This window comes from Clostridiales bacterium (assembly GCA_030016385.1).
Taxonomy (GTDB): Bacteria; Bacillota; Clostridia; order Clostridiales; family Oxobacteraceae; genus JASEJN01.
Genome location: JASEJN010000024.1, coordinates 1 through 45,478 on the forward strand (window position 1 = coordinate 1; position 45,478 = coordinate 45,478).

The 45,478-nt window shown below is 40.0% G+C and carries 26 protein-coding genes, 2 tRNA genes, 1 pseudogene and 1 other annotated feature; of the genes and pseudogenes, 22 read left to right on the forward strand and 7 right to left on the reverse strand.

The annotated features are described in order from the left end of the window. Positions 1 to 229 precede the first annotated feature (229 nt). Positions 230 to 1,831: a response regulator gene (locus QME45_07365; protein MDI6618482.1), complete on the forward strand. Its 1,602-nt coding sequence runs from the start codon at positions 230 to 232 to the stop codon at positions 1,829 to 1,831. Next, a complete protein-coding gene (locus tag QME45_07370) occupies positions 1,813 to 3,618 on the forward strand; it encodes a sensor histidine kinase (GenBank protein ID MDI6618483.1) in 1,806 nt (601 codons plus the stop codon). Before QME45_07365 ends, QME45_07370 begins: the two co-directional genes overlap by 19 nt. A gap of 71 nt (positions 3,619 to 3,689) precedes the next feature. Here the strand turns inward: QME45_07370 and QME45_07375 are convergent, their stop codons facing one another. Continuing rightward, complete coding sequence (locus QME45_07375; GenBank protein ID MDI6618484.1) at positions 3,690 to 3,893, reverse strand: hypothetical protein; 204 nt, start codon at positions 3,891 to 3,893, stop codon at positions 3,690 to 3,692. Between the two features lie 320 nt (positions 3,894 to 4,213). On the opposite strand from QME45_07375, the gene QME45_07380 reads away from it, so the two are divergent. The 4 genes from QME45_07380 to serS all read left to right on the forward strand — a co-directional run bounded on the left by QME45_07380 (position 4,214) and on the right by serS (position 10,161). Beyond that, complete coding sequence (locus QME45_07380) at positions 4,214 to 5,092, forward strand: hypothetical protein (protein ID MDI6618485.1); 879 nt, start codon at positions 4,214 to 4,216, stop codon at positions 5,090 to 5,092. Between the two features lie 132 nt (positions 5,093 to 5,224). Further along, complete coding sequence (locus QME45_07385; protein MDI6618486.1) at positions 5,225 to 7,591, forward strand: alpha-L-rhamnosidase C-terminal domain-containing protein; 2,367 nt, start codon at positions 5,225 to 5,227, stop codon at positions 7,589 to 7,591. 97 nt (positions 7,592 to 7,688) lie between these two features. Then, complete coding sequence (locus QME45_07390) at positions 7,689 to 8,483, forward strand: HAD-IIA family hydrolase (GenBank protein MDI6618487.1); 795 nt, start codon at positions 7,689 to 7,691, stop codon at positions 8,481 to 8,483. Positions 8,484 to 8,634: 151 nt separating this feature from the next. Next, positions 8,635 to 8,832 (forward strand) — a binding site (T-box leader). Positions 8,833 to 8,877: 45 nt separating this feature from the next. Further along, positions 8,878 to 10,161, forward strand: coding sequence for a serine--tRNA ligase (gene serS / locus QME45_07395; protein MDI6618488.1), 1,284 nt, complete (start codon positions 8,878 to 8,880; stop codon positions 10,159 to 10,161). A gap of 115 nt (positions 10,162 to 10,276) precedes the next feature. On the opposite strand, the gene QME45_07400 is transcribed toward serS, so the two are convergent. Then, complete coding sequence (locus tag QME45_07400; GenBank protein ID MDI6618489.1) at positions 10,277 to 11,557, reverse strand: FAD-dependent oxidoreductase; 1,281 nt, start codon at positions 11,555 to 11,557, stop codon at positions 10,277 to 10,279. Between the two features lie 143 nt (positions 11,558 to 11,700). Here QME45_07400 and QME45_07405 point away from each other — a divergent pair. The 8 genes from QME45_07405 to QME45_07440 all read left to right on the forward strand — a co-directional run bounded on the left by QME45_07405 (position 11,701) and on the right by QME45_07440 (position 21,259). Continuing rightward, positions 11,701 to 11,791, forward strand: a tRNA-Ser gene (locus tag QME45_07405). Positions 11,792 to 11,893: 102 nt separating this feature from the next. Beyond that, positions 11,894 to 11,987, forward strand: a tRNA-Ser gene (locus tag QME45_07410). 677 nt (positions 11,988 to 12,664) lie between these two features. Continuing rightward, complete coding sequence (locus QME45_07415; protein MDI6618490.1) at positions 12,665 to 14,692, forward strand: ABC transporter substrate-binding protein; 2,028 nt, start codon at positions 12,665 to 12,667, stop codon at positions 14,690 to 14,692. A gap of 189 nt (positions 14,693 to 14,881) precedes the next feature. Further along, on the forward strand, positions 14,882 to 15,889 hold the full coding sequence (locus QME45_07420) for an ABC transporter permease (protein MDI6618491.1): 1,008 nt from the start codon (positions 14,882 to 14,884) through the stop codon (positions 15,887 to 15,889). Positions 15,890 to 15,907: 18 nt separating this feature from the next. Next, positions 15,908 to 16,744 (forward strand): ABC transporter permease, encoded by an 837-nt coding sequence (locus QME45_07425; GenBank protein ID MDI6618492.1) that lies wholly within the window; start codon positions 15,908 to 15,910, stop codon positions 16,742 to 16,744. A gap of 3 nt (positions 16,745 to 16,747) precedes the next feature. Then, positions 16,748 to 17,719, forward strand: a complete 972-nt coding sequence (locus QME45_07430) for an ABC transporter ATP-binding protein (GenBank protein ID MDI6618493.1) — start codon at positions 16,748 to 16,750, stop codon at positions 17,717 to 17,719. 2 nt (positions 17,720 to 17,721) lie between these two features. Further along, positions 17,722 to 18,702, forward strand: coding sequence for an ABC transporter ATP-binding protein (locus QME45_07435; protein ID MDI6618494.1), 981 nt, complete (start codon positions 17,722 to 17,724; stop codon positions 18,700 to 18,702). 289 nt (positions 18,703 to 18,991) lie between these two features. Then, the gene (locus tag QME45_07440; protein MDI6618495.1) at positions 18,992 to 21,259 is read left to right on the forward strand and encodes a glycoside hydrolase family 3 C-terminal domain-containing protein; all 2,268 of its coding nucleotides are present in this window, start codon (positions 18,992 to 18,994) and stop codon (positions 21,257 to 21,259) included. Between the two features lie 144 nt (positions 21,260 to 21,403). Here QME45_07440 and QME45_07445 read toward each other — a convergent pair. Together QME45_07445 and QME45_07450 are read right to left on the reverse strand one after the other, a co-directional pair. Continuing rightward, positions 21,404 to 22,978 (reverse strand): annotated as a pseudogene (locus QME45_07445) (glycoside hydrolase family 2 TIM barrel-domain containing protein). After that, positions 22,950 to 24,245 carry an MFS transporter gene (locus QME45_07450; protein MDI6618496.1) on the reverse strand — a complete coding sequence of 432 codons (1,296 nt, stop codon included), beginning with the start codon at positions 24,243 to 24,245 and terminating at the stop codon, positions 22,950 to 22,952. Before QME45_07450 ends, QME45_07445 begins: the two are co-directional and overlap by 29 nt. Before the next feature lie 618 nt (positions 24,246 to 24,863). On the opposite strand from QME45_07450, the gene addB reads away from it, so the two are divergent. The 8 genes from addB (at position 24,864) to QME45_07490 (ending at position 41,090) form a co-directional block, all read left to right on the forward strand. Continuing rightward, entirely contained in the window at positions 24,864 to 28,334 is a 3,471-nt protein-coding gene (gene addB, locus QME45_07455) for a helicase-exonuclease AddAB subunit AddB (protein ID MDI6618497.1), read from the forward strand. Then, complete coding sequence (gene addA, locus QME45_07460) at positions 28,291 to 31,959, forward strand: helicase-exonuclease AddAB subunit AddA (GenBank protein ID MDI6618498.1); 3,669 nt, start codon at positions 28,291 to 28,293, stop codon at positions 31,957 to 31,959. The genes addB and addA overlap by 44 nt, the downstream gene beginning before the upstream one ends. Before the next feature lie 244 nt (positions 31,960 to 32,203). Further along, a complete protein-coding gene (locus QME45_07465) occupies positions 32,204 to 33,445 on the forward strand; it encodes an exonuclease SbcCD subunit D (protein MDI6618499.1) in 1,242 nt (413 codons plus the stop codon). Further along, positions 33,411 to 36,944, forward strand: a complete 3,534-nt coding sequence (locus QME45_07470; protein ID MDI6618500.1) for an SbcC/MukB-like Walker B domain-containing protein — start codon at positions 33,411 to 33,413, stop codon at positions 36,942 to 36,944. Before QME45_07465 ends, QME45_07470 begins: the two co-directional genes overlap by 35 nt. Positions 36,945 to 37,111: 167 nt before the next feature. Further along, on the forward strand, positions 37,112 to 37,534 hold the full coding sequence (locus tag QME45_07475; GenBank protein ID MDI6618501.1) for a Fur family transcriptional regulator: 423 nt from the start codon (positions 37,112 to 37,114) through the stop codon (positions 37,532 to 37,534). A gap of 18 nt (positions 37,535 to 37,552) precedes the next feature. After that, positions 37,553 to 38,107 (forward strand): NADH peroxidase, encoded by a 555-nt coding sequence (locus tag QME45_07480; protein ID MDI6618502.1) that lies wholly within the window; start codon positions 37,553 to 37,555, stop codon positions 38,105 to 38,107. Positions 38,108 to 38,422: 315 nt separating this feature from the next. Further along, positions 38,423 to 40,303 (forward strand): metallophosphoesterase family protein, encoded by a 1,881-nt coding sequence (locus QME45_07485; protein MDI6618503.1) that lies wholly within the window; start codon positions 38,423 to 38,425, stop codon positions 40,301 to 40,303. A gap of 148 nt (positions 40,304 to 40,451) precedes the next feature. Next, positions 40,452 to 41,090 (forward strand): class D sortase, encoded by a 639-nt coding sequence (locus QME45_07490; protein ID MDI6618504.1) that lies wholly within the window; start codon positions 40,452 to 40,454, stop codon positions 41,088 to 41,090. A 944-nt stretch (positions 41,091 to 42,034) separates the two neighbouring features. Here QME45_07490 and QME45_07495 read toward each other — a convergent pair. The 3 genes from QME45_07495 to QME45_07505 all read right to left on the reverse strand — a co-directional run bounded on the left by QME45_07495 (position 42,035) and on the right by QME45_07505 (position 45,401). Further along, a complete protein-coding gene (locus QME45_07495) occupies positions 42,035 to 43,246 on the reverse strand; it encodes a radical SAM protein (GenBank protein MDI6618505.1) in 1,212 nt (403 codons plus the stop codon). A gap of 285 nt (positions 43,247 to 43,531) precedes the next feature. After that, positions 43,532 to 44,473, reverse strand: coding sequence for a DUF2705 family protein (locus tag QME45_07500; protein ID MDI6618506.1), 942 nt, complete (start codon positions 44,471 to 44,473; stop codon positions 43,532 to 43,534). 1 nt (position 44,474) lies between these two features. Beyond that, positions 44,475 to 45,401, reverse strand: coding sequence for an ABC transporter ATP-binding protein (locus QME45_07505; protein ID MDI6618507.1), 927 nt, complete (start codon positions 45,399 to 45,401; stop codon positions 44,475 to 44,477). Positions 45,402 to 45,478 lie beyond the last annotated feature (77 nt).

The window sequence follows — 45,478 nt, forward strand, 5'->3', positions numbered from 1 at the left end:
AAGCTCTTGGATTCTTAAGGCTGCTGGCCTTAGAACTTACAAAACTTGAATCTGCTGAATGAGTGTTCAAAATAACATAAACTCATATTGCAAATTGAAGATTTAGAATTTCAGTATTTTATAAAAATGGAAAAAAGATTTATAATATAATCAGTGCAGTATTTTTACCATAGATTATATTAATTTGTATAAATTTCAAAATCAATATTATAAAGGGAGGGGAACGCGTATGTACAGGCTGATTATTGTAGATGATGAAGAAACTATATGCGAGGGGTTATGCAAAATCGTCAATTGGAAGTCTTTCGGATACGAAGTAGTACAAGTCTTTAATGACGGGAAAAGCGCATTGGAATATATTAAGAGAGTGCCCGTTGATGTCATTTTAACTGACATTAAGATGACATTTGTGTCCGGATTGGAACTGGCAAAGTATATAAACTCCAATAAGCTTGACATAAAAGTTGTCATTATGAGCGGTTACAGGGAATTTGAACTTGCACGCGAAGCCTTAATTTATAATGTAAAATATTATCTGTTAAAACCTACGAATCTTGAAGAGATAAGGGACGTTTTTCTTAAATTAAAGACGGAGCTTGATGACGAGGGGCAACGGCGTCAGATGCTTAAAAGCAATCAGGAGGAATACAGGGAACTATTAAAACTGTATCGGGAGCAATTTTTTACGGATTTAATCATGGGAGGAATCCGTACCAAAGAAGCGGTTGATGAGAGAATAAAAGCTATAAAATTGAATATTAGCCCTCAAACAACTAAAATTTGCCTCTTGAATTTGTATTTTGAGCATAAGAAATTGCATAAAGATAATTACGATAAATATGCATTCGATGCAACTCTGGATAATTATATCAATAGTAAAAGTGAAAATATAAAGTACTTTACATTGCTGAACACAGATGGTAATACCCAGGTGCTGGCTGTTTCCTTAACTGATGTTGAAATTTGCAAGCTTGAAGAAAAATCGCTTGCATATATGCATATTCTTGCCGATAAAATTAAAAGCATTTTTGGGATAACAATGAAGATAACTCTTGAAAACACTTTTCCGAATCTTTATGAAGCCGCAGCGTATTATAAACCTCTGGTTTCTTCAGCCGATAAAGTTAACAGTAAAATTGAAGATATGATAAGCAGAGACGATTTACTTTACCTTACAAAACAGAAAAGGCTTTTTCTTACATATGTGAACTCGAATGATTCAGAAATGTCACGCAACCTATTCGATAATATCATCGATGAAATCAAGTATGCCGATATAAATGCAGTACATAATTTTATCGTCGATTTGTTTGCAGGTTTAAAGAGCAGGCTTGGGATGCTCGGTATGGTTCTTAACACCTCGCTGTTTCGTTACGAGGAGATTATCAATGCAAATAACATAAATAAGATAAGACGCCTGGGGCATTCGATGCTGGATGATATTTTAAAAGAGGTAGTAAAATATAAAAATGCGATGGATAATAGCGTGATCCAGAAAGCCAAGGAATATATTAATTGTAATTATGATAAAAATATCAGCCTTGGTGAAGTGGCAAAGTATGTCTTTTTAAGTCCGATTTATTTCAGCCATCTGTTCAAACAAAAAAGCGGGGAGACATTCATCGATTACCTTACAAAAATCAGAATAAAGAAGGCAATGGAATTACTCCATAATCCTGAACTTAAAATATACGAGATAAGTGAAAAGGCCGGGTATAAAAATACGAAATACTTTTACAGGCTTTTCAAAGAATATACTGGGTTGACGCCTGTTGAATACAGAGAGAGTATTACAGAGGGGCGGCTTAAGAATTGGGAAGAAGAAATTTAGGCATATGGAATTATATAAGATTTTATAGGTTCAACAGTATATTGATAAAAAATTTTCTCTTGATAATATCGTCAACCGTACTTCCTCTGATAATAATCATCTTTTCCGTTTATACTTATAACACCGCAAATATCAGGGATGAAATCAAAACGACAAACATAAATGCCCTGTCAAATGTCAGGAACATGGTTGATACGACGATATCGAGAGGCGATATGATTTCGGCACAGGTTGCGGCAGAAGAGGATATCACATCTTTGATATCGTACAGGGAAATTAATCCATCCCGATTGTACAAAAGCTTTTATGATCTTTACAGGAATATGGGATATATAACATCAACCAACGATATCATAGATTCGGTTTATGTGTATTTTGAGAACAGCAATTTTATATTTTCAGCTGATGGAAACAGCATGGACCTTCAGCATTTTAGCGATAAGGGCTGGTTTTCTGATTATGAGCTATATAAATCCGAGAAATATCACGTCGGTGCACGAAAAGTTTCCGATATATTCGGCGGCAATGTCAAAAATTTCATCTCAATTTTCAGGGCTATAAATAATAACGGAAATGAGGGAATGGCCATAGTAAATATCGATATCCAGAAGCTTAAGAATATTATCGATAATGCGGACAACTATAGAAACGGACGGGATTTGATCATATTAGGAAAGGACGGCACTATAATTTATAGTACCGATCTTACGCTGATAACGAAAAATATTAAAAATGAAAAGAGTTTGAATGAAATATTTATCAATAAAAAGGATAACTATTTTACGCATAAGATAAACGATACGGGTAAGATTATTACAATGCTGGATTCACAGTATAACGGCTGGAAATATATATCCATAACTCCTTTAAACCAGTATTCACAGAGGACTTATGATTTCAGATGTTTCCTGCTGATTGCAATATTGATCTGCATCGTAATAGCCATAATCATTTCATTTTTCATATCCATAAAGATATTTCAGCCTGTAAAGGAAATTGTTTCATTATTTAAAACTTCCGATGATTGGAGTGGAATAGTTCAGGAAAAAGATGAGAGGGGTTTTAACGAATTTAAATATATAACAAAAAACATTTTGAACTCCTTGAATAAAACGACACAGATGGAAAATGAACTCAAGGAGAGGCTGAAGTTGCTGCGCAAAGCACAGACTATCTCGCTGCAGGCTCAGATAAATCCCCATTTTTTATTTAATACTCTCGAAACAATAAACTGGAAGGCCATGATGCTGACGGGCGGTGAGAGTGAAGTTTCAAAAATGATCGGCTATTTATCCCAACTGCTTAGATTGAGCCTTGAAACCGAAAACAGTATCGTTACGGTAGAAACTGAAATCAAACATGTGAAGTGCTATCTTGATATACAAAAAATATGCTATAAAAATAAATTCGATGTAATCTGGAAAATAGACAGCAGAATTTATGGATATAAGATGATAAAGCTTACTCTGCAGCCTTTAGTGGAAAATGCGATTTCCCACGGGATAAAACCTAAAAGCGGCAAGGGGATAATATCCATTGAAGGAAAAGAAATGGATGATTATATAGAGATAAGCGTGACAGATGATGGGATAGGTATGCCTCCTGAGGCTGTAGCAGAGTTGAACGAGTCGATGAAAGATGATTATATAAAGGAGAACTCCCATATAGGTATTAAAAATGTAAATCAGCGCATAAAGCTGATTTTTGGAGATGAATATGGCGCTACGGTAGAAAGCAGGTATAACGAATATACCAGGGCTATTCTTAAGATGCCTAAGGAAAAATAAGCGTATTAAAATATAATGTTGGAAAAGGGGATAATTTAAGGTAGCTTTTGGAATTCCATGTATTCAATCTTTTAATATTTATCGCTTTTTGACTTTAGTAGTTTTAACTGATTAACCGAAAGACTATCCAGAAACTGGGATTTCTTTGATATATCAGTCCTTGTAATTATCTTTTTTTCGATGAGAAGTTCTATTATACTTACGATAGCGAGAGTATTTTTATAATCGATTTCTTTAAGGTCGGCTAATTCGCTTATTATATCGATATTATTCATAAAAAGACCTCCAGTGTTTTTATAAGTTGGATTATTCAAAGAATATGTGACCGTCTCATACTAAATAATTGACAGAAATAAAATTTTTATACAGATAAAGCTCATATAATTTGGACATCCTGCGTTACATGAAAAAAATATTGAATAAATCAAATGGCAGTGTTATCATATTTTCGGTTCGTAATTTGAGATTATGTTATTTTAAATACTCATTCGCCAGATTCAAGTATTGAAGTTACAAGGGTGTATATTTTATATTTGAATAATATATACACTCAGTTACAGAAGCAAAAATATCAAAAAGATGGAAGTGCATCGAAATGATCATAAATCCTTATGTAGCAGGCGGTACCTGGCTTAAAGGGTGCCTGCATGCCCATACCGAGAACAGCCCATGTGGGCATTATCCGTTGGAAAAGGTTATAGGAATGTATATGTCCTATGGAATGGAATATGATTTTTTAGCGATAACGGACCATTTCTCCTTGACTGAAATAGGGAAAACGGCTGGCGACGGCAAGCTTATTCTATTCCAGGGCGTTGAGTATAAAAGGGCGAAATTTCAGATGCTCGGCATAAATATTAATAAATACGATGATGATAAAGATAATTCAAACAACCATCAGGATATAATCGATGAGGTTAAAAGGCAGGGCGGATTTACGATAATATGCCACCCGCACCTGAATGCCGGGGATTACTGGCCAATTGAAAAGCTTAAAGGACTGAACGGCTACCTCGGAATTGAAATCTATAATAATAATGTAAGGCTTAACAATTCCGGAAGGGCAGTAGCCACTGATGTGTGGGACGAGCTTTTAAGCAGCGGCAAGAGAGTTTTTGGGTTTGCAAATGACGACATGCACATATTTTCCAGAGTCGGAGGTGCGTATAATATGGTTTTGTCTCCCGAAAAAAGCAAGGAATCTATAATAAATAGTATTAAAAAAGGAAGTTTTTATGCATCCTCAGGTGTTATTTTTGATTCGATAGCAGTAATTGGCGATATGATCAGCGTGAGGATAAAGCGCATACCGGGTGAGATTAGATTCATCGGAACGGGAGGGAAAGTGCTTAAGAGTACCTCCGGCATGGGCGCTGATTACGTATACTCAGGCAGTGAAAGTTATGTAAGAGTAGAAGTCAGAAGAGAAGACGGCGCTATGGCATGGACCCAGCCCTTTTATAAAACTGAATAAAATATTATAAGGTTGAAAAAAGCCAGACAGATGGCGGATAGAATGGATAAAAATAATATCAGGGGATGCAGGAAATACATCCCCTGATATCGTATATATATGTTTATGGATAAAAAAAGGGGGAAAGATAATATGGATTTGGACGGTAGAAAGCTTCTTGCCAAGGCCTGCTGGATTTGGCCGGGCGACAGGTTATTCGATATACATAACACTTATGCCCATTTCAGGAAGGACTTTGTACTTTCGAAAGCCGAGAAAAACGCTGTTTTATATATAACGGCGGATCAGAGTTATAGGCTTTGGATAAATGGGAAATATGTAACACGCGGCCCCGCCCGGGGTTATCAATCGCACTGGCCGTACGATACGGTCTGTATCGGGAGTTTTCTAAAAGATGGCGAAAACTATATTTCCGTGGAAGTATACAATCCGGGTGTAAGCACGTTCAGCTATATATTCCAATCATCGGCAGGATTTTTATGCGCCGGTAACCTTGGCAGCATGTCGATATTTAGTGATTCTACATGGCTGGCCAGGTATGATCAAGCACATAAAAGGGATACGGCTAATTATTCCATACAGCTATCTTTCCAGGAACATGTCGATGCTAAAAGGGATGACAGGACGTGGATAACTTCGCCGAGCAGGCCAAAGGGATGGCAAAGGGCAAATGCAACAGCGTTTGGCTCCATGCCATGGCACGATATTGAAGAGCGCGGTATACCCCAATTGAGAGAAACCAGGCGCTTTCCTGAAAGGTGCATATCGAGGTGCCATGGTAAGGTGGCGGTACAATATAAAGATTGGAGAAATGTGGCTCAGGGGCTCTATTTTGAACTGAAAAATAATAGTTGGAAGCCGGAGGATACTCTGTTAAAGCCGGATAATAACTTTATGGTTAAGATACCATCTTCAAGGGAAGGTGCGTTTAATGCCGTTACGCTAGACATGGGAGAAACCGTAGTCGGCCCCTGCAGCATAGTAGTAGAAGGCGGAAGGGCTGATGATTATATAGATCTATTTTTTCATGAAATATGTGAAAAGGACGGAAGCCCTGTGATTCTCGATATAGATGCATCAAATCCGTGCTGTATATCCATGGCAAACCGTCTGGTTCTTTCAGGGAATAAAACTGCTTATGATTTTTACCAGATACTTGGTTTTAGATATGTAACGATTATATCGCAGGAGAATACACAGGACATTTCCCTGCGCATCAGTGTCAATGATACAGGCTATCCGTATGATATTAAAGGTAAGTTTGAATGCTCCGACAGACAGATGAACGATATCTGGAATATTTGCCTGCGGACTGAACAAGTCTGTTCGCTTGATTCATATATAGACACTCCATGGAGAGAGCAGGGGCAGTGGTGGGGAGATGCAAGGATACAGTTCTGGAATACTATGGCTATGGATAACGATGTAAGATTATTCAGGCGGGGAATCCGATCGATAGCAGGACAATCCGTTCCTAACGGTTTAACATACGGACTTGCACCCACTAAGGCTCATACGTGTATTCTGCCGGACTATTCGCTTGTATGGATCATGACGATATATGATTACTACTGGCAAACAGGCGAATTGTCTTTATTTGAAGAAATGATTCCGAGGATTAACAGCCTCTTGGATTATTTCAGGCATGACGCCCCAAGATGCAAGGGATTGCTTAGCTATGACCCGCGGTATTGGTTATTCCTTGATTGGTCGAATCTCGAGAAAAAAGGATCGCCTACACTCTACAATATGTGGTACCTTTTGGCGCTCAGGACATTAAATAAAATGTTCAGTCTTACGGGGCATGAGGTTGAGGCCAAAGCAACAGCAAAAGAGGGAAATGAGCTTGAGGCGAAAATAGAAAACCAGCTTTTTGATGAAGATGCGGGATTATTTTGCGACGGACTTGATACTAATGGCGACCCGTATAAAATACATTCAGTCCATTCGCAAACATTCGCGATTATGCTTGGCTTAAAATCTGATTATCATAAGAATATGTTTGAAAAAAGGATATTGCCATTTTTAAAAGGGGAAAAACTGGATGTGTCTGTTCCTTCGGCTTACTGGACAAGTTATGTGATAACCGTTGCCCGTGAAGGCGGATTTTACAAGGAAGCTTTGGACTTCATCAAAAGAAAGTGGTCGCCGATGATAGCTTACAGCACATGTTCGGAGCAATTTAATTCTGGTAAGGGGACCAGCTCAGTCAGCCATGCCTGGAGTGCACATCCGATATTCCATTTGATGAATCTGCTTGGAGGGATTGTTCAGGATTCGGTTAATTGGAAGTCAGTAGTTTATAATCCATACTTTGCAGAAGGCTTGGACTTTGTTCGCGTAAAAGTTCCTACGCCTCATGGAATAATTGAAAGCAAATGGAACCGCAGGGGGAGAAATATAGATGTATCGTTGCTTCTTCCGGATGGAATCAAAGCCAAGGTAAGGTTGCCGGGGCATGAGGCTGAGGTCGTGCATTCGTTTAAATGCACGATATAACGATTTGTTAAAATATGAATGCGATATAAGTGTATATATAATATTCTTCAAATATAAAATATGTACCCATGCGATATTAAAATCGGGAGATAAAAGGATGAAGGATTTAAAGGATATCAAATGTTTCCTGCTGGATATGGACGGCACATTTTACTTGGGAAATGAATTGTTTGACGGATCGCTGGATTTTCTGGATATATTGAAAAAACAGGGCAAATCGTTCCTGTTCCTTACAAATAATTCATCTAAAAACAAAAACCAGTACAGGGACAAACTGAAAAGGTTAGGCTGCGATGTCGATGAGGAGGATATATTCACATCGGGAGAAGCTACAATAATATATTTGAATAGGATTAAAAGGGGTGCAGGCATATTCCTTATGGGAACTCCATTTCTTGAAGAGGAGTTTCAAAAAGCTGGATTTAAACTTATAAGGAGCAGGGATGAAAAACCTGACTTTGTGGTTTTAGGGTTTGACACGACTCTCACATATGAGAAAATATGGATCGCCTGCGATTTCCTGAGGGAAGGAATCCCTTTTATCGCGACGCATCCTGATTTCAACTGCCCTATAGAAGGTGGAAAATATATGCCGGATACAGGTTCGATGATTAAAATATTCGAAGCTTCCACAGGCCATTTTCCTGTTGTGATAGGGAAACCTTACAGGTATATAGTCGATGCAATAACAGACAAGTACGGCCTTAAAAATGAAGAAATTGCAATAGTCGGCGACAGGCTTTATACCGACATAAAGACGGGTGTAAATTCGGGTATAACATCGATACTCGTGTTTTCAGGAGAAACATCGAGGGATATGTACGCCGCATCCGATATAAAAGCAGATTATGAATTTTCATCTATAAAGGAGTTAGGAGAAGCCATCAAATAATATTCTTCAAATATAAAATATACTCCCGCAAAAAATATATGAAGTTGATTTTCATAATTTCATATTGCAGACCAAATTGGTTGGCGGAATTCAACAAAAATTAGCCAAATATATAGTATTATTTTGCAAATGTGATATAATATAGAATTAAATAAGACTGATGACGGGAAATAGTAAATATGTGTCCGTTATAAGAGAACCGGCGTTTGGTGCGAGCCGGCAGCGGCATTTATTGAATCCAGCCCTGAGGGTAAATCGGGTATGCCCGTTAAAGCTAAGAGATGGATTAAACTATTTTTAAATATTTTAATCAATTAGGGTGGCAACGCGGAAGCCTTTCGTCCCTTTTATGGATGGAAGGCTTTTATTATTGTAAAAATGGAGGAGACAAATTATGCTGGATTTAAAAAGGATCAGAACAGATTTACAGGGTGTTAAAGATGCGATGAAAATAAGGGGTGAAGATTTTGATCTTTCCCTTCTCGACAAGGTTGTTGAGCTCGATGAAAAGAGAAGAAAAATGATTACGGAAGCCGAAACATTGAAAAGCAAAAGAAACAGCGATTCTCAGAAAATCGCAAAGCTTAAGAAAAAGGGTGACTCTGCAGAGGAACTTTTAGCAGAGCTTAAGCAGTTGTCGGATAAGGTAAAGGAATATGATGATAAGGTAGCAAATCTTGACAGCGAAATATATGAATTAATGTTAACGATTCCAAATATACCAAATCCCACGGTGCCGGTAGGGAAAAGCGATGCCGACAACCTGGAACTTAGAAAATGGGGTACGCCGAGAAAATTTGGTTTTGATGCAAAAGCCCACTGGGATATAGGAGTGGATCTTGATATACTGGATTTTGAAGACGCGGCAAAAGTAACCGGTTCAAGGTTTACATTTTATAAGGGAGCCGGAGCCAGGCTTGAAAGGGCATGTATAAATTTTATGCTGGATTTGCATACGACAAAACATGGATACAAGGAAATATTTCCGCCGTATATGGTTCACAGGAGGAGCATGATAGGGACCGGACAACTGCCAAAATTTGAAGAGGATGCGTTCAAGGTTGCAGGCACCGATTATTTCCTGATACCTACTGCGGAAGTGCCAGTAACCAATATATACAGAGATGACATACTGGATGGCGATAAGCTTCCCATAAAACATGTTGCATACAGCGCATGCTTCAGATCCGAGGCCGGATCTGCCGGAAGGGATACCAGGGGGCTTATAAGACAGCATCAGTTTAACAAAGTGGAACTGGTAAAATTCGTAAAGCCTGAAACATCCTATGATGAACTTGAAAAGCTTACTCACGACGCTGAGGAAGTGCTGCAAATACTTGGCCTCCCATACAGAGTCGTGAAGATTTGCACCGGGGATTTAGGATTCACAGCTGCGATGAAATACGATATCGAAGTCTGGATGCCAAGCTACGGAAGGTATGTCGAGATTTCATCCTGCAGCAATTTTGAAGATTTTCAGGCAAGAAGGGCCAATATAAAATACAGGCCGGCACCGAAGCAGAAGCCTCAATTTGTCCACACTTTGAATGGCTCCGGTGTTGCCATAGGAAGGACAGTTGCCGCAATACTTGAAAATTACCAGCAACAGGATGGGAGCGTAATTGTTCCCACGGCTCTTATAAATTACATGGGCGGTCTTGAGAGGATCAGCAAATAAAAGAGCAATTTTGCGAACCCTAAGACTGTGAGCTTAGCGATTGAAATAATATTCTTCAAATATAAAATATTACAATATGGGATGAACTATCGGTGATAGTTCGTCCCATATAACACTATAATTCGACGCCCGAATCTTTTAAAACATGCTGTATTTTTTTATAGTCCAATTTCCTGGGGGATGTATTTTCCCTTACACAAAGAGCAGCGGCTATGCCTACGGCCTGCCCCATATTGGCACATATGGGCATTGCCCTGAAGTTTGAATGAGCTAAATGAGTTCCGGAAATATTTCTGCCTGCTAAATAAAGGTTATCGATTTTTTTAGGTACAAAACATCTATAGGGGATAGTGTAGCCCTTTCCCTGCGGGAATTTTTTCTGCATGCCTGTTTGATCGAGGCCCGCACCCTTTATGTTGTGGACATCGAAGTTAAAAAGGGCTTTAGCTACAACCCAGTCTTCGAATACTTTGGCTTCAAGTATGTCTTCCCTTGTGAGAGTGTATTCACCTTCAAAATGCCTCGTTTCCCTTACACCGATTATCGATGAAGAGCTTATTATATAACAGTTTTCAAATCCGGGTACATATTCTCTCAAGAACTTTACAATATAGTCGATCTGCCTTCTGCATACATATGTGGCATGAGTTAGATCTTCAACTTTAGTGCCGTCGACATCCGTACAGTTTGTCATATTGCAGGTGACTATTCCCGGAAGCGAACTTCTGTAAAGCAACACATGCCCGGCAGGGAACGGGATATGCTGCCTTCCAAGAGTCTGCAGATCGCCCTTTTCAAGCTCATATGTATCCTCGAAGCTGCCCGGAAATATTGCCCTATCTGTATCTACACCTGCGACCTTAAACATAATTGTCATAGGTTGCATTTTGCCGTCTTCTTCACGGCCCTTATGAAAAGGGACACCGGCTTTAGCCGCAATATCGCCATCGCCTGATGCATCTATTACTATTTTAGCCATTACAGCTTCTCTTCCGGATTTGCTCTCTATAATTACTCCTTTTATAGTATCCTCTTCCACAATGGCATTGCTGGCAAAAGTATAAAGTTCCAGCCCTACCCCGGTTTCATCGAGCATATTGAGCATGACGGTCTTTAGCTTTTCAGGGTTTATTATTTGTTTTCTGCTGCCGCTGTCACTGGATCTATCCAGAATTTCTTCGTAAAATCCTCCGACAGTTCCTCCTGTCCAGTGGCTCATAAGCCCTGTGGTAGCAACGCCTCCAACATCGCCTGCCTGTTCTATAAGCATGGTTTTGGCACCACACCTTGCAGCGTTTACGGCTGCTGAAAAGCCGGCAGGGCCTCCGCCGATTACCAGTATGTCGACTTCTTTCTTTACGGGGATCTTCCTTGAAGGTTCGGTAATATATTTCATTTGATTTCCCCCTTTAGTATTAATTCATTGATATCAACACATACTATTATAACATATAAATTTACATGTTCTGGAATCGACACCCCACATTTTATGTTGACAGGGTATCTAACTCTTGTTATAATATACAATGTGTCAGTTGTGGAGAGATGGTCGAGCTGGTTTAAGGCACCGGTCTTGAAAACCGGCGTAGGGGTAACCCTACCGTGGGTTCGAATCCCACCCTCTCCGCCATAAAAGCATTTTAAAATTTTTTTATACGATAAAAAGTTAAATTTTAAGAATGTTTACATGACAAAGGTAGATAATAATATCAAATAAAACTTAAGCTAACATGGAGAAGTACCCAAGTCGGCTGAAGGGGACGGTTTGCTAAACCGTTAGTGGGAGGTTTCTTCCAGCCCGGGTTCGAATCCCGGCTTCTCCGCCAAAATCAAGGCATTTCGTTAATTCGAAGTGCTTTTTATTATGCATTTTAGGTTCACATAACATGAAATTGGGGACACATGGTATAGAGTGATATAAAATCATATATGCTTTTCATCACTTTTTTTATTGTTTTTAAATAATATATTATCTATTTTTGGGACTGCAGTTCTATTTGCCAGTTATTTTATCGGTTGCATAATAGCACCATGAAATGAATACATATTACTATTACCAAACAAATTGAAAGGAGTAGCATCCATTTGGATTAAAAGACCTTCCTGAGGTTTTCTCTTCCGATGAGGTTTGTAGCGCCTTCTCTTTTTAGGGCTTTGAATGTTTGGATCTGTCGGGATTTTATAGAGGGTGGAATAACTAATCTTTATGTTCTCAAACCTCTCAAGGAGCTTTTAAAAATGTTTAAAATTGGAATGTTTGTAAAACTTAATAACAATAATTACTAATATAACATTATCACAAGATAATTACATTTATTTTATACGTCCCTTGTAATATGACAAATAAGTGCTATAATTATAAAGTAGATTAAAAAGTCATAATATTTGAAAAAATGTGTATAAATAAATATTTGTGTTAATTCAGTATTTATTGATATACAGCTTGTTTTGGTATTACAAAGAGACGCGCGTCAAATGTTGTTTATCCAACCCGGGAGGCTTTATGATTCATGTTGTTATTGGATTGAACACAGTTTGGAGACAAATTTCAACTGTGACAATCAAAAAAATAAAAGGAGGTTTTTTTGTGCGAAGAAAAGTTGTTTCTTTTCTGCTTGTGTTCACATTGTTGTTCGCATCCATGTCTTTGCAAGCATGTTCGAGTTCAAACTCGAACAGTAAAAGCGGTACAAAAAGTACAAGCGGCAAACAAGAGATGACGGACGTGGGTACTCCGCGTAATGAAACTCTAATCGTTGAAACACAGACTCCGACAGATGTACCTGGGCAGTTTAACTCCTATATGCAAGGCACCCAGATGGGATTTGGAATCCATCAGCTCATGTCAGCGATGATGTGGGAGATGGACACTGTAAAGGGCGAACAATATGGCGAAGTGGCGGATGGAATGCCGGTATCCAATTCGGATTTTACCGAGCATACCATTAAGATTCGCAAGGGCATCAAATGGTCCGATGGGCAAGCTCTGACCGCGAATGATGTAGTGTTTACGTTTAAAATGATTATGAGCAACACCGGCATCGGCCAGCACGATTATTACAATTCAATAATCAAGTCAGTTGAGAAGGTTGATGATTATACTGTCAAGATCGTTACGAAGGAATCCTTCCCTCGTCTTGCAGAGACATTTGGTGTAACTATCTGGGGAAACGACCTTCGAATAGTCCCCGAGCATATTTACTCAAAGCAGGCGGATGTAACTACTTTTAAGGACAGCAGTCCTGTAGTAGCCGGTCCTTATACCGTAAAATCATACGACAAGCTGGGCAAATGGATACTCTATCAGCGCCGCGATGACTGGAAGAACAGTACCGTAGGCGTAGTGACGGGTAAAGAGCCGCAGGCCAAGTATATATGGTTTAGGTATCTTGGCGATGATAATACCCGTCAAATGGCTATGATCAACAATCAAGTTGATATTTTGTGCGAGGTTACTCCTGAAATGTTGGAAGCGATGACCTCTGCCAATAAGAAGATTTCATTTTGGTATGACCAATTCCCATATGCTACAAGTGATGACCCATGCTCCAAGGGGATTGCTTTCGAAATGGCAAAGGAGCCGTATAACAATGCGGACTTCCGATGGGGTATAGCGCTTGCACTGAATTTTGACGAGATCTCGATGAGTATATTTAACGGTGTCGGACGTGCCAGCCCTCTGCCGATACTTACTAACACCAGTGCAATGCAGAAGCTGTATTATAAGCCATTGCTTTCATGGCTGGAATCGTTCGAACTGGATCTTGGCGATGGGACAACGGTTAAACCTTTTGATACCAGATATGCTGAAAGAATGGCTAAGACACTAAAGGATAAAGGCTATAATATCCCCACCGATGAGGATTCCCTGACCGATATGTTTGGTATCGGATCCTGGAAGCATGATGAGGAAGCAGCAACCAAGCTTCTTAAGAAAGCGGGCTTGGAAAAGAAGTCTGATGGTTGGTATTACAAAGGTAAGCCTTTTACCATAAATATGACTTATTTGGCTGATACCGAAGCTCAGGCAGGCCGTGGCCTACAAGCTGCATATAACCAGTTAACCAAGTTCGGGCTGAAATGCAATCTGTCCAGCCAGAGCAGCGCTACCTGGGATAGCAACAGCAGTACCGGAAATTATGAAATTGCCGGTTATTGGCCAACTGGCGGGATTACGAAGGATATCTATCCGCAGATCCGTGGTTGGGATGCCGACCTGATTGTGCCGCTTGGCAAGATTGGTTCCGGACAAGGATCGCGCTGGAACAATGCAGAAGCAACCAAGATAATTCATGAAATGGCAAAGCTGTCTCCGAACAGTGATGAGAACTATAAGCTTGGATTGGAGTTCATGAAGGTTGCTGTGAAGGATATGCCGTTCATAGGCTTCCACTCCGGAGTTAAGTTTGTTCCGACAAACAGCACTTATTGGACCAACTATCCGAACGCGAAGAATGCATATAACGGTCCTTGGTGGTGGTGGAGCTGCTTCAAGTACATTACGACCGAAATCAAACCGGTAAGTAAATAGCCTCTGTTTTTAAATTAGAGTAGGGCTTGAGAAAATAAGGCACGTGCGATTGTTTAAGACAGCAGTGCGTGCCTTATTTTTTTATATAACCGTTGTAGGTTGTTGGCTTGTGGATAGATCTACTGTACAATTATTTTCCGCTTTTCTGAATTTTACACCAAAATATTCATTTAGTTGCCAATTAAAGAGGTGAACAAATTGAAATTTCGCAAATATTTCGGTCTGCGTATTTTGACATGGGCTCTGACTATTTGGATAGGCGTTACATTCATATTCTTTATCCCACGTATGTTTCCGTCCGATCCTGTAGAGAATATGATAGGGCAGATGCAAGCCCGTTCCGGCCAGATGGATCCTAAGCAGATGGAAGCACTGAGAAAATCTTTGCGTATTCAGTTCGGCCTTGAGGGATCACTATGGGAACAGTATACAACATTTCTATGGAAAGGAGTACTGCATTTTAATTTCGGCCCTTCTCTCATGAGCTACCCGACACCGGCCGGAGAGATCATCAGCACATATCTGCCATATACATTGTTTTTGTCACTTACCAGTACGATTCTTGCCTGGATAATCGGTAATTTGATAGGCCTGCAGGCGGGGTTTCGTAAGGATAAGCGTTCTTCAAAAGTTATGGAAGGTATTGCAATATGTATATACCCCATTCCATATTTTATTATTGCATTGGTTATTCAAATTGTATTTGCGTTTTTACTTGGATGGTTCCCCCTCCAATCAGATATCAACACCACAGGAAGTATGGCCACTCTCGTTGCTTCCCTGTTGAAGGCATCGGTACTGCCGGCTCTTTCACTGCTGTTGGTCGGCACAGGTTGGTGGATCATCTCTATGAAGTCGCTTTCAGGTACGACTGCGCAGGAGGATTTTGTTCTGTACGCCCGATATAGGGGCCTTCCCGAAAACGTGATAGGGAGAAAATATGTGTTGCGCAACTCCATACTGACGCAGATTACAGCCTTGGCGATGAGCCTCGGCGGGGTCTTTAACGGTGCGATCATGACGGAGATTATCTTCGGCTACCCGGGCGTCGGCACGCTTATTCAAAAGGCAATACTTCAGTCCGATTATAATATGATTCTCGGCTGTATTACCATTTCGATAATCGCCGTTGCTACAGCTACTTTAATTGTGGATATTATATATCCGCTTATTGATCCCCGTATCAGATACAGTTAGGAAGAGGGGGCAGAATACATGAAAAAACTTTGGAAAAATTTGAGTAACCCTGCAAGGGCGGGCATTGTTATAACTGTTTTTTTCTTAATACTTGGGTTCGTCGTGTATTATTTTCCGCATGTTAACCCATTTACTTTCGACACATATGCCAGCAGACTCGGCCCCTCTTCAGAGCATTGGCTGGGTACGAGCAGTATGGGACAGGATGTTTACTGGCTGCTTATCGAAGCTATTCATAATTCGCTTCTGATAGGACTTATAGTTGCAACCATCGGAACCGTAGTTGGTGTGTTTGTCGGTTTGCTCGCGGGCTTCTCCGGAGGCACACTCGATCGTGTGCTGTCGGTCATTACGGATACGTTCGTGGTAATCCCATCGCTTCCCATTCTTATATTGATGACCTCGTTAATGAAGGGCAAGACAACTGTTGTTCTGATGGCGCTGGTTTTGGGAATGTTTGCATGGGCATGGCCAAGCCGACAGATACGTTCAATGGCGCTGAGCATAAAGGAGAGGGATTTTATCCATACCGCATGGTTCTCCGGGGAAGGTACGGTTCAGGTGGTATTGACGGAAATCCTGCCCTATGCGCTTACATGGTCACTTTCGAACTTTATGAATGCCACATTGAACGCCATTGCATCTGAATCCAGCCTTGCAGTCTTAGGGCTGTCTCCGGCGAATTTGATATCTCTCGGAAATATGATTCAATGGGCGAGGGAGAGAAATGCTATCTTTACCAGGCAATGGTTCTGGATAGGTTCGCCGATCGTGGCTACGGTTCTTCTTTTTATCGGCTTATTCTTATTCATAACTGGTTATAACGATTATCTGTCTATGAAGAGGGGGAGGTAAGGAATGCTTAAGATTGAACATCTGTCCACTTCTTACAAGACCATAAGCGGTGATGTGCATGTCGTCAATGATGTGAATTTCGAAATTCGTAACAACGAGATATTCGGTATCGCAGGGGAATCGGGTTGCGGCAAGACAACTCTCCTTAAGGCACTTTATGATATTGTGGAATTTCCTTTGCAGATCGATTCAGGCCGTGTGATTTTGAGCGGTGAAAAGAGGGGGTCTCATTTCTCGTATGAAACCGGCAAGATCCGCAATACGTGGTGGAATAACATCTCTTACGTGCCTCAGGCCGCACAGAGTGTGCTGAACCCGATCACGAAGATTAAGTACCAATTCCTGGATTCTATACCGAAGCAGGACAGGAATAACGAGACAAAGGAAGCAACTCTCGAAAGAGTAGCACATTATTTGGAAGAGCTCAGTCTTTCACCTGATCTGCTTGAAGCATTTCCGTTCCAGCTTTCAGGCGGTATGCGGCAGCGTGTGATAATCGCGCTGGCTACGTTTATGTCACCTAACGTGTTGCTCGCCGACGAACCGACCACGGCACTGGATGTGGTTGTGCAGCGAGGCATACTGCTGATGCTTATGCACCTGCAAAAACAGTTGAAGAATACGATGGTACTTGTCAGCCATGATATGGGAGTTCATTATCAGATCACCGATCGTATAGGAATAATGTACTCAGGTAGTTTTGTTGAACTCGGAAAGACCGATGAGATCTTTGATTCCCCGATACACCCCTATACAAGGATGTTAATAGATGCATTGCCAAAGATAGGGGACAAAAGCCAAAAGGCGGGAATACCGGGCCGCCCTCCGGCACTTACCAACCCTCCTAAGGGATGTAGGTTTGCGCCGCGCTGCCCTGATTGTTCGGAAATCTGCAGCAAAGAGGTACCTGTGTTCTGCGAAGTAATGCCGGGTCATTTTGCTGCTTGCCATAAGCTTGACAAGGGGGTTAAGTGACAATGACGGAGAAGCTGTTGGAAATAAAAAACGTAAGTAAGATATTCAGAATAGGAGGCATTTTAAGCGGTAAAAAGCTTGTAGCTGTTGACAATGTCTCATTGAATATAGATTCCGGAAAGCCGGTCATCCTGTCTATCGTGGGCGAATCCGGCTGTGGTAAATCAACTATGTGCAAGATGATTCTGCGCATGTATAAGCCCGATATGGGTGATATCATATTGTCTGGGAATTCATATTCCGATAAGAAGAATTACAATCCACGACAATTCCGGCTGGATGTTCAGCCGATATTTCAGAATCCGTATGAATCCTTCTCCGCGCGCAAAACGGTGGACACATACCTTTTTAATACAGCGCTCAGACTTGGAATATCAAAGAATCATGCGGAAGCCGAGAAATTGGTGGATGATACGCTCTGCAGTGTGGGCATGTCCCTTGCTACGGTAAAGGGCAAGTATCCTACTCAGTTTTCCGGCGGTGAGCTTCAGAGAGTTTCGATCGCACGGGCGCTGATCACCCGGCCTAAGCTTATAGTAGCAGACGAGCCGGTTGCCGCAATCGATGCGTCGATGAAGATGAACATCGTTAACCTTTTTAAACAACTCAAGGATAAATATAAAGTTTCCTTTATATATGTTACCCACGACCTATCCACAGCATATTATGTGTCTGACTACATCGCGACCTTGTATCGTGGATGCCTTGTTGAATACGGCCCCGCCAAGGAAATCATGGATGAGCCGGCGCATCCGTATACGGAGCTTTTGATGAACGCGATACCGAGGGTTGGTGAAAAGTGGGATAAGGACCTGACGATGCCTGATATGGAGGAGAAAGAATATGCGCTCACCTGCTGCAGATTTGCACCGCGCTGTCAGTATGCGACGGACGAATGCAGAAAAAAGATGCCGGATATGACGATGATCAGCAAAAGCAGGAAGGTGCTCTGCTATCATCCTCTGATAAAGCCAAGGCGGTAAATTGAAAGTTGCAGGTTGAATTCTTCAAGGAGTGATTTTAGAGCCTGTCATTGGTGAACTCATCAATATAGTGTCAGGGAATTTCATTCCGATTGTCATCAAGTCTTATCGAGAATTAAAAAGATATCCATAATTAATGGCACGTTTATGAAACTCTCCGTTCATATAAAAAGAGTATTATTGATAGAGGTGAGTATCATAGTGTGGCTTGAAAATATGTGATGGGTGAGGTTCTATAAACGTAGAAGTAATATGGCCGTATAGCACTGACAAAGAAGGGAGCGATAGTATGGATGTTAAAAATATTATTTCCAAGATGACTCTGGAGGAGAAGGCAAGCCTGTGCTCGGGCCGCGATTTTTGGCACACTAAGGCTGTAGAGAGGCTCGGGCTTCCGGCGGTTATGGTAAGCGATGGCCCTTACGGGCTTCGAAAACAGGATCAGACCAAAGAGAACGCAGGCATCAATGAAAGCATCATGGCTGTATGCTTTCCGGCTGCATCCGCGATGGCTGCATCGTTTGACAAGGACCTTATATATAAAGAGGGAGAGGCGCTGGGGGATGAGTGCCAGCATGAAAATGTCAGCACTATTTTGGGGCCTGCAGTAAATATAAAGCGTTCTCCACTGTGTGGCAGGAATTTTGAATATTTCTCGGAGGACCCTTTCCTAGCGGCAGAGATGGCTGCAAACTACATAAAGGGCGTACAGAGCAAGAACGTGGGTACGAGCATAAAGCATTTCTGCGGCAACAATCAGGAGCACAGAAGGATGAGCTCCGATTCCGTTATCGATGAGAGAACCTTAAGGGAAATCTATCTTGCCGTGTTTGAGGGAGCGATAAAGAATGGGAAGCCATGGACCGTAATGTGCTCCTACAATAAACTAAACGGGACCTATGCGTCAGAAAACAAGAGGCTTTTGACGGACATACTCAGAAATGAGTGGGGTTTTGAAGGCTATGTGATGAGTGACTGGGGAGCGGTAAACGACAGGGTAAAGGGCATAGAAGCAGGCCTTGACCTTGAGATGCCAAGCTCCAACGGCCTAAATGATGCCAGAATTGTCCAAGCCGTGAAGGAAGGCAGGCTGGATGAGAAGGAAGTGGACAAGGCCGTAGAAAGAATACTAAATATAGTAAAGAGATATACCGAGAACAGAAAACCGGATACCGAATGGGATATGGAAGCTCATCACAATCTCGCTGTAAAACTTGAAGAGCAGTGCATGGTTCTTCTTAAAAACGAAGATGTTCTGCCTCTAAAGAAGGGCAGCAAGGTTACGTTTATAGGAAAATTTGCGGACCAGCCAAGGTATCAGGGCGGCGGAAGCTCGCATATCAATTCCTTCAGGGTCGAAAGCGCACTTTCGGCGGTTCAGGGGATTGCGGATGTTACGTATGCGCAGGGCTATGATGACAGAAAAGATGAACCCGATGAGACTATGATAAGGCAGGCGGAGGACGCGGCAAGAGGGGCACAGACAGCTGTGATATTTGCCGGACTTCCGGATTCATTCGAGTCTGAAGGCTATGACAGGGAGCATATGAGCATGCCCGCCTGCCAGAATGAGCTGATCGAGAGAGTAGCGAAGGTTCAGCCGAACACGGTGGTTGTGCTCCATAACGGTTCTCCTGTTGAGATGCCCTGGGCAGACGATGTTAAGGGTATACTGGAGGCTTATCTGGGCGGACAGGGAGTAGGTAAGGCATGTGTCGACGTATTATTCGGGGACGCAAATCCGAGCGGCAAACTTCCGGAGACATTTCCAAAGAAGCTTCAGGATAATCCTTCATATTTATATTATCACGGCGAGGGAGACAGGGTGGAATACAGAGAGGGCGTATTTGTAGGCTATCGCTATTATGATAAAAAGGATATCGACGTACTGTTCCCGTTCGGGTTCGGATTAAGCTATACAAAATTTGATTATTCTAACCTTACTCTGAGCTCAAGGGAGATTAAGGATACCGATAAGCTCACCGTCTTGGTAGATGTTACAAATACCGGGGACAGGGAAGGCAAGGAAATCGTTGAGCTGTATGTCGGAGAGAAGGATCCGAAGGTGATAAGGCCCTTAAAGGAGCTTAAGAAATTTGAAAAGGTAAACTTAAAGCCCGGGGAGACCAAAACGGTGAAATTTACGCTATGTAAGCGTGCCTTTGCGTATTACAATACCGAGATCCGCGATTGGTATGTTGAAACCGGAGATTATCAGATACTGATCGGAAAATCATCAAGGGATATCGTGCTCAGGGATACGGTGCATGTTGAATCTTCAGTGAAGCTGCCATTTAAGCTCACTGTGAACACAACCTTTGGAGATCTGTTTGCAAGGCCTGATATATCAAAGGAACTGAAGCCGCTTATGGATGCGGTAAAGGCATCGATGGTGCAGCAGACAGAAGGAGGCTCTGAGGCGATATCGGATGATATGAACAACGCCATGCTGAGGTATCTGCCACTTCGCGGTATATTAAGCTTCGGGGGGAACATCACATATGATAAGCTACAAGCAATGGTCGATCAGGTGAATAAAAAGCTTTCGAAGCAGTGATTTAACTGTTCAGGATGAGCAGCCCCGATGATGAAACCATAGAGAAGTGGCTGCAGCAACATATGCAGGTGCACCTGTTATGAGGAAATAAAGGGCGCAGTAAAATCACAACTGCGCCAGCCATCTATATAAGGCTTTTAAATATTAAATTTTTACCCTTTCGTTGATTTCCTTTATCTTTTCAACCGGCAGCTTGATGACTTTACGGTCATAGGAAATCAATCCGTTTAACTCGTCCTCCACATCGGTAAGCTCGGTATATACGGATGCACAGAGCCCCTTCTTTTTTGCAGGGATGATTTCCTTTTCATACAGATTTTGATAGGCTTTCAGCTATTTTCTAAAGTAAACATGCAGGCTTTTTATCTCACCTATCTTTTGGTCATGCCACCCGCTGGCGTGATCAATGGTGCGGGTTTTATCCAATTTTAAAATGTGGCGCACAGCATTGCCCGCATCAAACTGTCCCCATCCTTCGTTGAACGGTACCCACATCGCAATTGAAACAACATTGTACAAATGATTGACCATCTCTTCAAGCTCTGCGTAGTATTGCCTGCGTCCCTTATCATCTTCCCGGGCAAACCATTTGTAATGATTATCCCTGAGATTGATTCCGGTTATCAGCGGAGCGGTAATTATCACATTGTTGTACCTGCCGCCGCCGTTCATCATATCCTGCCACACCAGCATGCCAATTTTGTCGCAGTGGTAATACCAGCGCAGGGGCTCTATTTTGATGTGCTTGCGCAGCATGTTGAACCCCATATCCTTTGCCGTTTGAATATCAAATACCATTGCTTCATCGGACGGAGCGGTATACATACCGTCGCTATAATAGCCCTGGTCCAGCAGGCCGTTGTGAAAATACAGCTTGTTGTTCAAAAACAACCGCTTTACTCCGTCACCATCCGTGCCGACCGAAAATTTTCGCATCCCGAAATAACTCTTTACATGGTCTTCACCCATAGTAATAAACAAATCATACAGACGAGGACATTCCGGTGTCCATGGGATAAACTGCGGCATCGGAATTTTAACCGGTTTGTTGGATGAAAAAGAAACCTCGGTTTGCTCCACTTTCGCGCAGCAAAGATGTGAACTGTCCGAAACAACAGTCACCTCCACTGCGCTTTCATCAAAAAGCGGGGTTATGCGCAGGCTGCTTATATAATCCTTTGGTACGCTCTCCATCCAGACTGTCTGCCATATGCCGCTCTGTGCCGTATACCATATGCCACCCCGCTTGCTGCTCTGTTTCCCGCGGGAATGATAGCTTGTATCGGTGTAGTCCCTCACCTTTACCACAATTGTGTTTTTATCGGCCAGGCACGAGGTAATGTCCGCACTGAAAGGAGTATAGCCCCCTACATGTGAGCAAACTTCTTTCCCGTTGACATAAACGGTTGCCGTCTGGTCTACTGCGCCGAAATGCAACAGCACCCTCCCTATAATAAAATCCGGAGGCAGCTTAAAGCAGCGTCTGTACCATAATATCTGATCCGGCAAAAGTGAGCGTATCACACCGCTGAGTTCACACTCCGGTGAAAACGGGACAAGGATATCTCCGTCGAATCTGTCAGGAAACTTATCGCTCTCGGTAATTGCATATTGCCATACTCCGTTTAGATTGATGTAACTGTCCCTTTCCATCTGCGGCCGCGGATATTCGGTTAAAATATTATTTTTATCAAGATTTTCTCCCCATTTTGTTTTCATTTGGCTCTCTCCGTTTCAATATATAAATCGGAATCACTATAAACAATAATGCCACAGCCGCTGCGAGAAAAATTGACGGCGTCGGCACATTTTTTACAACACCCAAATCCATATATGTGCTATTGCTGTTTTTGATAACCGCAGCGCCTATATATGGGCCGATTACCATCGGAAGCAGAACCGCAAAAATCATACGTATTCCCTGAAAATGCCCGACTTTATCAGTTGGCGTATAATCCCGGATAGTTGCGGAAAGACAAGCTGTAACCAGCATATACCCCGACATCATAACCGAGCCTGCGATTATAACAGCAACTTCCGACCTTACAAAAAACATGCCAATCAATCCTGCCAGCATAACAGAAGCCGCCGGAAGAACAAATTTCAGTTTGCCGACCTTATCGATAAAATTGCCGCCTGCCACGCTGACAAGAGAAGCTATAATCAGCACGATGCCGAGCACAATTGCGTAAGAATTGAGCTTCAGGTAATTTTGCATATAGATAATCAGATAAGGAAAGAAAACTTGGACAGAAACTGAAAACAGGCCAAATGCGCATAACGCAAGATAAAGGGGCTGCTCTTTCCGTATAACATCAGGCTTAAAACCATAGACTAGATTCTTAAAGAAAGCGCCTTTCCTTTTCTCTGTAACCTTATCCTTTAACAGGAAAATCGCAAGCACACCCGTCGATGTCACCGCAGCGCCAAAGATAGTGAAAAATTCCATCCATCGTCCCTGCTGCGTCATAGAATCAAAAGCGCCGAAAATAATCAGCATTGAAATGAGCGGTAGGACTGCAAGCACCGATTCCACTTTCCCGCGGTTTTCACTGTTTGTGACATCGGTTATATAGGCGTTGAAGGCCGCATCGTTGGCTGTGGAGCCAAAGAAGGTCATAATACAGTCCATAACCACCACAAGTACCGCAGCCGTTACAACAGCATTCGCGGCAGGAAACCACACGGCAATGTTTTTTACATTTATAAACCCAAACGCCATTGTTGAAAAGCCCCACAGTATGTAGCCAGTGCAGATGAACACCTTGCGCCTGGAGAGCTTGTCAGACAGCGCCCCCATCAGCAGGGTGGTCAATGTTGCGGTGACGGCACTGGCGGCAACCATTGAGGCAATATAGTTGGGATCGGTTGAGATAGTATTGTAAAGGAATACATTGAAATACATATTTTCGATTGTCCATGCAAATTGGCCTACCAGACCAATAATAATAAATGATGCCCATATGCGTTTTGTCAGTTTAACCATAATATCCCCCTTAAGCTTATTATAATTTCTCTTATATCCCTTTATACTTATACACAACCATTCCTCTTGGAAAATAATCATAGGGCTTTTTATAAATTGTGTAGTATTTTTTATCCCATATATCATGCGAATTTCGCTCAATCTTGAAGTCACTGTAGAGTTCGGAATGTTCAATTTCAATTATATCAACCAATAACTTACCTTTTACTTCGATTCGCAATATGAGTTTATGTTATTTTGAGCACTCATTCGCCAGATTCAAGTTTTGTAAGTTCTAAGGTCAGCAGCCTTGATAATCCAAGAGCTTTTGAAACTTATCTTAGCTCAGACAATCAAAAGCTCTAAGGATTCTCTTCGGCAGCAAAGCCAAGAACTTATCAAAACTTTCATAATGCTCATTCGTTGATCAAAATAACATAATTCTATTTATGGCTGATCCCAAATTACGAATTGAAGGTAAATATAAAACCAGCAGGTATGGGTGTATATTTTATATAATCTTTATACACACGTATGTATTTTATTTTAATAAATAGAGTTTTTTATGGTAATATATATCTATAGGCGAACATATATTTGCCCGCTGTTTTTCAACATTTTAGGGCCGAGGTGGTACAAATGTCTTTAAGGTTTATTTATGGAAGGGCAGGGTCCGGAAAAAGCCATTTTTGTTTTCAGGATATGAAGTCCAAATTGGAAAAGGGCGAAAATGATCTGATACTTTTGGTGCCGGAGGATTTTTCATTTCAGGCAGAAAAGGATCTGCTGAATTTTATAGGCGAAAAGGGACTGCTGCATGCGAGAGTCTTAAGCTTTAAGAGGATGGCATATATGGCATTTTCAATGATAGGCGGTTTGAATCGCAGCCATATCGATAACGCAGGGAAGGCTATGCTTATATACAGAATAATGGACGAATGCAAGGAAGGCTTTAAAGTATTCAAAAGGTCTGTAAAGATGCAGGGCTTTGTAAATACGATATCGGATATCATAACGGAACTTAAGACATATGATGTAGACCCCGGAATGTTGGAAAATGTGGCGAATAAAATCGATGATAATATATTAAAGGATAAATTACACGACATAGAGGTTATATATTCAGATTTTGAGGATACGCTTCATAAAAAGTACATAGATCAGGATGATGATTTGACTCTGCTTTCTCAAAAGCTCGATAAAAGCAGCCTGTTTGATGGGTGTGAGATATGGGTGGACGGTTTTTCCGTTTTTACACCGCAGCAGTATGATATACTGGGTAAATTATTAAAAAAGGCAAAAAGGGTAAATATCACCCTGTGCATGGATTGTAGCGGCGATGTGACGCCTGCAGGAACGGATGTATTTTTGCCGATTGAGAATATCGAAAAAAAGATGCTTGAGATTGCACGGGAAAACAATGTGCCCTATGATAATCCGGTTAAGCTAAACGATAAAGAAAGCTTCAAATTCAAGAACCATCCTGAGCTTTGCCATCTGGAAAGGAATATCTTTTCTTATCCATACAGTCGGTATCTGAATAAAACAAGTCATATAAGCATATTTAAAGCTGCAAGCAGGTATTCTGAGGTTGAAAACACGGCAAGGGATATCATATCACTTGTCAGGGATGAAAAATTCAGGTTCTGCGATATAGCGGTAGTGACAAATGACGTAGAAGGATATGAAAAATTGATAGGTGCGATATTTAAGGAGTACTCCATACCATATTTCCTCGATAAAAAAAGGGACATAGATATACACCCTCTCATAGTGCTGATACTTTCGGTTTTGGAGATACTGTCAAAAAAATGGGCATATGAGCCGGTGTTCAGATACCTCAAGACCGGTCTTTTAGATATAGACAGGGAAGATGTAGACATACTTGAAAACTACGTTTTATCCTCCGGGATAAGAGGTAAAAAGTGGACGGATGATAAGGATTGGAGCTTCTGGCCGGACTACGGTTATGAGGGCAGGGAACTGCCTGATGCAAAGGAAAGGCTTAAAAGGATAAATGATATAAGGTGGAAGATCGTACAGCCTATAGAAAGATTGGAAAATGATATATCGAAAGATAAAAGCGTAAGAAACATGTGCAGCTCGCTCTTCGATTTTCTATGTTCCATAGACATACCTGAAAAGATTGAAGGCATCATTGATAAATTTAAAAAAAGTGGAGAACTTGATCTGGCCGATGAATACAGCAAGGTGTGGAATATTGTAGTCGAGACTCTGGAGCAAAGCGTAGAGGTACTTGGCGATGAGGATATACAAATTGAGCAGTTTTCAAAAGTATTGTCTGCAGGGTTCGGAGAGTATAAGATAGGGCTCATACCGCCTTCTATCGACCAGGTGATGTTCGGAAATGTAAAGAACATAAAAAGCCATAATGTAAAGGCCCTGTACATAATAGGAGTGAACGACGGGATATTTCCATCGCCTAAGGTGAGCAAAGGAGTCCTAGATGACGGCGACAGGGAAGAGTTAAAATCCTTTGGAATCGAGCTTGCTCCGGGCAGCAGGGATAAGGCCTTTGACGAGCAATATCTTATCTATACTGCTTTCACGAGAACTGATAAGTATCTTAAAATAAGTTATCCTATTGCAGATCATGAAGGAAGATCCATGAGACCGTCGATAATAATATCGAGGCTCAAGAAGATATTTAAAAATATCACGGAATGCAGCGATGTTATACCTGATTATTCCGATGACTGCAGCCTGCGAATGGTGCAGAGCCCTGACCCGACGTTTAATGAGCTTGTACATAGGATCAGAAAATCCGCCGATATGGGTACCAACATAAATGGCATCTGGAGCGATGTCTACAACTGGTATATGAACAATAAGGAATGGAGGAATAAAACGGTCCGGGTGCTTTCAGGACTGACCTATAAAAATCAGGTGGATAACATAAAGGCTGAAAAAGTAAAAAACCTTTACGGAAAGAATTTGCACCTTAGCATATCGAGGCTTGAAAAATTTGCAGAATGCCCTTTTGCATACTTTATGCAATATGGCCTGAAAGCTAAAGAGAGGAAGATTTATGAGTTTAAGGCGCCGGATCTCGGAAGTTTTATTCATGAGGTGCTGGACCTTTTTTCAAAATATCTTGACGATAATAAAATAAACTGGAGGGACATCGAAAAAGATGGATGCGCAAGCATCATATCCAGAATAGTCGACGATACTGTAGAAAAAAGAGCAGGATCGATATTGTCGAGCTCTGCAAGGTATAATTATATAAAAGAAAAGCTAAAGAGGATAATTATAAGGGCGGTTATGCTCATATCTCTTCAGATTAAAAAAGGCGGGTTTAATGTGGTGGCACATGAAGTATCCTTTGAAAACGGCGGCAAATATCCGCCAATATCTATAGATCTGCCTTCGGGAGAAAAGGTAAGCCTTATAGGAAGAATAGACAGGGTGGATAGGTTTGAAGACGACGAAGGCATATATATAAGGGTCGTCGATTATAAATCCGGAAACAAGAAATTTGACCTTTGTGATATATACAATGGATTGGAGCTTCAGCTTCTTATATATATCGATGCGATACTCGAATATGCTTCAAAGAGAAGCAAGAAGCCTGTCTTCCCGGGAGGGATATTGTACTTTAAGATAGATGATCCCATTATCTCAACGGATAGCGATATGCCTCAGGACCAGGTTGAAAAAGAGATAATAAAAAGACTTAGAATGATGGGACTTGTGCTCTCTGATGTAAAAGTCGTGAGGGAAATGGACAGGGATATAAAAGGATGGTCCATAATAATACCTGCATCCATAAATTCTAAAGGAGGATTGGATTTGCGATCATCTGCGGCGACATTTGAGCAGTTTGAAGCATTAAGGGATCATGTAAAGAAGGAAATCGTTAAAATCTGTGAAGAAATGCTGAAGGGAAACATATCCATAGCTCCGTATAAGAAAGGAAAGGATATTCCCTGCAGTTTTTGCAGCTTTAAAGCGATATGCAGATTTGACCGTAACACTTATAATACGTACAGGATAATCGATAAGATCAAAAAAGATGAGATATGGGATTTAGTCATGAAAGAAGGTGGCAAAATTGAGATGGACACAGGAGCAGCAAAAAGCCATTGATACAAAGGGATGCAATCTCCTTGTTTCAGCCGCTGCAGGTGCAGGCAAAACTGCGGTTCTGGTTGAAAGAATAATAAAAATGATAACGGACGAGGAAAACCCTGTAGATATAGACAGACTTCTTGTGGTCACATTTACAAATGCAGCTGCATCTGAGATGAGAGAAAAAATAGGAAATGCACTAGAAAAGAAAATAGAAGAAATGCCTGATTCTAAAAGGCTTCAGAGGCAGATCGCCCTTATAAGCAATGCCAACATCATGACAGTACATTCATTTTGTCTTGAAGTTATAAGGAATAATTTTCATAAGATAGATTTAGATCCGGCATTTAAGGTGGCGGACAGCACTGAATGTGTGCTTTTAAAGCAGGAAGTGCTGGATGAGATGTTTGATGAAAGATATGAAAGGGTCCCCTCGGATTTTGAATTTTTGAGTCTTGTAGACTGTTATGGCGGATCGAAGGGTGACAGCAAGCTCATGGATATGGTTTTAAGGCTTTATGAGTTTTCACAGAGTCAGCCATACCCTAAAGAATGGCTTTATGATGCGGCGGAAATGTTCAATGTCGATGACGGCTTTGATTTTGGGTCTTCGCCATGGGCAGGAATTATCAAGGATGATTTTCTTATAGAGCTTGATGGGATTTGCAAAAATATGGAAAATGCAGAAAAGCTTTTGAATAATGATAGAGAACTGGGACCTTATCTTGACGTGGTTTCATATGAACTTGAAAATATAAAAAGAATAATAAGGTGCTGTGGCAGTTCGTGGGACAGCTTTGTCAAAGAAGTATCGGCGTTTGATTTTAAAAAGCTTCCGCCGATTAGAAAGGGCAGCGCTGATATAAAGGAAGAGGTTAAAGGGATAAGAAAAGCTGCCAGGGAAGAGATAAACGGCATAAAAACCATGCTGAAATCAACCGGCAGAGGGGATATCGGCTCCAAGATGCAAAAGCTGTATCCTCTTATGAAAAGCTTTGCAGGTCTTGCTTCGGAGTTTGGCATAAGGTACAGGGAAAAGAAAAAGGCGAAGGGCATAATTGATTTCGATGATATAGAGCATTTCGCCATAGATATATTGACCGAGAAAAGAGATGGCAGGGTTGTGCCGTCGGATGCCGCTTTGAAGTATCGGGAAAAATTTGAAGAAGTCTTGATAGATGAATACCAGGACAGCAACATGGTACAGGAGCTCATATTATCGATGGTATCAAAGAAAGATAGCGATGCCCCGAATTTGTTTATGGTAGGTGACGTCAAGCAAAGCATATACAGATTTCGTCAGGCAAAACCGGAACTTTTCCTGCAAAAATACAATACATATAAAGATACTGGTAAAAACAGGAAAATACTTCTTAACAAAAATTTCAGGAGCAGAAAAGAGATACTGAGTGCCGTAAATTATATATTCGAATGCATAATGTCCGAAAACGTAGGCGAGATAGATTATAATGAAAACGAAATGCTAAATCCGGGGGCGGAATATAAAGAGCTCGATGATAAAGAAGGAACATGCGGAGGCCCTGTTGAGGTTCATATTATAGAAACTGAAAAAAGCGGGGAAGATACACCAAATGCCGATGACGAGGAGGATATAGACGGCATACAACTTGAGGCAAGGATGGTATCCAAAAGGATAAATGAGCTGGTGGGAAGCAATTTTGTGATTTTTGATAAAGATGAAGATCGCTACAGAAATGTTGAATACAGGGATATAGTAGTGCTAATGCGTTCAACTGCATATTCGGCGCCTGTTTTTTTAGATGAGATGAATCAAAGGGGAATACCTGCATATTCTGATGGAGGCGGCGGTTATTTTGAAGTTGCAGAAGTTCAGACCATAATATCTCTGCTTCAGATTATAGATAACCCCATGCAGGATATACCACTTCTTTCCGTTTTAAGATCGCCTATTCAGGCATTTAATGCGGATGAACTTATCGATATAAGAAATGCGGATAACAGAAGAACATTTTATGAAGCGTTAAAGGCAAAATCCGAAATGAATGACGGTCCTCTGTCGGATAAAGTACGCATTTTTTTAGGAAGGCTCGACAAGTGGAGAGATTTGTCCAGCAGGATGCCCATATCGGAATTTATATGGTATCTTTACACTGATACAGGTTATTTTGCATATGCAGGAGCCATGCCGGCAGGAGAACAGAGGCAGGCAAACCTTCGAATACTCTTTGAAAGGGCAAGACAGTTTGAAGAGACAAGTTTTAAAGGGCTTTTTAATTTTATAAATTTTATAAACAAGCTCAAGGTGAGCAGAGGTGATATGGGAAGTGCAAAAGTCCTCGGAGAAAATGAAAATGTCGTAAGGATAATGAGCATACATAAAAGCAAGGGGCTTGAATATCCTGTTGTGTTTGTCTGCGGTCTGGGCAGAAAGTTTAATACAAGAGATCTGAACGAGAGCATACTCTTTCATCAGGATTTAGGTTTCGGACCGGATTTTGTCGATCCTGAAATAAGACTTTCATATCCGACGATAATAAAACATGCGATTCGAAAAAAGATGAAACTTGAAAATTATTCTGAAGAGATGAGGATACTTTATGTCGCATTTACCAGGGCAAAAGAGAAGCTTATTATAACGGGAACTGTCGGAAATTATGAAAAGGCGCATGCACGCTGGTCGGAAGGTGTAGATTACCCGGGAAATAAGGTACCGACATATCAGGTTTTAAAAGGTACAAATTTTTTTGACTGGATATGTCCGGCGCTGCTTAAAAATAGTTTAGTTAAAGCTTTAAAAGGCACCGACAGGATTGAAGTTGCGATTCCGGGATTGTGCGGTGAAAAGTCAAAATGGAGCATAAAACTGTGGAAGAGGGAGGAAGCCATTAAAGTAAATGAAGGTGCAATGGAGAATGTCGCCGCCGGAACCGATGAGCTGCAGGAGGGGCAGTACTATGGTGAAGTATCGAGGCGATTGGGTTTTGAATATCCATTTGGTATTTCCTCAAAGTTGCCTGCCAAGCTTTCGGTTACAGAGCTTAAGGATATGTTTATAAGCTCTATGGAGGATGAATATACGCGGAATATTTTTGTACCTCCCCTTATAAAAAATCCTGCGTTTATGGAAGATAAAAAGAAGGCTTCAGCGTCCGAAAGGGGCACTATAATGCACCTTGTAATGCAGCATATGGATATCGACCATATTCCGACCATAGATGATGTACATCGAAAAATGGATAAAATGGTAGATAGCGAGCTTATGACAGAAGAACAGGCGTCATATGTAGATGCCGAAAGGATAGTACATTTCTTTCAAACCTCCCTTGGGCAGAGAATGGTTAAATCGGGGAAGGTATATAGAGAAACTCCATTTTATATAAAAGTTAAGAGCACTGAAATATATAATGATCTTCCGAAGGAGTATGAAGATGAATATATAATAGTTCAGGGAATCATCGACTGTTATTTCGAAGAGGATAACAGTCTGGTACTTATAGATTACAAGACTGATTATGTGCCGGAGGGCGGCATGAATAATATAAAGGACAGGTATTCGGTGCAGATAGAATATTATAAAAAAGCCCTCGGAAGGCTTACGGGGAAAACCGTGAAGGAGAAATATATCTACCTTTTCTATAACGGAAATATTATAGAGTTTTAAATCTTGAAATAATTTAGGGGCTTATAACCATCTTCGATTGGTAATATGAGCTTGTGTTATTTTGAACACTCATTCATTGCTCGAAATAACATAATCCCATTTATGCCTGATTTCAAATTACAAATTAAAGTTATATGCATAAATATTCATACGGCAGGGAGCATTTTTTACATTTGAAGAAATATTTGAAATATTCTTTAAATAGCTTTAATGCATCCCGTAGGGCGCGATTGGAGGTAAAAACATGAGAATACTTCATACATCGGACTGGCATCTCGGGAAAACCTTGGAAGGTTTTTCAAGGATTGAGGAGCAGGAAAAATTTATAGATGAGCTTATAGGAATAGTAAGAGATAAGAAAATAGACCTTGTGCTTATAGCAGGGGATATATATGATACGTCAAATCCTCCTGCCAAAGCCGAGAGTCTATTTTACAGAGCGATAAAGGGAATTACTGAAGATAAAAAAAGGGGGATTATCATAGTTTCAGGAAACCACGATAATCCCGAAAGGCTTGTTGCACCAAGTCCCCTTGCATCAAACGAGGGCATAATTTTGCTTGGTACGCCGAGGTCTGTCATAAATAAGGGCAAGTACGGCTGCATGGACGTTGTGGATTCGGGTGAAGGATTTATTGAGATTGAGCTTAAAGGAGAGAGGGCAGTAATAATAACTTTGCCATATCCCAGTGAGAGGAGATTAAATGAAGTATTTTCCGATGAATTCGATCAGAGGGAAAATCAGAGAAGCTATTCCGAGCGGGTCGGGGAGCTTTTTTGCAAACTGCAGGAAAAATACAGGGATGATACTATAAACCTCGCCATATCGCACATATATATCAAAGGCGGTAAAACATGCGATTCTGAAAGGCCTATAGAACTTGGAGGGAGTTTTGCAGTAGGAGCCGACAAGCTTCCCCAAAAGGCGCAGTACATAGCTCTAGGGCACCTGCACAAACCCCAGCGGATAGAGTATAACGGACTTAACATAATGTATTCGGGCTCTCCCCTGCAGTACAGCAAAAGCGAAATAGATTATGCCAAAAGCGTATACATAATAGATGTTAAAGCAGGGCAAAAGCCAAAAATCGAAAGGGTATATCTTAAGAACTATAAGCCTATAGAGGTGTGGAAATTCAACAGCATAGAGGATGCTATAGAAAGGTGCAGAAATGATGGTAAAAGAAATATATGGGTATATATTAAAATAAAAACCGACAGGGTTATAACCCCGTCGGAAATGAAGGAAATGAGGGATTTGAGGCCGGATATATTGGAGATACAGCCGGATGTAGACGGGACGGATGAGGAGGCTGCAATCTCCAAAGATATGAGCGAAAAAAGCATGAAGGAGCTTTTTGAGGAGTTTTACAGGAGCAGAAGGCAGATGGAACCTTCGGAAGAACTCATAGATCTTTTCCTGAAAGTCATACAAAAGGAAGGTGATGAGGATGAGACCTTTAAAACTCAGGCTAAAGGGGCTTAACAGCTATACAGAGGAACAGGTTATAGATTTTGAAAAGCTTACCCAAAGAGGTCTGTTTGGAATATTCGGCCCAACGGGGAGCGGAAAATCATCGATACTTGATGCTATGACTCTTGCATTATACGGTGAAATCTCGAGGGGCACAAGGGAATTTATAAATACGGATATGGACGAGCTTTTCGTAAGCTATGAATTCGAAATAGGTCCAAAATCCGATAGGAAAAAATATATAGTTGAAAGGCATCTAAGACGGGATAAGACAGGCAAAGGGTGCAAGACGGACAGAGCCCTGCTGAGCGATGTTTCAGGAGGGCATAGGGATGTAATATGTGAAAAGGTAAGGGATGTCGATGAAAAAATAAAAGAAATAATAGGTTTAAGCGGAGATGATTTTACCCGCTCGGTGGTTCTTCCCCAGGGAAAGTTCAGTGAATTTTTAAAGCTTAAGGGACTTGAGAGGAGGAGAATGTTGGAGAGGATATTCCGCCTTGAAAAGTATGGAAGCAAGATGACTGATAGGATAAGGTCCTATGAAAAAGAAAACAGGACTAAATTTGACACGGTGTCAGGGCAGCTAAGCAGGTATGATAATATAACCGAGGATGGGTTAAAGGAGAAAATGGCAAAGCTCAATACGCTGACATCGGAGATAGAAAAACTTAAAGCTCTAAAGTGCGAGCTTGATAAAAAGTATGAGGAATACAAGGATATATGGGACCTTCAGGAGGAGCTTGCACTCTATAAAAAGAAACTACAGGAGCTTGTGGATGTGAAAAAGCAGATGGATGAAAAAAGAAGGATGCTGAAATATGCAAAATCTGCAATTACAGTAAAACCATTTGCGGATGATATTAATGAAACGTCATCGAAAATTAAAAGGAGTGAAACACGCATACCGCGTATCCACAGGGAGATTGCGGATATATCAAAAGAACTTGAGAAAATAGAAAAGCGATATAATGATGCATATGAAAAAAAAGAAAAGGAACTGCCGGGACTCATTGAAAAAGAATCAAAGCTTAAGCAGGCCATTGAAATCCATAAGGAGATTGAAAACCTCGAATCCGAAAGGCAGAAGCTTCGGAATGTTTATAGTGAGAAAATAAACAGCATAAATTCTCTGTCAAAGGATATAGAAGATTTGCTGAAAGATAAAAAAACTGCACAGGATCTGGTAAGTACATATGAGCAAAGGATAGACGAAATAAAAGTCGATCCTTTATACAGGGAAAAAGTATCGAAGCTTTATGAAACTGAGAAAGATTATATCGATTTAAGTAAAAAAGTAGAAGAAAAGGGCAAGAAAATAAAAGAGCTCAAGGAAAGCATTCAAAAGTTAAAAAGGGAATACGCTGAAACCATAAGAGATAGAGATAATATTTATAAAACTATTTCGAATCTGGAACAGGAAAAGACTGAACTTTTATCAAATTGTCCAGGGGATAACACAACCCTTTTGAATAAAAAAGATTTTTTATCGGAATACAAGGTCAAGTTAAACGAAGCCTTGGAAAATGATAAAAAAAGAGATCAGCTTCAAAAATCATTTCATGATGCCGATAAAAAGAAATGCGATATTGCCTTGAAAATTGATGAGCTAAGCAGGAAATTGTCGGAATACAACAGTGCTTATGAAAACATATTAAAAGATATTGAAACAGGTGAGAAAAAGAATATCGCAGGCATGCTTGCAGGGCAAATCAAAGACGGAGAGCCTTGTCCCGTATGCGGCTCCATACATCATCCGAATATTGCTGAGAAAATAGATTCTAAATTGCTGGATGATAAATATAAGGCAAGGGATTTGCTTAAAGAAAAAATAGATAAAAAAACAGATATCCTTTTATCTTTAAAGGGAGATCTTGCAGGTGCCATAAAAGAAGAAAATGTGGTGCAGGAAGAATTAAAAACTGTATCGCAAAAGCTAAATGGACTAAATATAGAGATTCTGAAGGAAACTTTTGAAAGATATGAGTCTGAATTTGAGGCCTTAAAAAAGTCAGTTGAAAAATGGAATCAGGATAAAGCGGATATCGAAAACAAATTAATTGCGGGAAATAAAGAAAAGTCATCGATAGATGCAAGGGAGGCAAGGCTTTCTGAGGGCCTTAAAAGGGACGGGGCATCGTTAAGCGAAATTACAGGTGAATCAGATCGATTGAGGGAAAGGTTCAATATTGTCTTTCAATCTTATATGAAGGCTAAAGAAGAGCTGAATGTTGAAAATATCGAAATGGAGATCGAAAAGATAAACGGATTTTCAAGGGAAGAGAACACGCTCAGAAAAAAGATAAAGTCTATAGGTGAAAAGATAAATCTATATGAGAAAAAAAAGGAAGAGATTGAAATCAGGAGAAACGACCTGTCCCTTGAGAAAGCAAAGATTGAGGAGAGCGGAAAGGTAAAAAGAGAAGTAATAGACAGGGATATGTTAAAGTTTAATGAGCTTTCCGAGGGCAGGGAGCCTTTATCATATAGAGAATATGTAATAAATCTTATGGAAAGGATAAAATCCGAAGAGGCGGCTTTAAAACAGGAACTCAAGGTTAAAAGAGATGAAAAACAAAAGATGCTTGACGAGAGAATAAGCGAAGAAAAGAATCTTCGGACTCTTAAAGAGCTTTTTGATGAACAGCATGAAAAACTTACACATTATTTGGATGAGTATGGTTTTGAAGATGCGAAAGATGCATTGAATCATATCGTTGCAAAGGATGAGATGGACGCCCTTGAAGGCGAGATTAAATCATATGATGACGGATTGAATATCGCATTGAGCAATGTTAATAGAGTTTTAAAAAGGCTCGGACAAAAAAGCATAGATGATGAAATGTGGGACGGAATAAATAAAAAAAGAAAAGAAAGCGAATATGAAATCGAAGAAAGAACAAAGCTTATGGCAGGGGTACAAAATGAGATATCGCACATGAAAAAAGAGCTTGAAGAGGTAAATATATTAAGCAGTGAAAAAAAGAAAATCGAGCATACTTTAGATCTTTTGAATGATCTCGATAATCTTACCCAGGCAAATAGATTTGTGGAATTCGTATCCACAAGCAGGCTTAAATATATCGCAATCGAAGCATCAAAGAGGCTGAAGGATATAACATCCGGAAGATACGCCCTTGAACTTGACGATAACTGCGACTTTGTGATGAGGGATGATTTTAACGGCGGAGTGAGGAGGGCTGTCGATACGCTTTCCGGAGGCGAAACATTTTTAACGTCCCTTTGCCTTGCCCTTGCCCTTTCATCCCATATACAGCTGAAAGGAAGCGCGCCCCTTGAATTTTTCTTTCTTGACGAGGGTTTCGGAACTCTGGATAACGAACTTTTGGAAACCGTTATGACATCTCTTGAAAAGCTTAGGAGCGACAGGTTAAGCATAGGAATAATAAGCCATGTAGAAGAGCTAAAAAACAGGGTGCCTGTAAAGCTTATCGTAACTCCTGCAAGGCCCGGGGGCGGAGGCACAAAAGTGCAAATTGAATACAGCTAAAGGCTGATAAACGTTTAGATTCTACAAAACAAAAAGATTTTTGAAAAAACTATTGACAAATTACAATAGTGTAATTATAATAAAATTGTAATCGATACAGAATAGAAATTAAAACATAGTTGTAGTGATTACAGTAATCAATTATTAACATGGAAGAAGGACAACCGATGAACCCTTCAAAGCTGAATATTCAGGAATATTTAAGAGGGCACGGTATCAAGCCGTCGATACTCAGGACAAAAGTGCTTGAATATCTATTGAAATACAGAAGTCATCCGACAGTCGATGAGATATATAAGGCGCTTTCAGATGAGATACCTACGCTTTCAAAGACAACAATATATAACACTTTGAATTTATTTGTACAGAAAGGGATAACGCAGGTCATCGTTATCGAAGAGAATGAAACGAGGTATGATGCCGATACCAGCGTCCATGGGCACTTTAAATGTCAGCAATGTGGAAAGATCTATGATGTAAGTGTGGACATATCAGGAATGAAGGTTCAGGGGTTGGACGGATTTCAGGTAAAAGAAAAGCATATTTACTTCAAAGGTATTTGCAAAGAATGCCTTAAAAATAATCTTTAATTTTGGGAGGAATCTATCATGAAAAAGTTTGTATGTTCAGTATGCGGTTATGTATATTATGGAGAAAAGCCGCCTGAGAAGTGCCCGCAGTGTGGCGCACCCGCAAGCAAGTTTGTTGAAAAGACAGATGATGAAGGTTCAAAATGGGCTGATGAACATAAAATAGGCGTTGCAAAGGGATTGGATCCGGAAGTTGTTGATGGATTAAAGGCTAATTTCACAGGAGAATGCTCGGAAGTTGGAATGTACCTTGCAATGAGCAGGCAGGCTGACAGGGAAGGTTATCCCGAAGTCGCTGAAACATATAAGAGGGTTGCTTATGAGGAAGCAAATCATGCATCAAGATTTGCAGAACTTTTAGGAGATGTCGTATTTCCCGATACAAAGAAGAATCTCGAAATAAGGGTTGAGGCAGAGCGTGGCGCATGCAAGGGCAAAAAGGATCTTGCAACGAGGGCAAAACAGCTTGGATATGATGCTGTACACGATACCGTACACGAAATGTGCAAAGATGAAGCAAGGCATGGCGCAGCGTTTGAAGGATTGCTGAAAAGATATTTCGGCGGGAAATAATTTATATACACACCTATTCATGGCCTAGGTCATGTGTGGTTCAAGATAGATAAAAGTACAGATGAATAAAGGGTTAAAGCACAAGCACAAAAATTGCGGCTCGATTTAAGCCGCAATTTTTGTGCTTGTTGATAATGGGGACGGTTAACAAAACTAGCACAATTAACAGAAAGGTGCAAAAAGTTGTTAACCGTCCCCACTGTTTTAAAACGGAATTTATGTATTTTTAAAGAGTCCTTAATATAAATTCCAAAGAACTTAACAAATGGCATTTAGAATAAAGGTATAAAAATTGTAAAGGAGTGAATTATTAGAATGCGAAGGAAAATAGTATCTTTATGTTTAGCCTTGGTTTTGGTATTTCCTTTGATATTTTCAAGCAAAGCTAACGCGGCATCGATTTATGATCAGACGGAAATTGATGCAAACCTCAATTCATCTGCAACACCCGATCATATCGTGCTTTCATGGACAGGTGATCCAACCATAACCCAATCCATAACATGGAGAACCATAGGAACAGTTGAAACCGGCGAAGTACAGTATAGAGAGAAAGGAAGCTCAAGTTTCAAAGAAGCTGTGGCGACAAAAAGTCCATTGACAACAATTGACGCAGATAATCCACCTAAAGCAACTGTTAACATTTTCAGGGTGACAGTAACCGGACTCAAACCGGGAACAACATATGAATACAAAGTAGGCAGCGGACAAAATTTCAGTGAGATAAACACTTTTAAGACTGAAGCAAGCAATACAAATAAATTTAAATTTATAGTATTTGGGGATTCACAGAGCGGAAATGCAGCAAAGCCTATATATTCGCCGTGGCATGATACGGTACAAAAGGCGTTTGCCCAGAACAAGGACGCTAGCTTCGTAATAAGCCTTGGCGACCTGATAGAGCAAGGACAAAGTTATCAGCATTGGAACAATTGGTTTGCAGCTGCAAAGGGAGTAATAGATAATATACCGGAAATGCCTGTGCAGGGCAATCATGAAACATATGTACCTAATGACGGTTCTACAAAGCCTGTGTACTTTATAAACCAGTTCAGTGTTCCAAGCAATGGGCCTTATGGCTTCAAAGGGCAGACTTATTCATTTAATTATGGGAATACTCATTTTGTAGTGCTTGACAGCCAGGAAGATGAAGAAGCTCCAAATGACGATTCATTCCTTAAAGCACAGGCTCAGTGGCTGGATAATGATCTTGCAAAGAACAGCCAGAAATGGACGATAGTTTCATTCCATAAGACTCCATATTATATTAAGAAGACAAGAAACAACCCGGCGGTAAAGGATATATTCACGCCGATAGTTGAAAAACATCATGTAGATATTGTATTAAACGGGCATGATCATGGAGTTGCAAGGACTTATCCTATAAACGGAGGGAAATATTATACAGATTATTCCAAAGGTACAGTTTATTATGTTACTGGAAGAAGCGGAAACAAATCTTATACAGACCTTAATAAAAAGGTTTGGGATGCTGCATTCATAGATGCTCAGGATAGCCCAACATATGAAGTGGTCGATATTGACGGTGGTAAACTTTCAATAAAGTCTTACAAGTATAATACATCGAATTATTCAACACCTACATTAATAGATACCCTTACAATAGATAAAGACAACCCCGCAAACAGTACGGCTTTAAAAATAAATAGGAGCGAGAATACACAGCTTGCAATAGCAGGCACGTTGCAGGAAGGATATAATGTAACTGTTGTAAACAATAAAGCATATATTGATCCGGCATTGATAGCAAAGTATTATGGCGGGACATACGATGCAAATTCATTGAAATTGACTGTAAATAACAAAGACTATGTATATACAAAGGCAGATCTTTTAAATAATGACAGTTCAAAAGTAAATCTCGATGCGATTTATAAATCGGGCATAGACGCAAGTTATAATGATGCAATAAATACCGTCCTCGTCGACATCACGGGAAGAGTAGATGCTACAGGTTTTAAAGGATTCACAATCGGTCAGGTTGAAAATAACAACCCACCTAGCAACAATCCTCCGAGCAATAATCAGCAAAACGGCAATCAACAAAACAATAATCAGCAGGATCTGCCCAAAACAAGTAGCTCGTCAAATGCGGGTTTATATGTTGTATTAGGTATACTTCTTTTGGCAACAGGATTATGTTTAAACATTAAACTAAAAAAAAGAACCAATTAAGCCAAAAGTAAAATGAACAATTGAATAGGAGTAGAAAGTAGAAGTTAAAGTTTTGGAGTTGTTGTTGAAGGGACGGTTAACAAATATTTCGCATCTATCAAAGTTATAGATAAAATTGTTAACCGTCCCTATTTTAGGAGGCGGTCGTGTGAAAATCGTAACCTGGAGTAAAAGGCATATCGATATTCTGCTTATTATAGCAGGGGTGTCCGTTATTGTTTTTTCCATGTATTTGATACTAAAGCCTTGGATATATCAAAATGTAACACTTAAGAGGAATGTGAAAGCAGCCGAAAGTAGGCAGGCAGTAGATAGTGAGGATACTTCTCCAAACTCGAAGAATGTAAACAGGTTATTGTTGAATGATTACGATTCTAAAGTCATCAAAAGAGGAGAATATAAAAGCGGCATGATGACTATAGATATACCAAAACTTGGCATACATGCCGGTGTGATAAATGGGACTACAACTAAAGATCTTAAGCTCGGGCCCGCTCTGTTTGAAATAAGCCCCCTTCCGAATGTAACAGGTGGGAATGTATGTATAGCAGCCCACAGGGATAGGTGGTTCAAAGCAATTGACAAGCTCAATAAGGATGATGAAATAATACTTACTCTTAGCGGCAAAAAATATGTGTATAAAGTAGAGAAGATATTTATAGTCGCTAAAAATGATTGGTCTGTGACGCACAATACCGGATATAGTGCATTGACTCTTGTAACATGTATCTCAGCTACCAATTCGGAAAAGAGGATTATATTGAGGGCAAAGCTTGGGACAAGTTAATGCTTAGCCTCATGCTTGATTTTTTTAAGTTTCGCTAAATTGCAATTGCATTAAACTAATGAAATATCTAAATATCTGCTATATTCCATAATCTGCCATAAAAGTGATATAATTTATCATCAAAATAAAAATGGTTGGCTAAAATGGTGTGAAGATAATCATGACGAAATATGCAGGGAATATCTTCATAGAATACAAAACAATATAAATACACAATGTTTTTTCGGTGATTGGGTTAATTTTAGAGGATATAGTGATGTAGGATATTATTTGGGCTGCGAGTTTATCAAAGGCATAAGCAATAATTACTCGACTAAAGAACTTGCTGATCTTAAAATGAAAGAACTTGAAGTTTTATTAACCAATTATTTAAAAAGTTATTGATTATATAATACATCGAAAATCTAGGAAATATTGAAATAATAATAATGTTATGCTAAAATTATGTAAAATATATAATATGTGGAGGTGATATAACGAAAAAGTCTAAATCTCTTTTATCGCTTCTCGTAGTATTAATTTTAACTCTCAGCTTTAGTACAGTCTCATATGCAAAAACATATACACTTAGCACGTTCACCACACAGTCAAAAAATGTAACACTCAACAATGCAAACGAACAGCAAATTATTTCCCATAGATTAGTTCTTTGCCCCGAGTGCGGAATTGATCATATATTTAACACATCAAGTTATACAGACTGGTACTATACAGGACATTCATACATATGGAAAAGAATCAAGACCGTAACATATAAATGCGGTTATTGCAGTTATGGATGGACAAGCACATATGAAGAAACAGAAGAGCGTCATATTTCTACTTTATAAAAAAACAGCCAGAACAAAATTTGGTATGTTATACTTTTCTCATATAGCATACCAAACTTTGTTTATCAGATCAGCTTTTGGCTAAATTAATTTTTTGCCTGCTCTATAAAGATCCTATATGTTTATATGCGCATAGTTCCAAATATCCCGCTCTATGCAGACATTCAGTCCGCGACATCTTGATGGCTCAAGATTGTACTTTTGATAAAGCTCTGCAAAAAGATTTTTGACTTTTTTATAATATTCAATTCCTGGAGTCTGCATGGTATTATTAACAGGTCTGCCCATCGGCATCCATACTGATGCAGTTGGAATTATGCCACGCTCCGCAAGATATGTTGCGCCTTCTTTAAGGGTTTCAAATCCCTCAATCCCGATAACAAAGTTTGAAAATGCTTTTCCAACGCCGTAATTTCTACTGATGTATTCTAATGCTTCTAAGTGTCTTTTACGGGTTGTTAAATCGATCTTGCCGGGTGTAACTTTTTTAGCAAGCTCTTCATCCCACAGTTCAAGGCTGCAAGCAATTTTACTTGCGCCAAGCTTAAAGTATTCATCTATTATAGACAAATCTTTCGGCGGAGTAATATAGAGCAAAATATCACCTTTGATATTTTCCCGGCCAACATATTTGTTAATAGCTTCTAAATACGAGGCAATATAAGAGTGCTCTTTTTGTGAATCAAAAGTTGAACCACCAGTGATTTGAATACTATTACAACCTACATTTTCAACAGCATATTTCACGATCTCTGCCATATCAGCAGGATTTACGGGTTTAGGCAGCGGCTTTTTCTTTCTGGCAAGTGTTTCAAAATAACCTCCGGAAAAACAAAATTCACACGGTTTCCCAGCAAATGCGTACTCACAAGGCCACAAACATTGAAAAGCAACCCAATCCACACCTTGTAAAACTGCGTTGCCTATAAAAGGTAACCCTAAAGATGTCTTTTGAAAATAAAAATCACTTTTGGGTGGAAAGCTCACGAAATCTAAAAAAATATCCTTATAATATAATGCCGGTTTACTGTTGAATATCTTCAGGGAAAACGGAGTTTCCAGTTCAGAAGCATATTTTAAAAGTTTTAAATTATCCCATGATAAAATACCTGTGAGATACTTCAAGTGAAAACCCATATCAGTAAGCTGCACGATTGTTCCATCAGACAGTATCATACAATTACACATCAAGGGATTTATTCCCAAACGATTTGTCTTTGTAAATTTTTTATAAACTTCTTTTGCAACTTTGACACCTTTGCTGACAACTAAGCATTTTAGATCGATAGAGTCTATTTCAGTATTAAAAATATTGTATTTATTCAAGTTAAATCACCCGATAATAATTATACCAAAAAAAGAGAATACATAAAAACATTTATACATCATACAGGTGGGCTTTTGTATAAGTCACAGTATTGAAATCGAAATAGCTTATATCCATTATATTGCCTTCAACTATGATTTCCGCATGTGTATATAAATTATTTGAAGAATATTCACCCTAAACCATAGCCCAAATTTGTTAACCGTCCCCGCTTCTACAAATGTACAAAGGGATTGCGGCTTGAATCAAGCAGCAATCCCTTTGTACCCTTTTGTATGTTGAAATTACGCAGTAATGTCTCTCTTTGAAAAACCGATCCATGAGATCGCATTGAATAATATATAATATATGATAAGTACTGTTATTGAAAATCCAAGTGTCATGCCTTTAATGATCGGGGCGCCTTCGGCATACATCTTTAAATTTGTGTTTGCAAATAATATGTATTTTACCCAGTTATACTTGCTAAGAGCCATTACAAGGGTACTCCCTGTAAACATGAGGAAAATTGCAAGGCCTATAGCTAAGGAACTGTTACGGAATACTGTAGATATCATAAATGCAAATGTTGCCATCATAATAAGGTCTACACAGTTATATCCATAAAGACTGAAGACATAACCCACCATGCTTACCTCTCTTACATTTCCGTTGATATAACGTAAATATGGCTCGGATATTCCGGTAAATCCAAATAATATACCTCCGACGATAAATGAAATGATGAAAAGTATTGCAAGCATAAATAATGTCGCAAGGAGTGTTGAAATATATTTTGATAAGAGTATTTTCCATCTGCTTGAAGGGCGTATAAGAAGCAGCTTGATTGTCCCTTCGGAAAATTCTGTTGAAACCATTCCTCCACCTATTACAATCGTAAATAGAGAAATAACGGATATAAGACCTGCTGCCGAGCTCATAAATCCCCATAAACTGGTAGTCTGCGTAGGTGGAATATTGTGCTCCAACCTGTATTCATTGATTTTGATTGTATTTGCATATTGCTCTTTTGATGTTTCGACATCCGGCATACTGGAGACGGTGCTCTTAAGGGATTCATTTTCTTTTTCCAATTCTTCTCTCCAATTATCGTTCGATGTGCGATTTGCCGTAAACGAGGTGATAAACCCCGTCAATATAATCAATATTATAAGAAATGCCATCATGACCCATGTGCTCAAACGCCCGTATAATTTCATATTTTCATTTCGCACCAGATTAATCATATTATGCAATCTTATTACCTCCTGTCGCTTCAAGAAACTTGCTTTCGAGGTTCCCTGCAGATTTATTGATGCCATATATCCTTACCTTAGCCTGTACCAATTTTTCAACAATATCCGGGATATTTTCATATTTAATGGATATTTTGATCTTGTTATCTTTTACAACAGGTTTATAGTTCACATTTAAACTTTCTATGCATTCTCTGGCTTTATCGACAGGTTCTACAGTTAGTGTTACAGCTTCATCTGCCTTATTATCCAACATTTCATTTAGAGTTTGTATTTTTATAAGTTTTCCATTTTGGATGATTGCTACTCTGTCACACATAAGCTCCATCTCCGAGAGTATGTGGCTGGACACAAATACGGCTGTGTTTTCTTTTTTTGCAAGATTTCTTAAATGGTTTCTGAACTCGTGAATGCCGGCAGGGTCAAGACCGTTCGTAGGCTCATCCAGCACAAGCAAGGATGGAGAGTTAAGCATGGCCTGGGCGAGTCCTAATCTTTGACGCATTCCAAGAGAATAGGTTTTTACCTTATCATTTATCCTGTTCTCAAGTCCTACAAGCCGGATGACTTCATCGATCCTTTGCTTGCCTATTTTAGGATACATCCTTGCATAATGGACAAGATTTTTGTATCCTGAAAGATGCTTATACATGTCGGGATTTTCAACAATTCCACCGACATTTGCTATGGCTTTTTCAAAATCTTTTTTTATGCTGTAGCCCTTGATGAATATTTCGCCCTCAGTGATGGACATAAGCCCCAACAGCATACGGATGGTGGTAGTTTTTCCGGCACCGTTCGGGCCTAGAAAACCAAAGACTTCGCCTCCATATACATCAAATGAAATGCCATTTATAATTTGTTTTTTTCCTATGCTTTTTTTGAGGTTTCTGATTTGTATAACCGGTTGTGCAGACATTAAATCCCTCCTTCAAAATATAAATTAATCTGTTGTGCTAACTGATTATTTAGGGTATTAAGGAATATTATGGTAAT

What these genes read in the sequence shown, in the direction of transcription:
- QME45_07365 (MDI6618482.1), top strand. Translation starts at nt 230, where the DNA reads ATGTACAGGCTGATTATTGTAGATGATGAAGAAACTATATGCGAGGGG.
- QME45_07375 (MDI6618484.1), bottom strand. Translation starts at nt 3,893, where the DNA reads ATGAATAATATCGATATAATAAGCGAATTAGCCGACCTTAAAGAAATC.
- QME45_07380 (MDI6618485.1), top strand. Translation starts at nt 4,214, where the DNA reads ATGATCATAAATCCTTATGTAGCAGGCGGTACCTGGCTTAAAGGGTGC.
- QME45_07385 (MDI6618486.1), top strand. Translation starts at nt 5,225, where the DNA reads ATGGATTTGGACGGTAGAAAGCTTCTTGCCAAGGCCTGCTGGATTTGG.
- QME45_07390 (MDI6618487.1), top strand. Translation starts at nt 7,689, where the DNA reads ATGAAGGATTTAAAGGATATCAAATGTTTCCTGCTGGATATGGACGGC.
- serS (MDI6618488.1), top strand. Translation starts at nt 8,878, where the DNA reads ATGCTGGATTTAAAAAGGATCAGAACAGATTTACAGGGTGTTAAAGAT.
- QME45_07400 (MDI6618489.1), bottom strand. Translation starts at nt 11,557, where the DNA reads ATGAAATATATTACCGAACCTTCAAGGAAGATCCCCGTAAAGAAAGAA.
- QME45_07415 (MDI6618490.1), top strand. Translation starts at nt 12,665, where the DNA reads ATGATTCATGTTGTTATTGGATTGAACACAGTTTGGAGACAAATTTCA.
- QME45_07425 (MDI6618492.1), top strand. Translation starts at nt 15,908, where the DNA reads ATGAAAAAACTTTGGAAAAATTTGAGTAACCCTGCAAGGGCGGGCATT.
- QME45_07430 (MDI6618493.1), top strand. Translation starts at nt 16,748, where the DNA reads ATGCTTAAGATTGAACATCTGTCCACTTCTTACAAGACCATAAGCGGT.
- QME45_07435 (MDI6618494.1), top strand. Translation starts at nt 17,722, where the DNA reads ATGACGGAGAAGCTGTTGGAAATAAAAAACGTAAGTAAGATATTCAGA.
- QME45_07440 (MDI6618495.1), top strand. Translation starts at nt 18,992, where the DNA reads ATGGATGTTAAAAATATTATTTCCAAGATGACTCTGGAGGAGAAGGCA.
- QME45_07450 (MDI6618496.1), bottom strand. Translation starts at nt 24,245, where the DNA reads ATGGTTAAACTGACAAAACGCATATGGGCATCATTTATTATTATTGGT.
- addB (MDI6618497.1), top strand. Translation starts at nt 24,864, where the DNA reads ATGTCTTTAAGGTTTATTTATGGAAGGGCAGGGTCCGGAAAAAGCCAT.
- QME45_07465 (MDI6618499.1), top strand. Translation starts at nt 32,204, where the DNA reads ATGAGAATACTTCATACATCGGACTGGCATCTCGGGAAAACCTTGGAA.
- QME45_07470 (MDI6618500.1), top strand. Translation starts at nt 33,411, where the DNA reads ATGAGACCTTTAAAACTCAGGCTAAAGGGGCTTAACAGCTATACAGAG.
- QME45_07475 (MDI6618501.1), top strand. Translation starts at nt 37,112, where the DNA reads ATGAACCCTTCAAAGCTGAATATTCAGGAATATTTAAGAGGGCACGGT.
- QME45_07480 (MDI6618502.1), top strand. Translation starts at nt 37,553, where the DNA reads ATGAAAAAGTTTGTATGTTCAGTATGCGGTTATGTATATTATGGAGAA.
- QME45_07485 (MDI6618503.1), top strand. Translation starts at nt 38,423, where the DNA reads ATGCGAAGGAAAATAGTATCTTTATGTTTAGCCTTGGTTTTGGTATTT.
- QME45_07500 (MDI6618506.1), bottom strand. Translation starts at nt 44,473, where the DNA reads ATGATTAATCTGGTGCGAAATGAAAATATGAAATTATACGGGCGTTTG.
- QME45_07505 (MDI6618507.1), bottom strand. Translation starts at nt 45,401, where the DNA reads ATGTCTGCACAACCGGTTATACAAATCAGAAACCTCAAAAAAAGCATA.